Origin of the sequence: Brevibacillus fortis, from assembly GCF_003013395.1 — a bacterium.
In the GTDB taxonomy this organism is placed as follows: Bacteria; Bacillota; Bacilli; order Brevibacillales; family Brevibacillaceae; genus Brevibacillus; species Brevibacillus fortis.
In genome coordinates, this window is sequence record NZ_PXZM01000065.1 from 1 (window position 1) to 48,284 (window position 48,284).

General features: G+C 46.1%; 44 protein-coding genes. 14 read left to right on the forward strand and 30 right to left on the reverse strand.

The genetic code is table 11. The annotated features are described in order from the left end of the window. Together C7R93_RS29115 and C7R93_RS29120 are read right to left on the reverse strand one after the other, a co-directional pair. A partial coding sequence (locus C7R93_RS29115) for an SMI1/KNR4 family protein (RefSeq protein ID WP_106842062.1) occupies positions 1–467 on the reverse strand: 467 nt, incomplete at its 3' end. Positions 468–599: 132 nt separating this feature from the next. Continuing rightward, positions 600–1,034 (reverse strand): HEAT repeat domain-containing protein, encoded by a 435-nt coding sequence (locus C7R93_RS29120; RefSeq protein ID WP_106842063.1) that lies wholly within the window; start codon positions 1,032–1,034, stop codon positions 600–602. A gap of 186 nt (positions 1,035–1,220) precedes the next feature. Between C7R93_RS29120 and C7R93_RS29125 the strand changes: the two genes are divergently transcribed. Then, a complete protein-coding gene (locus tag C7R93_RS29125) occupies positions 1,221–2,534 on the forward strand; it encodes a hypothetical protein (protein ID WP_106842064.1) in 1,314 nt (437 codons plus the stop codon). 252 nt (positions 2,535–2,786) lie between these two features. Here C7R93_RS29125 and C7R93_RS29130 read toward each other — a convergent pair whose 3' ends face one another. Beyond that, positions 2,787–3,581 (reverse strand): glycosyltransferase family 8 protein, encoded by a 795-nt coding sequence (locus tag C7R93_RS29130; protein ID WP_106842065.1) that lies wholly within the window; start codon positions 3,579–3,581, stop codon positions 2,787–2,789. 330 nt (positions 3,582–3,911) lie between these two features. Here C7R93_RS29130 and C7R93_RS29135 point away from each other — a divergent pair, with 330 nt between their 5' ends. Continuing rightward, complete coding sequence (locus C7R93_RS29135; protein ID WP_106842066.1) at positions 3,912–4,994, forward strand: glycosyltransferase family 28 protein; 1,083 nt, start codon at positions 3,912–3,914, stop codon at positions 4,992–4,994. Between the two features lie 206 nt (positions 4,995–5,200). Next, positions 5,201–5,824 (forward strand): acetate uptake transporter, encoded by a 624-nt coding sequence (locus C7R93_RS29140; RefSeq protein WP_106842067.1) that lies wholly within the window; start codon positions 5,201–5,203, stop codon positions 5,822–5,824. 95 nt (positions 5,825–5,919) lie between these two features. On the opposite strand, the gene C7R93_RS29145 is transcribed toward C7R93_RS29140, so the two are convergent. Continuing rightward, on the reverse strand, positions 5,920–6,210 hold the full coding sequence (locus C7R93_RS29145; RefSeq protein WP_106842068.1) for an immunity 53 family protein: 291 nt from the start codon (positions 6,208–6,210) through the stop codon (positions 5,920–5,922). Between the two features lie 380 nt (positions 6,211–6,590). Between C7R93_RS29145 and C7R93_RS29155 the strand changes: the two genes are divergently transcribed. From C7R93_RS29155 to C7R93_RS29180, 6 genes are all read left to right on the forward strand, one after another. Beyond that, on the forward strand, positions 6,591–6,854 hold the full coding sequence (locus C7R93_RS29155) for a hypothetical protein (protein ID WP_106842070.1): 264 nt from the start codon (positions 6,591–6,593) through the stop codon (positions 6,852–6,854). A 382-nt stretch (positions 6,855–7,236) separates the two neighbouring features. Further along, on the forward strand, positions 7,237–7,422 hold the full coding sequence (locus C7R93_RS29160; protein ID WP_106842071.1) for a hypothetical protein: 186 nt from the start codon (positions 7,237–7,239) through the stop codon (positions 7,420–7,422). 130 nt (positions 7,423–7,552) lie between these two features. Next, a complete protein-coding gene (locus C7R93_RS29165) occupies positions 7,553–7,900 on the forward strand; it encodes a hypothetical protein (RefSeq protein WP_106842072.1) in 348 nt (115 codons plus the stop codon). Positions 7,901–8,049: 149 nt separating this feature from the next. Beyond that, positions 8,050–8,493: a cell wall hydrolase gene (locus C7R93_RS29170; protein WP_106842073.1), complete on the forward strand. Its 444-nt coding sequence runs from the start codon at positions 8,050–8,052 to the stop codon at positions 8,491–8,493. Positions 8,494–8,750: 257 nt separating this feature from the next. Continuing rightward, complete coding sequence (locus C7R93_RS31070; protein WP_106842074.1) at positions 8,751–9,044, forward strand: transporter; 294 nt, start codon at positions 8,751–8,753, stop codon at positions 9,042–9,044. Positions 9,045–9,541: 497 nt separating this feature from the next. Continuing rightward, on the forward strand, positions 9,542–11,077 hold the full coding sequence (locus tag C7R93_RS29180) for a thiol-activated cytolysin family protein (RefSeq protein ID WP_106842075.1): 1,536 nt from the start codon (positions 9,542–9,544) through the stop codon (positions 11,075–11,077). 133 nt (positions 11,078–11,210) lie between these two features. Here the strand turns inward: C7R93_RS29180 and C7R93_RS29185 are convergent, their stop codons facing one another. The 4 genes from C7R93_RS29185 to C7R93_RS29205 form a co-directional block, all read right to left on the reverse strand. Further along, positions 11,211–13,406 (reverse strand): tetratricopeptide repeat protein, encoded by a 2,196-nt coding sequence (locus C7R93_RS29185; protein ID WP_106842076.1) that lies wholly within the window; start codon positions 13,404–13,406, stop codon positions 11,211–11,213. 6 nt (positions 13,407–13,412) lie between these two features. Beyond that, complete coding sequence (locus C7R93_RS29190) at positions 13,413–14,609, reverse strand: hypothetical protein (RefSeq protein ID WP_106842077.1); 1,197 nt, start codon at positions 14,607–14,609, stop codon at positions 13,413–13,415. An 887-nt stretch (positions 14,610–15,496) separates the two neighbouring features. Continuing rightward, positions 15,497–16,066: an SF0329 family protein gene (locus C7R93_RS29195; RefSeq protein ID WP_106842078.1), complete on the reverse strand. Its 570-nt coding sequence runs from the start codon at positions 16,064–16,066 to the stop codon at positions 15,497–15,499. Between the two features lie 1,001 nt (positions 16,067–17,067). Then, entirely contained in the window at positions 17,068–17,514 is a 447-nt protein-coding gene (locus C7R93_RS29205; protein WP_106842079.1) for a hypothetical protein, read from the reverse strand. Between the two features lie 476 nt (positions 17,515–17,990). Here C7R93_RS29205 and C7R93_RS29215 point away from each other — a divergent pair, with 476 nt between their 5' ends. After that, positions 17,991–18,314 carry a hypothetical protein gene (locus C7R93_RS29215; protein ID WP_106842080.1) on the forward strand — a complete coding sequence of 108 codons (324 nt, stop codon included), beginning with the start codon at positions 17,991–17,993 and terminating at the stop codon, positions 18,312–18,314. Positions 18,315–18,449: 135 nt separating this feature from the next. On the opposite strand, the gene C7R93_RS30140 is transcribed toward C7R93_RS29215, so the two are convergent. The 3 genes from C7R93_RS30140 to C7R93_RS29225 form a co-directional block, all read right to left on the reverse strand. Then, positions 18,450–18,611 (reverse strand): hypothetical protein, encoded by a 162-nt coding sequence (locus C7R93_RS30140; protein ID WP_158264062.1) that lies wholly within the window; start codon positions 18,609–18,611, stop codon positions 18,450–18,452. After that, on the reverse strand, positions 18,608–20,038 hold the full coding sequence (gene rlmD, locus C7R93_RS29220; RefSeq protein WP_106842081.1) for a 23S rRNA (uracil(1939)-C(5))-methyltransferase RlmD: 1,431 nt from the start codon (positions 20,036–20,038) through the stop codon (positions 18,608–18,610). The genes C7R93_RS30140 and rlmD overlap by 4 nt, the downstream gene beginning before the upstream one ends. A gap of 118 nt (positions 20,039–20,156) precedes the next feature. Then, positions 20,157–21,047 (reverse strand): diacylglycerol kinase, encoded by an 891-nt coding sequence (locus C7R93_RS29225; protein WP_106842100.1) that lies wholly within the window; start codon positions 21,045–21,047, stop codon positions 20,157–20,159. A gap of 142 nt (positions 21,048–21,189) precedes the next feature. Here C7R93_RS29225 and C7R93_RS29230 point away from each other — a divergent pair, with 142 nt between their 5' ends. Continuing rightward, positions 21,190–22,164, forward strand: coding sequence for an ROK family glucokinase (locus tag C7R93_RS29230; protein WP_106842101.1), 975 nt, complete (start codon positions 21,190–21,192; stop codon positions 22,162–22,164). 68 nt (positions 22,165–22,232) lie between these two features. Here C7R93_RS29230 and C7R93_RS29235 read toward each other — a convergent pair whose 3' ends face one another. The 5 genes from C7R93_RS29235 to C7R93_RS29255 form a co-directional block, all read right to left on the reverse strand. Beyond that, positions 22,233–23,135 carry a DMT family transporter gene (locus C7R93_RS29235; RefSeq protein ID WP_106842082.1) on the reverse strand — a complete coding sequence of 301 codons (903 nt, stop codon included), beginning with the start codon at positions 23,133–23,135 and terminating at the stop codon, positions 22,233–22,235. A 65-nt stretch (positions 23,136–23,200) separates the two neighbouring features. After that, entirely contained in the window at positions 23,201–24,382 is a 1,182-nt protein-coding gene (locus C7R93_RS29240; protein ID WP_106842083.1) for an ABC transporter permease, read from the reverse strand. Next, the gene (locus C7R93_RS29245; protein ID WP_106842084.1) at positions 24,382–25,110 is read right to left on the reverse strand and encodes an ABC transporter ATP-binding protein; all 729 of its coding nucleotides are present in this window, start codon (positions 25,108–25,110) and stop codon (positions 24,382–24,384) included. Before C7R93_RS29245 ends, C7R93_RS29240 begins: the two co-directional genes overlap by 1 nt. Before the next feature lie 28 nt (positions 25,111–25,138). Then, on the reverse strand, positions 25,139–25,603 hold the full coding sequence (locus C7R93_RS29250; protein WP_106842085.1) for a hypothetical protein: 465 nt from the start codon (positions 25,601–25,603) through the stop codon (positions 25,139–25,141). 111 nt (positions 25,604–25,714) lie between these two features. Continuing rightward, positions 25,715–26,053 (reverse strand): hypothetical protein, encoded by a 339-nt coding sequence (locus C7R93_RS29255; protein WP_106842086.1) that lies wholly within the window; start codon positions 26,051–26,053, stop codon positions 25,715–25,717. A 225-nt stretch (positions 26,054–26,278) separates the two neighbouring features. Between C7R93_RS29255 and C7R93_RS29260 the strand changes: the two genes are divergently transcribed. Continuing rightward, entirely contained in the window at positions 26,279–28,039 is a 1,761-nt protein-coding gene (locus C7R93_RS29260) for an RNA polymerase sigma factor (protein ID WP_106842087.1), read from the forward strand. A gap of 54 nt (positions 28,040–28,093) precedes the next feature. Here the strand turns inward: C7R93_RS29260 and C7R93_RS30875 are convergent, their stop codons facing one another. The 7 genes from C7R93_RS30875 to asd form a co-directional block, all read right to left on the reverse strand. Continuing rightward, positions 28,094–28,324, reverse strand: coding sequence for a hypothetical protein (locus C7R93_RS30875; protein ID WP_244191689.1), 231 nt, complete (start codon positions 28,322–28,324; stop codon positions 28,094–28,096). 12 nt (positions 28,325–28,336) lie between these two features. Next, positions 28,337–28,975 (reverse strand): hypothetical protein, encoded by a 639-nt coding sequence (locus C7R93_RS29265; RefSeq protein WP_244191690.1) that lies wholly within the window; start codon positions 28,973–28,975, stop codon positions 28,337–28,339. A 19-nt stretch (positions 28,976–28,994) separates the two neighbouring features. Beyond that, complete coding sequence (locus tag C7R93_RS29270) at positions 28,995–30,605, reverse strand: hypothetical protein (protein ID WP_106842088.1); 1,611 nt, start codon at positions 30,603–30,605, stop codon at positions 28,995–28,997. Positions 30,606–30,738: 133 nt separating this feature from the next. Next, the gene (gene gatB, locus C7R93_RS29275) at positions 30,739–32,175 is read right to left on the reverse strand and encodes an Asp-tRNA(Asn)/Glu-tRNA(Gln) amidotransferase subunit GatB (protein WP_106842089.1); all 1,437 of its coding nucleotides are present in this window, start codon (positions 32,173–32,175) and stop codon (positions 30,739–30,741) included. Positions 32,176–32,179: 4 nt separating this feature from the next. Further along, positions 32,180–33,652, reverse strand: a complete 1,473-nt coding sequence (gene gatA / locus C7R93_RS29280) for an Asp-tRNA(Asn)/Glu-tRNA(Gln) amidotransferase subunit GatA (RefSeq protein ID WP_106842090.1) — start codon at positions 33,650–33,652, stop codon at positions 32,180–32,182. Positions 33,653–33,684: 32 nt separating this feature from the next. Next, positions 33,685–33,975, reverse strand: a complete 291-nt coding sequence (gene gatC / locus C7R93_RS29285; protein ID WP_007717539.1) for an Asp-tRNA(Asn)/Glu-tRNA(Gln) amidotransferase subunit GatC — start codon at positions 33,973–33,975, stop codon at positions 33,685–33,687. 655 nt (positions 33,976–34,630) lie between these two features. Then, on the reverse strand, positions 34,631–35,476 hold the full coding sequence (gene asd / locus C7R93_RS29290) for an archaetidylserine decarboxylase (protein ID WP_106842091.1): 846 nt from the start codon (positions 35,474–35,476) through the stop codon (positions 34,631–34,633). Positions 35,477–35,673: 197 nt separating this feature from the next. Here asd and C7R93_RS29295 point away from each other — a divergent pair, with 197 nt between their 5' ends. After that, positions 35,674–36,600: a diguanylate cyclase domain-containing protein gene (locus tag C7R93_RS29295; RefSeq protein WP_106842092.1), complete on the forward strand. Its 927-nt coding sequence runs from the start codon at positions 35,674–35,676 to the stop codon at positions 36,598–36,600. Here the strand turns inward: C7R93_RS29295 and C7R93_RS29300 are convergent. From C7R93_RS29300 to C7R93_RS29330, 7 genes are all read right to left on the reverse strand, one after another. Next, positions 36,594–37,499, reverse strand: coding sequence for an MraY family glycosyltransferase (locus C7R93_RS29300; protein WP_244191691.1), 906 nt, complete (start codon positions 37,497–37,499; stop codon positions 36,594–36,596). The genes C7R93_RS29295 and C7R93_RS29300 overlap by 7 nt on opposite strands. Before the next feature lie 155 nt (positions 37,500–37,654). Then, the gene (pruA, locus tag C7R93_RS29305) at positions 37,655–39,202 is read right to left on the reverse strand and encodes an L-glutamate gamma-semialdehyde dehydrogenase (RefSeq protein WP_106842093.1); all 1,548 of its coding nucleotides are present in this window, start codon (positions 39,200–39,202) and stop codon (positions 37,655–37,657) included. 274 nt (positions 39,203–39,476) lie between these two features. Further along, positions 39,477–40,544, reverse strand: a complete 1,068-nt coding sequence (locus C7R93_RS29310; protein WP_106842094.1) for a CamS family sex pheromone protein — start codon at positions 40,542–40,544, stop codon at positions 39,477–39,479. Between the two features lie 41 nt (positions 40,545–40,585). Continuing rightward, complete coding sequence (locus C7R93_RS29315; protein ID WP_106842095.1) at positions 40,586–41,512, reverse strand: WD40/YVTN/BNR-like repeat-containing protein; 927 nt, start codon at positions 41,510–41,512, stop codon at positions 40,586–40,588. A gap of 20 nt (positions 41,513–41,532) precedes the next feature. After that, positions 41,533–43,548 carry an NAD-dependent DNA ligase LigA gene (ligA, locus tag C7R93_RS29320; protein WP_106842096.1) on the reverse strand — a complete coding sequence of 672 codons (2,016 nt, stop codon included), beginning with the start codon at positions 43,546–43,548 and terminating at the stop codon, positions 41,533–41,535. Positions 43,549–43,776: 228 nt separating this feature from the next. Next, the gene (pcrA, locus tag C7R93_RS29325; protein WP_106842097.1) at positions 43,777–46,125 is read right to left on the reverse strand and encodes a DNA helicase PcrA; all 2,349 of its coding nucleotides are present in this window, start codon (positions 46,123–46,125) and stop codon (positions 43,777–43,779) included. A gap of 101 nt (positions 46,126–46,226) precedes the next feature. Next, positions 46,227–47,027, reverse strand: coding sequence for a VanW family protein (locus tag C7R93_RS29330; protein ID WP_106842098.1), 801 nt, complete (start codon positions 47,025–47,027; stop codon positions 46,227–46,229). 195 nt (positions 47,028–47,222) lie between these two features. Here C7R93_RS29330 and C7R93_RS29335 point away from each other — a divergent pair, with 195 nt between their 5' ends. Further along, positions 47,223–48,272, forward strand: coding sequence for a DUF418 domain-containing protein (locus tag C7R93_RS29335; RefSeq protein ID WP_106842099.1), 1,050 nt, complete (start codon positions 47,223–47,225; stop codon positions 48,270–48,272). The last annotated feature ends 12 nt before the right edge of the window (positions 48,273–48,284 follow it).

Genomic DNA, 48,284 nt, shown 5'->3' on the forward strand with positions numbered 1-48,284 from the left:
CAAAATTCTTGACAGACCCCTTCTCTTTGCCATTCTTCCATAGATTTTTCTTTTAGTTCTTCCTCGCCAAGATCTCTTTCGGAAAGCATGATTTCATGGTCGGCATAAACAACGATTGGTTCAGCATGCTTTCCATTTATATAGTTAAAGCAAACGTAACCACCGCTAGCATCGTATCCAATAGGAACCACGCCATCGGGTAGATATTCCTGATTGATCCAGAATGCCTTCAATATATAGTAGTGTCCAACCTCTTTGCTAAGGCTATAAAATGTGTTGAACACTTTTCCTTCTACCTCTCCATAATCGAAACCGCAAGGAACCGGGGATCCGTCATTATTCTCAAGCATACATTCTACGTAATCTCTCGGAAATTTTACTCCCAATGTAGCTTCTACTGTTTCAATATCTTGGATATCTATTTTCTCTGTGCAGCATTCAAATGTTACATGCTTTGGAATTGTCATGTCATTGCTCCCTGCTCATAATTTCGCTCCACTTTACTAAGATCGGTAATTCTTACATTTCGTTGAAACAAAAACAAAAGGAAGGGGTATGATTCCCTTCCTTTTCCAGTCAGTCCATGTCTACTCCTCTTCCTATAACGAGGTCCAGGTGTTTTCCAGCCACTGATCAAAATCAGCACCTTTTTCCCCTTCATACGTATCATATATATCGCTTCTCATTTTTTGCAGTTTCTCTTTAAATTCTTCGAACGTATGACCCTTTGGCAAGCTTTTCTTAATGCGTACCAAGGCTTTCGTCGTTCCTTTAATCAGGTCGCCTTTTTTCTGAGCAGGTAATCGGACACCTACCCCAAAAGCTTTGAGTTTCTGAAAAGCAGTCTCTTGCACTTTGTACACCGTATCGTTTTCCACGATACGCGTCAGTAATTGAATCGTTTGTTCATGCTTCCACTGCCCTAATTCTTCAACAGCCTCTAATCGCTCTCTCCAATTCGATGTTCGATTGGCTGCTTTCTTTAGTTCTTCAAAGTTTTGGGGAAGCTCATTTTTGATTTCTGTTTTATTCAATCGAATCTATCTCCTTCTGACTATCATCCTTCTATTATGACACTACGTCACACGAATAACACTACCTACTCACATTTAAATTCCTCGAAAAATGAGGTCTGTTCCCGTCACCCCATGAATAAAATGAACGGTATTTCGCCAGTTAACCTGTCGTCTATACATCGAGAGGAAGTGGAGGGTTGCCTATTGTTAGCAGTCAGGAAGAAGAAATTACCCCTTTGGGTGATCAGCGTAATGATGCTCTCTGCCATATTGTTGCTCTTTGTGCCATCCGTAGAAGGGGCGCAGGGCAAGGGATCTGAAGCATACACAAACGCAAATGTTTTAGCCGCAGCCAAAGTCGCACCAAAGGGCTTTTATGCAAAATGGGAAATGGATGTGGGCGGCATACGAGGATGCTCGACGTTGTGCTGGGAGTATTTTTACTTCATCAACGATAAGCAGGTGGCAACGACATTCCCGGATGGCGGAATTGACGCACTCAATTGCAGTAAAGATACATGTTTGACGTATCAAATCAAAGGCAACAAACTCACGCTCAGTAATGGAAAATCGTATACGTTCAAAGTCAAATCAGCAAACGAACTGGAGATCAACAGTGGAAAATTTATCAAATATACACCATCCACTGGGCTGAAGCTTCATGGCAAGTACGAGTCTTTCAGCTATTCCTCCAATGCTCTTGGCACGGGATATGCGAGTTCGATCACCTATGTATTCAATAAGGACGGTACCTTTGTGGACAGCAGTATCGTGGGCGTCACCACAGATGGTTCCAGTACAGGAGATAATTCGGGGACTTCTACGAGTGTCGGATCTGAGTCCAAAGCATCCGGCACCTATCAGATCGTAAATTATACCCTCTCTCTAACCTATAAGGATGGCAAAACGAAAAAGCTCCTATTTTTCCTCCCTGAACAGCCAAGTCCAAAAATACTTCGCATAGGCGGTCGCGACTTTTTACTCGCAGATGGTAGCGCCTCTAAACCCCAGCCTCCTGAACCACCTTATGCAGATTTTCTCACCACCAAAAAAATAGCCAAAAAACAAGTACTCTTTACCTTCAAGCCAAAAAAGAGCGATCAGTATGACAACATCACAATTACACTGCAAGGGTACCAATGGGCAAAGCTGACGATTGAGCCAGCTTACGTCAAGTCTTTTCAAGGGTTCAGCGATAAAGGAATTGTCGCCCTGACAGCCAAATACCGACTTGATAATACCTCTACACAAACGGTTAAAGTCAACAGCTTGCAGGTGACGCTTGATTTGCCCGATTCCAAAGCCAGCGTAAAGGCCGCGAACGGATTGACCCCCACAGTCAAGGATGAGTTAAAGCCAGGTGAAAGTGTAGAGAGCATGCTGGTCATTTTGGTTCCCGCGGAGCATTTTGATAAGAACAGGGATTTCAAGCTGTGGTTCGGTCCGTTGCTCAACCTGCATGGCCAAGATGTGCTTCAAGAGGAATGGCTCAATTTCAACATATGGAAAAAGTTATAGAAAAAAGCTTCTCGCCTCTCATGATGATGAGGCAAGAAGCTTTTCATTTTTAATCAGGCACGAACATCTCCATTAAGACTGGTGTGTTCCTGCATTTTCTTTTTTCGAATACAAAGACATGATACGTCTCGCCGCTGCTTGATAACCGCCAGCGTTACGCAAGGAATCCCCTACCTAACATAATCCCCTGGCAAAAATCCCTCCAGCCATCATTTCTCCATTGCGAAGGGATTTTCGTCCGTTTAAAACAGATCAATCGTTGTATAACTTCTTCACTCTTTTGAGATATTTAAAATATTCATCGCGAAGCGGGTGCTTTTTACTCAACCATGGTTTACTATCTTCCCCTGTGTAGTGAATAATGGCCGGATCTATTCGAAGGTTACTTTTGTAAAGATGTTTGGACTGATAATTCCACATTGTATCAAGTTGAAGCCAATTATCATGAAGAATCGCATTCATCGGATCTTGACTGGGGTAACGAATAATACTTTGATTCTTTTTCATGTAATCCAAAATCTTATTTGTGATGCCGTGCTCTCTCCATTTTTTCAAATTCATGACTAATACGCCCGCATTAAAGTAATCACAGTCATCCGGAATAGCCAGGTCGGCATGTCTTAACTTATTTACCCCTTGCCAAGAATCCTTCACCGCTGCAAGAAAATATTGATCAATTTTTGTGTTCCATAATGGAGTAATGTCCTTTTTAATAACGATATCACTGTCCAAATAAATCACTTTTTCCACTTCTTTATCCAGCAGGTCTGGAATCGAAATTCGATGGTAGGTTTCCTGAGTAAGATGATCACGGACGAGGAATCCATCATATAGGGTCGGATCAATAGTTACATATTTGATTTGAGCATGGAATCGTTTCACAGTTTTCGTTAGGATGGATTTATTTTTCCCAGATACTTCACTGTCAATAACGTGAATGATGACTGGGTCTTTAGAAACCTTATTTTCAAAAAGGGAATATAACATAACGGCGAGATGTACAGCAAATCCATCGTTAACGGCTGTTACAATATGAATCGTGCCCACTATTCTCCCACCCCATATCCTTATTGAGCTATATATACACACTATTCATGAGCAGTGTTGGTTTGTGTAAGGAAAATACCTAATTATTCCTAGATGGGAGCACAATTCACAGTTACCAGCCTCCGCTGATGCGGCTTTTTTCTCAGATCGGTAAGAAAACCGTTATACGACTAGAGCATGTTCACTCCTTCCCCATACAATATATTAGCTGTGAGAACGACTCGGGCAATGACCTTATAGAAAGGATTCAAACAGTAGATGCATGTGGGTAATTTGTCCAAGCTCCAAACCAGGGAACAGGAAAGTACCTATTTAAAAGGGTGATGAAATATGATCTCCTTTGTGGTTGGCAGAGGTATGGGCCATCTCGGTAGATGCATTAGCATAACGGAAAAATTGCAGCAACATCGTCTTCCCATTCACGTGTTTGCGTTTCGGGAAACACATGACTATTTATCGAAAAACCTGCACAATGATATCCAATTGAAAACCTTTAAATCCAAAAAATTCGAGGAAGGTAAACAAACCACACTATTAATAAATGATTGGCGCTCAGATGTGCCTCGATTTCGCAGTGAGGGGAAAGTCGGTGGAAACGCAAAGGTCGTGACCCTCTATCACAGTGACTTTATCATCGATAATAATGATTCAGCTCCGATGCAGGAGTATAAAAATCGCATTGTAGAAATCGCCAATCAATCCGATATCTTTTTGCACATGAATCTCATTCCACCTAAGCAGACCCCTCCGAAAATGAACTGCATCTATATCCCTATTCCTTTAATCACCAGGGAAATCAGCCAATCCCCAGAAGAAGTGCGACGGTTGTTAGGCCTTCAGCAGAACGAGTCGTTTATTCTGATTCACATGGGGGGCGGACTCGCTAACCGTTATGAACAGATCGTGAAGTGGTATGATCAAATAAACACGCTTGCTAGCCGTTATCGATTTGTTGTAGCTGGGCAATTGGCAGATGAAGATTACCCATTCGATGAAAGGATCATCAAAGCCCCTCTTATCCCGAATGGCAAAAATCTTGTAAAAGCGGCCAGTCTGGTCATTAGCAAACCGGGCATGGGCATTTTAGGAGATTGCATCTCTACAGGAACTCCATTGCTTTTCCTCCCGCCAGATGATGCGGAACGCGAGCAAAAAATAGATATGCTGAGAGAAATAGCCCATAGTGATATGGTTGCGATCCAGGAACCGGAAGATCTCGTGCCAAAGATCCAGTATGCTTTCGCAAATAAAGATGTCATTCAAAAAAGATTTCGTCTTATCCCTACCAACGGCGCTGAGGTTGCAAGCAAAATTATCGATATGGCATACCGTATCCCGCTATCGAAATTGACAAAAAGACAGGAAGATCTCCTGCGCTTGACGCCGTATAACTCCTTTGGAAATAAGGACTGATGTGATGACTTTGAAGCAAACAAAGAGGACTGTCTTAAGTAGAAGATCAATTTCTGCTTAAGACAGTCCTCTTACTTTTGCTCATTTCCCCTCTATGCGTCGAGTATATTTTCAGATAGAATATATCAGTGCTATTCTGCGATCGGCAGAATGTCAAACTCTTTCACAGGTGTACCCTGATATTATTGGAGGCTTTTACTACTATCATGAACAGTCAACAACATACCAACGTCAAAATCGTCACAGCCGATCCTAGCGCGATCGGTCTGTTCGGACTGGCTATCGTTACATTCGTAGCTTCTTCTCAAAAGCTTGGACTGACAGAAGGTCTCGGACTCGTGATCCCTTGGGCTATCTTCCTCGGTGCTTTTGCCCAACTCTACGCATCTATCCTCGATGCAAAGCACAACAACACATTCGGGACGACCGCTTTTGGAGCGTATGCGTTCTTCTGGTTCGCGACGGCAAGCAGCTGGCTCGTAAAGCTCGGCGTATTCGGTGAGACTCTCGCAGCTAACGCTGATGGCGCACAGCTCGGCTTTGCCTTCGCTGGATATCTCATCTTCTCCATTCTTTTGACGATTGGAGCGATGGAGACTCATAAAGTATTGTTCTTTATCTTCGTGCTGATCGACGTCCTGTTTGTCGGTTTGACTTTTGATGCTTTTGGCATTGCTTCTGGCGTATTCAAACCAATGGCTGCTTATGCTGAGATGGGAATCGCTCTTCTTTCCTTCTACGGTGCAGGGGCAGCGGTGTTGAATAATCACTTTGGCAAAGTATTTCTTCCTGTCGGGCGTCCGTTTGGGATTTTTAAAGCTCGTTCTTAATTTGTTAGCCGCTCATCTCGCCGATCCGGGATGGAGCGGCTTTTTCTAATAGAGCTTCAATGGATCTCTGTAATCTCTTGCGTACACTTAATTCGCTAGCTCTCTGCCCATTGCTTGAAAAACTCAAGTATTTCATTCAGGTTTTTCGGACCACCAAATGCCTCAAAGCATCCGTCTTTCAATCTGCAATGTACCCAATCATTCTCGGTTCTTTCTACAACATATTTCTGAAAGGGTCTCTTGTTCTCCAAGGGCGTTTCTCGTAGATTAACCTTTATCGACCATCCTGGATTATCAATAGTACATATCGTTATTCCATAACCATGCTCCCAGTCTCCATCACAATTGGATGAGTAATAATTTTCTAACCACTTTATCAACTCCATTTCTAAATCCATCCCTTCCAAGATTTTTCAAGAACCAATGATTTTTACCTGTGCTTATTGTAATATAATTCCATCAATATATCCTTGAAGGTAACACTTACGTCGAATGAGATGGATATAGATATATGCTTTCTAAATACAAAGGCAAGGAACATCACGTTGTCATACAAACCCAATTTGAATCATTAACAAAAGAACAGATTTTTAGTATTTTCGGTGAAAAAACGTATGGGGATCATAAGAAGAGACCTGAAATTTCTATAAAATTTGTTAAATATAGACCACTCAGTTTTCTGGCTTTTCTTGTCCGCCGCACGCTGGTGCATTCCACATGATTAGCTTATGCTTTGGATCAGGGGCTTGGTAAAGGAGACGAACTAATGACTGAAGTAAAGAAGATCGCCTATAAGAAATTAATTCATCAAGCTTTCCTAGACCTAAAAAACAGTGGTACCTTTGATGAGGTTATTTTTTATAGGAATTTTCGTATAGCCCATGTATTCCATAATCTCGCAGAGTTTATCGTTGAAGATTTTGTTGGCTTTAATGAATATGAATTTTGGGCTACAGTCGACGCATTAGCCTCGCAATTTGATTTGCACCATTATAGAAAAATTTTCGATGCGGCCGTTATGGAAAGGTGAATTCCCAAGATTTCTGATGTCTTTTCATTGGAGCAATCGCTTGTTTATCACATCGATTGTTTTGTTAAACCCAACTACATGGATACATATGTTGATTGAAAATCCTGTAAGGATTGACATATTTGTAGCACTCATATTTAGCCCGTTGTATTTTTATCTTTTTATCTGTTGATGGAACGCCGTGTGCGATGAAAGTCGCCCGCACGGTGTAGGCTCGAACGAAAGCCGTAATAAACAAAAGGGATAAGTCGAGAATAGCAATCGACCACCTCAAGATGGTATTATACCTCCACACAATTATGACCAACATGACGGCGGAACCTGGAATGCTACTGGTCTGCACTTCTACTCGAACCGTTTTTCTGACCCAGACGGAGATGAATTGACATTTACTGCTGTGTCTGATAATCCGAAAGTTTATGTAACAGCTTACTCCGAATATTTGGTTATGGAATTTAATAATGCTAATGTCGGAGATGTTTTTACCATCACGATTACGGCAGATGATGGCAAAGGCGGTATAGTATCAACGGATTGGATTATCACTGTTACTACATTTGAACCTTAACATCCATCAACGGCCCTCGGGACAACCGAAGGTGTTTTTCATAATTACCGAAATGTTAAGCTCAAAACTCAATTGCCTCCTAACTATTGTAGTAAATTAAAGGTAAATAATTACTAAAGGTCGTGATTTCTTGAACAGCGGATTTTTAAAACAATGGTGCCTCGAGCATGATGTCGAAACCAGATCCATCAATGCATTTTGGTATTGTTTTAGGAACTACCAGTGTGAAGACACCGAAGAATTCAATTTAGTATTCGGTGAAAATTTTAAAGAGGAAGATTTAACTGTCGCACTAAAAGAAGTAGCTCTGTTTATTGATAGATGGGACAACGACGCAACATATACGGCTATATCTTACGGATTTGATTACGTTGTTTCCTATATCCCAATTGTCTTTAAAGAGAAGAAACTTGGCTGGTATAAACTATTATTTAATCTAGAGGGAGAGAGTTTTGATGATTTCTTCATCATTGACTAATTAACACAATTTGTTATACGGCATCGACCAGTTTGATATATGCAAATCTAAGTCGGACGGACGGTACTTGCTCTATTGAGTGATTTGAGCGTAACATATCCGCTTCCTCTACAATATGATGGCCTAGAACAATCTAAAGAGGTGAGCCGATGGCAGTCGTAAAAGCCAGGAGCAGTGACATTGACATGTTGGCAAGGTTGCTTCGAGCCGAAGCTGTAGGTGAAGGAGAAATGGGTATGCTCCTTGTTGGAAATGTTGGCATTAACCGAATCAGAGCGAACTGCTCCGATTTTAAAGGAATACGGACCATTCCCCAAATGATCAACCAGCCGCATGCGTTCGAAGCTCTGCAACATGGTATGTACTACCAAAGGTCTAGAGAGAAAGAACGCCGTCTGGCACGACGGGCTGTGAATGGGGAGCGGCATTGGCCGGGCAAATTCTCCCTCTGGTATTTTCGTCCGGGAACGGCGCAAAATCCCCTGCCTTGTCCGCCAACCTGGTATAATCAGCCGCACGTAGGACGATACAAGCTTCACTGCTTTTATGAGCCGACCGCGAAAGAATGTGAAAATGTATATAATACTTTTTAATTTTGCAGATGAAACAGCCTAGGAATTACACTGCCCCCAAGCGAAAAAGGGGGCAGTTTTTTTGAAAAGCTCGCGCGGGAATGTGAAAAAGATAGGCACCATTTCGCACTCATCCTTTCTACAATTACCGTTTTGTTAAGTGACCAGTTATATGACAGCTTCGTAGTGGATCAATATTTGCTATGTGGTCTGCCCAATCATTGTTTTTCGATTGAACATACACTGTTGAGAATTCATTGTAAAAGGAGTGATTTTTAATGTCATTTAGGCCACCTCCGGGTCAGCCGCCAGGAGCACAACAAGTACCAGAGCCGTTAACTCCTCCCCCAGCGTTCATCCCCCCACAACCCGCTCCCTTTAGAGGTGATCCAAGGGCAATTGAAAGATGTTTGTTTCGTTTTACGTATGTTTGGCTTGTAAATGGCGAGCAATTCTGGTTTTTCCCCGTTTTTATAGGTACTAGGTCGGTTGCAGGGTTTAGATGGACGGGTAGGTCTTGGAGACAAACTGGATTTGATTTACGGTTAATTTTTGCATTTACATGCTTTTAAACCACAGCTCCCTTCCCTTTTACAACGATTCGATACACAGGATACACATACTTTGAATTCGGCAACACAGGCCCTGGATTTATTCAACCTGTCGCGCGGTTTCATGGGTTGCACTTCTTTATCGTTAACGTGCAGCCTATTTAAGCTGCGTACAGAACTGCTATTTTCTTTGTACACAATCCCCCCTCTTTTATAACAAACTCATAATTTGATACGGATAAGAAAACGTAAGGAGTCGGCATTTTCGCCGACTCCTTATTTCGTCAAAAATCCACTTCCTACCTAATCAAAAACCCTTATATAACAAGCAAGCCACGCTGTCCACATGTATGGAGTAGACAGTATGAACAGGCTGTAAGATCTGCCCCACCATTTACTTTTTCTGGTTCAATCTAAAGATTATTTCAGAAACTACCGATATAGTTAGTATTCCGGAAAATATTTACTGTGAGCATATCTGATTGACGTTATGCTTACATCTCAAAGGAGGATACCTTATGAAGATTCGAAATCATACTAGAATTTTAAAAGTAATCGCTAGTTTATCTGTTATTTTCGCTACTGTAAATTATCCAGTTATCTCTTTTGCCGAAACAGTTGATTCTAGTTTAGTCAGTGAAACAAGCAACGCCGATGACATTAATACCGGTATAGCAGACTTAGACTATGATAATGACGAAGTTTTAGCAGTAAGTGGTGATGAGATAGATAGCTTTGTTCCAAAAGAAGGAATCAATCCAAAAGGTAAGTTTATCGTCATAGAACGTAAAAAGAAGTCACTTTCAACTTCTCCAGTCGATATTTCCATTATTGATTCTATGACTAATCGCACTTACCCAGGAGCATTACAACTTGCCAATCAAGCTTTTACAGAAAATAAACCTAGTCTATTACTGGTACCAAGGAAACCTTTGACTATTAGTATTGATTTACCAGGTTTGAAAAAGGAAAATTCAATTACTGTGGATAATCCAACATACGGTAATGTGTCTGGAGCAGTAGATGAGCTTGTATCTAAATGGAGCGATGAGTATTCAGCAACACATACTTTACCTGCGCGATTGCAGTATGCAGAATCTATGGTTTATAGCAAATCGCAAATTGGAAGTGCTCTGAATGTTAACGCTAAATATCTTGATTCTACATTAGGAATTGACTTTAATGCGATTTCTAGTGGAGAGAAAAAAGTGATGGTGGCGGCATATAAACAAATATTTTATACGGTAAATGCAGAACTGCCTAACGATCCATCCGATCTTTTTGATGATAGTGTTACTTTTAAAGATTTAAAACGTAAAGGGGTAAGTGATCAATCCCCACCTGTTATGGTATCAAATGTAGCTTATGGTAGAACCATTTATGTGAAATTAGAAACAACCTCTAAGAGCAAAGACGTAAAAGCAGCATTTAAAGCCTTGCTTCAGAATACTGTCAATGTAGAAACGAATGCCGAGTACAAGGATATTTATGAAGACAGTTCCTTTACAGCTGTCGTATTAGGCGGAGATGCACAAGAGCATAACAAGGTTGTTACAAAAGACTTTAGTGAAATCCGTAATATCATTAAAGATAATGCGGAATTTAGCCTAAAGAACCCAGCATATCCAATTTCATACACAAGTGTTTTCTTAAAAGATAATGCAATTGCTGCCGTTCATAACAATACAGATTATATTGAGACTACAGCTACAGAATATTCAAAAGGAAAAATATCCCTTGGTCACTATGGCTGGTATGTCGCTCAATTTGATGTATCCTGGGATGAAGTTTCCTATGATGAAAATGGTGAAGAAATACTCACGCATAAAACGTGGGAAGGAAGCAACAAAGACAGAACAGCTCCTTTCAATACAGTCATACCTCTGCCACCTAATGCAAAAAATATAAGGATTTTTGCGAAAGAATGCACCGGCCTTGCGTGGGAGTGGTGGAGAACCGTTATTGATGAGTACAATGTTCCATTATCTAGTGAAATTAAAGTGGAAATTGGCGGAACGACATTAAACCCAACAGGTGATATTACATTTAATTAGTTGGGAAAAGAAACGGCTGAAATCCTTTTTATCAAGGACTTCAGCCGTTTTTCTTTTTCTTATTCCTAATTCAAATGAATAGCCGTTACTGGATGCTCCTCACATTGCAGTCCCTTGTCCACAAAATATTTCATTATTTCGAAACGAACAGGGAGGGTAACAGTTGCATCATTTCATTCACATGCGGTGATTCTCCAAACATGAGATGCTTGTTCCAATCTTCCGTGCCAAGTTCCCTATCACCCAATTTGATAAAACACAAACCTCTCCGATAGTAAATATCTTGTTCGTCTGCATCAGAAAACGCTAAGGCCTCTGTATAATCGGAAATGGATAATTGCCACTCCTCCTGTGCTTCATAGACCCATGCACGGTTGTAAAGGACGGTTGCATTTTTCTCTAGTGCAATAGCTTCAGTTAGATTAGCTATGGCCCTGTCATACTCCCCCATCTCATAGTACAGGACAGCCCTATTTGTCCAAGCGGCCATCATTTCCCTATCCTTGTTTAGGGCAGCGGTAAACGTTTTTAGTGCTTGATCATTATTGCCATCCGACATTTCAATTAAACCTAGTGTACACAGGAGCCTCGCATGATCAGGCTCTATTTCTAAACCGAATTCAGCATCTTTTCGGGCCATTTCGAGTTTCTCCACTTGATACAATAATGTAGCTCTGTTAAGTAATCCATCAAGATTTTCGGGGTCTATATCAAGCAAGTAGTCATAGTCCGCCATTGCTTTCTCCACATCTCCAAGACGATTGAAGGCAGTAGCTCGATTGAAATAAACCTCTGGAAACGGAGGACTAAGCTTTATCGCTTGGTTATAATCTTCAATGGCTTCATCCAGTCGCCCCATTCGGCTATAAAGGTTTCCACGATCAAAGTAATATTCTGGATAATTGGAATCAATCTGTATCACTTGGCTAAATGTTTCAGCTGCTTCTTCAAACCTTTTTAAAGCTACGTAAATCAGCCCTTTATTATGAAGCAACACCGAGCGATGCAACATATGTTCATCAGGAGCAAGAGCCTGATTTAACCTTTGCCATCCTTCCGTAACCAATCGAAGCGCTTCTTCAGGATTATCCATATGTAACTCTACTAAAGCCAATCCATTTTGGTTAAATACTTGTTGAAATGCACGTTCTTTTTCATCTTCAATCAATTCTGCCAAATCAATGGCTTTTTGTATCCATTCTTTCGCCTTCTCGTGTTCTCGTTCTCGGTGATGCCTCGTATAGTACATCGAAAATCCATATGAAATTTGCATATGAACTCTAAAATCATCAGTGTTTGCGTACACTTCTCCTAAAAGCGTCGGTATATCATCAGTTTCACCCAATGCAGCCAGAGACGTAGCCATCTTCATTGTAAAATACCGGCTATTATCAAATTCGCTGCTCCAATTCGTCAGTTTCCGGCCACGTAGGCTCATATCGATAGTCGCATCGTAAAAACCCATGTTAATGCTATAACTAACTGCTTTAAACAACGCTTCGCTTGCTGATTTCTCAGAAGTACCGCGCTCCAGATGAAACGGAATGGCGCCTAAGTGCAGTGACCACTGCTCTTCTTTTATAAGAGATTCTGCCCGCTCTTCGTGAAGGCTCTGACGAATTTCAATAGGAGTTGCTTCATAGGCGAGCAATTCCTGCTCACAATCTGATGTGCAGTCAGAAAATATGTATCGTTTCGTTAGCTCAAGTCGCTGTTCGTCAGATAGATTTACTATCCCCATATCTTGTTCGATGTCAGAAAGAATAGTAGTAGGCTCCGTATACGTTTGTAACGCCTTTTTCAGGGCTTCATTTTCCGCTATTTCACTTGAACTTACGATCACCTGAATCAGGTCAGACTTCGCACGACGCAGAAGTGTACTTATAAATTCTGCATCAAGTTGATCACAGGCCTGCACATTTTCAAAAATCAGGGTCAATTTTCCCATTCGTTCCCGATTCGCTAATGCCAATAAAAGATCGATCAAACCATTCGACATGCGAAGTGTACGCAATTTCGAATAATAACGTGTTCTCTCTTTCGGAATAGCAAGAGAGGTAAGTGTTTCTACACTAACAGGAACGACTGCTTTCAGTTCTGGTGCTATGGATAAGATCTCGATGCAGTGTGATAAAATCAGGTCTGGCCATTTCGAATAAGCTTCTGGAATAATCTGGCGAAGAAGGTCACCAGTACCTGTATAGGGTCCTCTAAGATTGCAATGACAATTGCTGACATAACATGTGGAGTATTGCTCTTCGAAGTACTTCTTTTCTCGGTCGCTGCGTCGAGATCCAATCAGCCATTGGTGTGTAATCGATTGTTTCATTTCGACTCATCCCCTCTGTTCCATTGATAAATTCCGAATTTCCCTTTTGTTTCTACGCTCTTTTAGGTATAGATAAAATACAATTCCATACTGGACTCCCGTTACAGACAAGAAAACAACGGAATCCCAGAATTTCATGTCTTCTCCTGTAAATATGGAGAGAAAAATATTCGTTAAAAGTTGAATAGCGACCGGAATCATATAGAGTATCATTCCTGTCATCATCATCCAGCCAGTTGCGTAAAAAAAGCTGTACCATCTCGCTACCTGATGATCCCGTTCCGTATACTTGGACATATCAACCATCTTGTTCTTTTTTCCAATTAGTCCATACCATCTATTTTTCAAATAGGAACGTGTAGCCTCCTGAAGATTTACACACCCCAACATCGTAATCATTAAATAATAGATATCTGTTTGAAGATGAAAATAAAATTGCCAGAAGAAACGCAACAGTGTTGTAAATGCTAGTCCCATACAATATGCAGCTATGATTGTCTTCTCACCTGTATTTATCCAAATTGCACCAGCAACGATCACCAATAAGGAATACCACAAAATATCACCGAACATTCCAACTAAAAATGGAAGAACACGCTTTCGTTTTGGGAATCCCCAAATACCTGGCATGGAAGAAGTGAAGACCAAAAAGTACATTCTTCTGCCTATACTTAGTTCTGACGGGATACCCAGTCTTCGTCCGGCAAGCATGTGCATCCATTCATGAAACAAGATCCCTGGAATCTGTCCGATCGTCATGCCAAGAAAAATCACCATGGCGTATTCGGAAAATAAGATGCTTTGTCGACCCGGACGAATCTGTGGATATTGGTATAACAAAAATAAGGCACAGGTTATGATGGCACCATAAATCAGCCAACCAAGTGGAGAAAAAGCTAGCTTGCCCAACCATTGCCCCGATACTTTCTGCGCTTTCGTTTCCTTTTCCTCAACATCACAAATAAATGTGAGGTCACGCAATGTCTGCAAAAAATCGTCCATGTCCACTTCATCGTGATAGGTATCTTGATACCAGGAATGCGCTTCGGCAACCCCCATGCCCTCTTGCAGTTTTCGTACAAGTGCTGCTCCATCCTCAGGAAAAACAGCAAACGTATCCGTCCCAAACCGCCCAATCAGGACTCCTTGCTTATCCTCCAGAAATGTTAACGGGTGTAATTGGATCACGCGATTTTCGTTCATGACTTTCCTCCCGGATGTTGTCATGCTATCTTCATAATTGAAAAAGAGGGGCAAATGCCCCACTTTTCCATGTTACTGACAAATCTTTATGCCTGCTGGCAAGTGCAGTCGTACATTGTGTTAGCTACTGAAGTCAATTTTACAGGCTCGGTTTTTTGCACAGTAATTTTTTTCATAATAATGCCTCCGATAAATTGTTATTTATACCATATTCGCGAATGTATGGTACATACTGGTAATGATAGCTTGTAATTTTCTGACTGTCAATAATATTTTGATTTTTTTGAAAATAATGCAATTTGATCCTTTTTTAGAATGAAAGAAGTGGATTAACTACAATATTTTCGGCTTTAAGTCACGGTATCAAGCATAAACTTTCTCCCCCTGCACTTCAAAATTTGTGTTTACTTTGCGGTGTTACAAGAACTAGATTGGTGTGCACATCCAATTGTCCTTACACTCTTCATAGTCGGTCTATAACTAAGATTAGTCGCGAGAACTATTTCGAATGTTTTCTGTTTACCCCTCACACCCTCAATATCGCTTTAACTTCAAGGTTTGTTGCGAAGAAACATCATTTTTTTATTTTTGGGAAAAACGGGAGAAAACGAAGGTAGGTAAATTAGGATTAAAAATTATGGTAACTGGGGATGTTTAACCTTTGTTACGAGGTGAGCAAACGAGGGTTATATCCGATTAAGAAAAACAAATCATTTCATTCGTCACCCACCCCATATAAATAAAAAACCTCAGAATTTTTTCTGAGGTCTAGTCACTACATCATTATTTTTCATCAGTATAGAGGTAAGAAGCGTTTTCTAGCCTTCTTTTTAAGTTATCATCCTCATCTATTTTGCTATGGAGTAATCCTTCAGGTATATTGATTGTCACAATGTACTAAGCCGTAATTCATAAAAATACTGCACAATTGGATGCTTTAACTTCATCTTCTCGGCCATGTTTAAAATTCGCTTTTTTCCAACCCTTCTGTCCACCAAAGCTAGAATATTCAACAAGATATCATTACTCTCTATGCTTTCCTCTATAGAACTAGATAAAAACGTATTAGCCACAACGATAAAATTTGATTTACTTAATGAGGTCTGCGCTGACAAAAGCTCCTTTGCATATTCCGATATTTTTCTATTTCTTGCAATTACTTTTAGACGATCCTCCGGAACGATCCCCTTGGTATCTTTTCTGACCGCTTCAATTTCTTCATCGCTGATAGGAATTTGGATATCTGAATCATTCTTAATTTCCTGCTCCGTCTGATACCATCTGATTGAACTAGTCATATCACTCATATTAAGTACGTTCTTTTTATCTACGGCAATATAACAAATTCCTGATTTATCAGGTAAATAACGGTAACCGGTTGCACTATATTCGACCCTTCCATCTAACGCAGGACAGAGAAAGCTCTCCAGTTGCTTCTTCAATTTGCTCCAGGACATGTATCCTCCTATGTTCTCAAGGCCTTCTACCAGTATTTGCGGCAGTTAGGCCTATGGCTTTGTTAAAATACCTTTTTCTCATTGATACAGTATACTCCATTTAAAGCAAATACCATCCTTTAATAGTTTTGGAGACGGCATTAGTTCGTAGGGGCATAAAGCAGTATTCACTAAGTGTAATATGATTCAACAGAGCCATCATCTCGAGCTTATCAAGTCTGGACTCGCATAAAGTCAAAATAAAAAGCACCCTGATCATTTTCATCAAGGTACAAAAGAAATCCAATTCTCGATTATAAGAATTTGTCACATAATCAATGTCCGGGGTCAGCTACGTTCTGTTTTACTTCAAATATATGCGGCATATTAACGTAGGTCACATCAGTAGGTAACAAATTAATACACACAGTCAATGACAACGATAATACCATCAAAGCCATTACCTTTTTCATCTGGGAACCCTCCACCATTCTCCAAAATTACCCACATATCGAGCGGTGTTTATAAGGTGTCTGAGGAGTGGTAGGTAAGATTGCTGTCTCATTCATCAGCACTTCTTCGATAGCATCAATATTACCTAATTCTAAATGAATTTCGAGTAACTCGTTTACAACATGTATCTTGTGATGTCCTACGTAAACGGACGGGACGAGTCCACAATTGGGGACAGATTCTCATGCAGCTATCTGTTTTCTTTGAGAATCGCGTATGACCACACACCCCTTAACCAATAAAAGAAAGGCTCCATCCCCGAAGGGATTGTCTTTTTCTACACCAACGCGTCAAGGGTTCGCTTCACCTTACGCCCTTGACTCTGTTGGCTCCGAAAAAGTTATCCCAATTAGGGGGATGAAACCTTTTCATATATCGGTTGATTGAGTTTACACAAAATTCTTGACAGCCCCCCCGAGAAGGGCTTTTTTACGTTATGCGTTCAATTTTAGAGTCCCCTTTTCCTTCGCTCCATGTAGTACAACGTTCATACTGAATCAAATTCGAAATTATTTTTCCAACTCGTATTCCCACGATCCATTATCATACTTGATTTTGAAAGACAAGGTTTCCCCATCCTTCCTGCTAAATGCGAAATAGCCTTCTTTTAATGCTTCATCCAAAACAATAGTCGGAATGGAATCGCTGGGTTTAGCGTGCGCTTGCATAATTTCGTCCTGTACGCTAATAAACGCACCAGCTACATCCTCTTCATATTTTTCTTCCATTGCTTCTATAAGCTTTGTACTTTTTGTAAACTCATTGAACACCCATTTCTTACCGTTGTCATCGGTAATGGTTTTCATTACTCTCAGATCTTTAGCTTTCGCTTCAATTCCTACTGCTTCCAGTGCCTTTAGGTGATTACCTTTTACATACGACTTAGTATCTTCACTCGCATATAGACTGCCACCAGCTAATACAAGACCAGAAAGAATTACATTTCGTTTTTTCATACTACTCTACCTCCTTCGGGTTTTATTCAGGCCAATAAGCTTCGGAAACTCGTTCAATTTTGTCTCCAAAACTATTGTAAGCGTAGTGGGATGATCTAATTTCGGTGTCAATTAAATTTGTAACCTTCTTTTCGTACTCGACAGAAGCATAAGAAGGATCGTTATCGTAGTCTTGATGCTTTAAATCGCCATTGATATAGAAGTATGAGTAAACTCTTACTTTTGTGAGATCCCTTCCTTCTCCCTCCGTATAGGCTGACAAATTAACAGTATTGCGAGTACCGTCAGCCCATGATCTTTTGCCTGTGATGCTAAAATCGGTACCATCGCCCATGGGTTTAACACTATCTTCTTCCCTCTCATAGCATTTAGTCTGATAGGAAAGCACTAATGATTTCAACAGGTTACGATACAATTAATATGTTAACTGGTACAATTATTTCGTACCAAATGAACTCAACAGGGAGATAGTAGTAATGACCAACTGGAAGAATATTAAGATTAATGGAGTAATAGATATTGACAAATGCGTGGCAGAATTCCGTATTAACGAAACCCGATCCGGACGAACTCCATCTGGTAGGTTCAAAGTGAAAATATTTGAGGAACAAGATGGAGATTTCTATGGTATTACAAATATTGGAGTAAAGAGACTTGATAATGAACCACTTGGTTTGGGAACAGGTAAAAGTATCGAAGAAGCATTAAAAAATACTGTTGACAATTTCGTGCAAGAGATGAATTTTAAAGGACAGCTAACAGATGATGATTTTGAATGGGCTGAACTTGACGATTTTTAATCTTATTTAATTTGTAAAACGCCTAGTTCTAAGAACTAGGCGTTTTCAAGAGATACTCATCAATGCTGTTAACGAGACTCGAAGAACTCATCGATTTCTGCTTTTCTCTTAAAATAGACTTCTTTAGCATGTGCTTCACGTTAAATCTTCGTAGTGGTTTTCATCAAGAACCATCTCTTCTGTTTGTACGGTTACTTCATCATTATTCTCTTCAGTTTGCGACGTTACTTCAACATTAGTGACTTTGCTACTCTCTACAACCTCATTAGCTGACAAATTTTGTGTTTCGACACTCAAATCAGGTCAAGTCTCACAACTGTCTCCACATGCCCCGTATGCGGAAACATATCCACCGGCTGCACTTCCTTCACCGCGTAACTCTCAGCAAGCACCTTCAAATCCCTCGCCAACGTAGAAGGATTACACGAAACATAAACCACTCTTTCCGGCTGCATCTCCAAAATCGTCGTCAACAACGCCTCATCACAGCCTTTGCGCGGAGGGTCAACGACAATCACATCCGCCCGGATACCTTTCTCTTTCCAAGCAGGAATGACAACCTCCGCAGGCCCTGCCTCAAACGTCGCATTCTCCACGCCATTCAACTGCGCATTCCGATTCGCATCCTCAATTGCTTCCGGCACAATCTCTACCCCATACACATGCTTGGACTTCTGCGCCAAAAAGAGCGAAATCGTCCCGATACCGCAGTACGCATCAATCACCGTCTCCGTCCCAGTCGCACCCGCGTACTCCAACGTCTTGTTGTACAGCACCTCAGTCTGCGCAGGATTCACCTGATAAAACGAACGCGCCGAAATGGCAAACTTGATCGGACCAATATAATCGTAAATCACATCGCTGCCCCAGAGCGTCACGGTCTTTTTGCCAAAAATAACGTTGGTCTTGTCCGAGTTGATGTTCTGCACGATACTCGTCACGCCAGCGACTTGTGCACGAATCGCTTCCACCAGCTGATCGCGCTGCGGAATCTGCTCCTCTGTCGTTACGAGCACGACCATGACTTCCCCCGTCTTTACCCCTACCTTGACTACCACATGGCGGAGTAATCCGGTACTGCGCACCTCGTCATATGCCTTTATATTCAGCTTGGTCGCCGCCTGCTTCACCGCTGCCACTGCTTCATCATTCGCCTGATGCTGGATGAGGCATTCGTTCATGTCGATGATCGAGTGGGATTTCTCCGCGTAAAAGCCGCCGACCAACGCCCCGTTTTCCTCGCCAATTGGTACCTGCGCCTTATTGCGATACCGCCATGGATCACTCATGCCGAGTGTCGGATGAACGGTAATGGCCCCTTCCCCTTCGACCTGGAAACCGCCAATGCGCCGCAGGTTGTCCCGCACGATTTGCTGCTTGTGCCGTAGCTGCTCCTCGTAAGCGAGATGCTGCAACGAACAGCCTCCGCAACGATCGTACAGCGGACAGGGCGGCAGGTAGCGATGGGTACTCGCTTCTACTACTTCCGTCAGCTTGGCAAAGCCGAAGTTTTTCTTCACATGGTCGACGCGCGCATGAACCCGCTCTCCTGCAAGTGCGCCATCGACGAACAGCGTATATCCTTCAATCCGGCCGACTCCTGCTCCTTCGTGGTTCAGTCCGGTTATCTCCACTTCCACGGTTTGTCCGACACGTACAGGGACGTCCAGCTCTACTTTGGCTGTCGGGTGCGGACCGCGCCGCTTCTTTGTTGTCTTCGCCACTATCTATTGCTCCTTTTATCTTGCTCTATAAGTTTTCGTTTTCGCTCATGGAAGCATGCAGGGATGCACAGCGCAAAGCGGCATCCCCACGGCTATTGCTATTCATTTTACTATCTTCTTACGGGACGAACAACTCGATATGCCCCGGCAACGCTTCCACCACGCAAGGCAGCTGTCCACCCAGCTCACCGTCCAGATTGAGCTGAACAGTCTCTCCGCCAGGCGAAGTAGCTTTGATGTAATCTGCCTGGAAATACAAGATGTTGGGGTCCTTTAGGTGCTCACCGCGAACAGCCTGTGTCGCCAAACGAATAAACTCCGCTATATTCAACTTTTTCACGACGATGACATCCAGCTTGCCGTCTGACAAATCGGCTTCCGGAGCGATGTTGTCAAAGCCGCCTACCGAGCGGCTATTGGCGATGAGAAATACCATGATTTCTTCATCCAGCAGCACCTCTTTGCGGCTCTCCAGACGAACACGAATCGGGTGCAGCGACGGCAGCTTTTCCAATCCTTTGACGTAATACGCCATTTGGCCCATTAGCGTTTTCAGCTTGCTCGGAACCTCGTAGGTCAAATTCGTCAGCGAGCCGCCACCCGCGATATTCATAAAATAGCGGTTGTTGATGCGCCCCAGGTCAATGCGTTTCTTCTTGCCCTTGGTGACAATCTCCGTTGCACGATTGATCGATTTCGGTATACCGACCGCCCGGGCAAAATCATTGCTCGTTCCGCAGGGGATTATTCCAAGAGATGGACGTGCTTTATGCTCAGCCATCCCATTGACTACTTCATATATGGTTCCATCTCCACCAGCGGCCAGGATGACGTCAAAACCGCGAGCTACTGCACGAGCAGCTTCTTCTGTCGCATCATCTTCCCCTTTGGTCGCATAGCATGAAGTTTCATATCCGGCCGACTCCATTAAATCGAGGATTTCCGGCAATCGCCGACGCACGATCTCCCGGCCGGAGCTTGGATTGTAGATTAATCTGGCTCGTTTCAAGGCAGATCCCTTCTTCCTTCCCTCGCTCACGGGGGTACTCTCTTCCATCATATCCTGTATAGCCATTTTTGGGAATCGCTATGCTCCATATAGCGTGATAAGATAGAAAAAGATGGAAAACAAGGAGATAGGGGAGACGCTTGTGAAGAAGATCATCGTGGGAGTAGATGTGGGTGGCACTGCAATCAAGATGGCTTTGATTACACCAGACGGCGAGCTGGTTACAAAAATGCAAGAACCGACGCCTGTTGCGGGCGGCGAGGATGGCATTTTGCAAAAAATCGTAGACATGTCTCATAATCTTCTTCGGCAGCATGACTATTCTCTTTCGCAAGTCTGCGGAATCGGTGTAGGTGTACCCGGTCCCGTCGATGGCGGAAAGGGAATCGTCTTCCAAGCGGTGAATCTTCACTGGCGCCAACCCGTCTTATTGAAAGAAAAATTGGAAGCCCTTACAGGTCTGCCTGTCGCGGTCGACAACGATGCCAATGTCGCTGCCCTCGGGGAAATGTGGCAAGGGGCAGGCCAAGGCGCGCAAGACCTCGTGCTCATCACACTCGGCACAGGGGTAGGCGGAGGCGTCATTTTGAATGGCAAGGTTATCCATGGCATTAATGGTGTCGGCGGCGAAATCGGGCACATCACCATGACCCCGGATAGCGGTGCCCCCTGCAATTGCGGAAAAACAGGTTGTCTCGAAACATATACATCTGCGACTGCCATCATTCGTGAAGGACGATTCGCAGCTTCAAACGGATCAAGCCCGGTGCTTGCCGCTGTACTCGCAACCAAAGGAAACATTGCCGCCAAGGATGTCCTCGAGGCAGCCGTAGCAGGAGACGCAGCAGCTCTCGCGATTATCGATCAAGTGGCACTCTATCTCGGCCTCGCTCTCTCCCACTTGGCGAATGTGCTCAATCCCGCGAAGTTTATGATCGGCGGAGGCGTAGCCGCAGCAGGTGACTTCCTCTTTTCCCGAATCCGCGAATCATTCAAACGCTTTGTTCCGTTCACTTACGTCGTCGAGTCCACAGAGATCGTTCCTGCCGAGCTCGGCAATGATGCGGGTGTGTATGGTGCAGGCTGGTTAATCCGTTCCCAGATGAACGAATCCTGATCGGACAACAAAATAATAGACGCTCCTGCACGTGAATCCTCACAGCAAGAGCGTCTTTTTGTATAACCTTATGAAGAAGCCTGCCTGGGTGCTAACTCTGGCTCGCTGCCTTTCCCCGAAACAATCAGCGCAGCACCGACGAGCACGGCGCATCCCCCCAATAGCTGGAGCAGGCTAAAGGCTTCGCCAAACAACAACGCCGAAAACCCAAACGTGACAACAGGCTCCAGCGTGCTGAGCACCGATGCTTTCGTTGACCCGATCAGTTGCAAGCCGCGGAAGAAAAAACTGATGGCGACCACCGTAGAAAAAACAACGATCCCGAGCAGTGCCCACCACCCTTGTACGGCAAAAGACAGATCGACACCTCCGTCTTTTAACGCAATGAAAAAGGTAGAAATAGCAGCAAACAGGGCGATGTACGCAGACGTTACATAGGAAGAGACGCCTTTTACCACTCGATTTCCCACCACAATATACACGGAATAAAACAACGCCGCAGCGAGAGCCAACAGCACGCCAACCGGATGAATCCCACCAAATGACAAGCCGAGTACCAGTCCAAGACCGACGAGTGTAATCAGCATGGCGATGACAGTCTTTCTCGTCAACCGCTCCTTCTCGACGAAGTAGCTCAGTATGGCAACAAACACCGGAAATGTGTACAGCAGCAAGGCCGCCATTGAGGTCGGGATGTACTTTACCGCAGAGAAAAAGCTAAGGGATTGCAGCGTGTACAAAATCCCCCCGAGACAAAACATGGCAAGCACCTGTCTTTTCTCCAAGCGAAGCGGCTCCTTGCGCCAGAGCAGCAAACCGAAAAACAGGGCAGTAGCCAATAAAAACCGCAAAAACAAGAGCGTCGAAACAGACACACCCGCTTCGTAGGCGTACACAGCAAAAATAGACATGACGCCAAAGCCAGCAGCCGATCCAAAAATATACAACACACCGACATACAGCGGATTCACAACATTTCACCAGCTTTCTCGAGATGACAACGACTAGTGACGGGACAGGTCTGAGATTTTTACGGTCAGTGCTTCAACCCAGCCCCTTCTCTGCGGAATATGCGCGACGCGAGAAAAATAGTGAAGACCACATAGACAAGCAAGGAGCCAATCCCCAGGAGCGCATGCATCGGGTCGACCTTGCCGTAAAACACTTCCTTGGACAGAGCGACACCATTGAACACAGGCATCACGTAGTAATACGCGGGGATGTCCACCGGACTGACTGGCATCAGCATATACGATGGAACCATCGCCAAAAATATGACGGCACTCATATACGTCTGCCCCTCTTTAAAAGACTTGGCAATCGTACTCAAAACAAGCTCCAACCCTGCAAAAAGCGCCGCCAACAACAAAATAGTCACGATGAGCACTAACAAAGTGACAGGTGAGAAGAAGGCGAGTGTAAAATGATCTCCTTCCGTCCTCATTGGTCCCAGACGCATGGCCAGCGTGACAGAAATCAACGACGCTACTGCCCCCATGGTGCTCATAGTCATGACAGCCAACAGCTTTGCCGTGAGGATGTGCTGGGCCGCAATTGGCGCCGTCAACAGAGATTCGAGCGTTCCCCGCTCTCTCTCACCGGCGACAAGATCATTCGCTGCGGCCATTCCCGCTGATGCAAGTGAGACTACCAACATCAACGGAATGATGCCAGCCAGCATCCCTCCCGACTTCCTTTCTTCAGAGGCTGCATTTTGAAAGGTCGAGACAATCGGTTGAATCGTCTGCTCGGACAGGCCCGCTTGGGTCAACCTTTTCGCTACGACTTCTTTGCTATAGGCCACTACTGTCTGCTCGATCAACGTACGGGCATAGACTGATTTTTGATTGGTGGAGTCATAGGCAACCGATAGCTGACCCGTTTTGCCCGCCGCAATCTCTTCATCGAAGCCAGCAGGAATCGTCAAAATGGCGCGCAGTTGACCTGCTTGCAGGGCTTGCTCCGGATTGGACGGCTCCAGGATTTGAACGGCAGGATTTTTTTGCAAAACAGGTATCAATGAGGATGATCCTTGAACGGCTAACGGGATGTACATCCTCGCTTCTTTTTCCACATTGCTATAGGATGTTCCGAGCAAAAAGAAAACGAACGGAATGACGATCACGGGGATTAGCAACGTCCCCATCAAAGCCTTACGATCGCGAAACAAGTCCATCAGTTCTTTTTTCAGTACGGTCCAAACGACATGCGAGCCCATCAGCCTTCGCTCCCTTCCACGACAGCCATGAAAATGTCGTCCAGATCCTCTGTCCCAAACTGCTCGCGCAAAGCATCCAATCCTCCAGCGAACCGCAGCTTACCCTTGTGCATGAGCGCAACCCTTTTGCACAGCTTGTTAATCTCGCCCATGTTGTGACTGGAAAACAGGATCGTCTTCCCCTCTTCTTGCAGCCTTCTGACCATTCTTCGAAAGATTGTGGCAGCCGTTACATCCAGTCCTGTCGTCGGTTCATCCAGCAAAATGACATCCGGATCGTGTACGAGCGTCCGGGCAATTGCTACCTTTTGCTTCATTCCTCGCGAAAAGGCCCCGACTCGCCTGTCGATAAAATCATCCATCTCAAGCATCCGGCTCAGACTATCTATCCGCTCCTCCAGTGTCACTTGATCCATTCCGTATAGACGACCGAAGTACGCGATATTTTCCCTCGCTGTCAAACGGCTATAAAGACCCACGTCTCCCCCGAACAAAATGCCGATTCTGCGGCGCACTTCAAGTGGTTGCTGTCGAACGGAAAACCCACTAATCTCGATGTCTCCCTCGGTTGGGGTCAAAACCGTCGCCATCATGCGCATCGTCGTTGTTTTACCCGCACCGTTTTCCCCGAGAAGTCCGTAAACCTCACCTGCTTCCACGCGAAACGATACATGCTGGACCGCTGCGATCTCCTTGAACCGCTTGCTGACATCCTTGACCTCAATCAACAGCAGCCCCTCCTCTCCCGTATTTTTACTAGAATCGTACCTTCAGCAAGTACGACGCCCGCTTTTCTCCCGTAAACGTCACTTGTACAACACCCGTCTGCCCGCGTAAAACCCGCGGAATGGCGCCAGTGACATGAAATTCCCGGCGCTTCTCATCGACTCGCGCGACAGACACGGAGCCTGGGGGCGAAAAGACCTTGTCGCCTTCCAGTGTATAAAACGAAAGGGTGATTTCTCCCGCTTGCCCATGGGCCTCTCCCGAAAAACGGATGATCTCCATCATTCCAGATACCGCTGACACTCCCGTGAGGTCAAAAAGCGGGTGACGCAGGTTCGCGAGCCTCTGCCCTTTTTTCCAGTCCTGCACAAACGCATCAAACTCCTGCACGGCAACCATCCACACCGCTGAGGAAGTCGTAGAGACATGCGAAGGTATGGCGCCAAACATAAGCGCAGAAGACGTCATCAACAGCGGCAACCAAATAGAAAACATGCTAATTCCCTCCAATAATTGGTTGCCCTTAGCATGCCCTCACAAAAGTTACCCGTATGTGTCTTTGGCGAATCAGAATCTTTTGACTTTGAAAGCTGTAACCCTCGTATCCTACAGAGGATAACGCTCTTTCCACTTTGTCAGGGAAAAGTCTTCAAACAACGCGACAAAAGCCTCCGTATCATTTATATAATGACGGGTTTCTTTTGCCTCAGGATGCTTTTCCAGAAACAGAGTCGCTACTAAATGGCTGACAGGAACACCTTCTGCCTCTTGATCGTAAATGCCCCGCTCAGCGAGCACTTTGCCAAAATAACGTACATAGGTGACGGTTATTGTTTTTTCTTGACCATTTTCTTGCCACGTAGAAATGGAACGATCAAATGTATCAGACGGTGAACCACCTTTTCCAGGTGCCACACTTTCTCCTGCAACAGAAATGAGCTTCATGTACTTCCATCCTCCTTTTTCTTCCTGTACGTTCATTATAGGGGAGAGTGGAAATTGTTACAAATTGCTTTGTCATCTGCCATTGGAAAAACCACTGCCTTTATTTGTCTGATACACTAGACAGAACGGTTAAAAAAACTCCGAAATTTTTTTGTATTCCGTGTCAGATAATCCGTGAACCAGAAGTCTACATAGTAAATCAACAAATCACGAGGAGTTTTTGCGATGGATCACTTGATTATCAAGCCTAAGTCTCATGAGGAACACGACCAGACAGAAGACGAGATTTTGGTAGAGCAGGCAAAAGCCGGAGATCAGGAGGCATTCAGCGAGCTGGTCAGGCGTCATCGCTCCAAAGTATACGGCTATGCACGATCGTACACACAAGAAGCCTTTCTTGCCGAAGACATCGTTCAGGATGCCCTTATTCGCGCCTTTTTGCATCTAGGAACGTTGGTGGACAGCCGACGTTTCCTTCCTTGGCTGCACCGGATTGTGCGCAATCAGGCGTACACACGGCTTTCGAAGGGTTCGCAAAAAAGGGAAACTGTCTTCTCGAGTCTGGGCAAACAAACGCAAGAGCAGGAACCGACTGACTGGGAGGACCTCGATAGTATTCTGCACAGGCTGGGACGGTCTTGGTCGCACTCTGCGCAGAACACCAATCCCGAAGAGGTCATGGTGCGGCGTGAACTGTTTGAGACGATCAGGAGCCTGCTGTACTGCCTCAATCCTCGGGAGAGACGCATTGTGGAATCTCACTTTTTTGACCATTTGGCCCCTCATGAGATCGCCCACATGTTCCAGATGTCCCAGGCTAATGTCTACCAAGTGCTATCCCGTTCTCGCAAAAAACTGATTCAGGAAAAAACTCGTGTCGTTGTTGATCAATACATGAAGACGAGAAAGGTTGCGGGATGTATGAAACAAGCAGTATTGAATAAACCAGAAGCATTCACTATGCCTACTTGGGTTACTTGCGCAGCAGCACTATACGGAATGGTAGAGTCGACCGAACGAAAAATGTCTTTGCCTATGATACTTGGCCTGAGCGGGCATGCCTTTCGCTTGACGATCGTTCCTGAAAATATTCATATTGCGGGCCCGACGATGTTTCACTTTCAGCGAGTCTTGCAGCAGGGTTTGAAAAACATGGGCTTTGAATCTCGTGCCGTTACCTCGTATCATCTTTCCTGCGAACCAAGCATGAATGCCAATCAAGTAGAACCGTCGCTGCTCAGCCCGGAAGCACGCCAGAAGCGTCAGCTGTCTGTCCTCTTGCCAGAGGCATTGGAGCTGGTTCACCGCTCCATCGACAAAGGGCACCCTGTGCTTGCTTGGGACCTGTTCATGCCAGAGTTCGGATTGATCTACGGCTATAATGATGAAAAAAGAGTATTTTACGCAGGAGACAACTGCCGAAACGACAGTACCATTCCCTATGAAAACTTGGGGCGGGGTATCCTCGAGGAGCTTTTTGTCCTTGCCATCGACCGTGCGTTTCCGATCGATCAACGTACGATGCTCGCAAATGCCCTTCAATCTGCACTCGTTCATTATCGTGGAGAAGAACCGCAGGACGCGAGCTGCGTCAATGGTCTAGCCGCCTATGCTGCTTGGCAGGAAGCCTATGAAAAGGGAACGGTTGAGTCGAATGGCAACGCGTATACGACTGTGGTGAACGGGGATGCACGTCGCTACGCCTCTCTTTTCTGGAGCGAAATCGTTGATACGTGGACAGATTCTGTGTTTGATGAGGTTCGCCCACTGATGAAAGAAGCGGCTAGCTTGTACGGGGCGATTGCTGATGACTTAGACAGGTTAAGCAAGCTTTTCCCGTTCCCGGCTGGAGGCGAGCCGAACGATGCGGAGCAGGGTAAGCAGGCTATTGCGTTGTTGCAGGCGATTGAGCGAAATGAGCGGGCTGCCGTATCGGTACTGGAACAAATTCAGATGGGACTCATTGCAAATCAGGCATGCACATAAAAGGGACAGAAAAAAGAACGCAGTCAGAAAAGCTGCGTTCTTTTTCGTTCGAATTTATTCCTCGTATTCATCCCATTCAAGTGTGCCGTTTACAGCATCGATGTAAGGGGGATTTATCCATGCATATTGCATGCCCGGCTTGGCATCTTTCCCTTCCAGCACATAGCCCAATTCAAGATGCTCAGGAGTGAAATACTGCTTTTTGACAGCTTCTGGTGTCAGTGCCGTTTTCGGATCTGGGACCTTGACCCCTCTAAAATTAAATGGGGTACTGGATACCTCCAAAATATGACCAGCTTAATCCGTCGTACTGGATACCTCCAAAATATGACCAGCATAATCCGTCGCCACGTATATGCCCGTTCCATTTCCCAATAGCTCCAGCCCATTTAGTAACTTTGGATAATAAACAATACGGTATATTGCTAACGGATCAGTCAAAACTTCAGAGTCTACTTCTTCAACAGCGTTCGATAATTGAGGGGAGCCTATTTGTTTTCTTTTGTCTGCTCCCAATAACTCAAGCACTGCTTTTTCTGCCCGTTGCAAAATAACCTCGTCTGTCGCAATTTCCCCTTGCTTCCAAATAGGAAAACTAGCGCTGTACATGAACAGCTCTCCAGTTTTGCTGTCAAAGACAACAGTGGCACCCATGTCATTGGATTCGGGACTTCTCAGATAGAGCTTTAACAGTTTTTCATCCATCTCACTTTTCACAATCGTTCGTTTCGTCAATGCTTTCAATGCAGGCTCCAGCTTTTCTAAAGCAGCTACGATCTGAGTGGCCCGCTCCGGGAGCTTTTCCTCGCTTTTTGTAACAGTTGCAATGTGGCTAGGATGGATTTCAGGACTTGCAGCCAAGGCTGTTCCACTTGTTCCTGGCAACATCATTGCTATTGTCAATGCGATTGCTGTGCGTTTTCCATTTCGTTTCATTAAAACTTCTCCTTCTTTCTTAATCCCCTATCTCGTCCCACGTAAACGATCCGTTTACGGCATCGACAGTTGGCCAGCCTTTGCTGGTATCGAGTTTGTAGGCAAGAATGGGAGCATCATAATCACTAGATGTCGGCCAGATGTAAGTCAGCTTTACCGGTACATGTTTGGCGAAAATTTCAGCAACCTGCTGGCCTGTAACAGACGATTTGAGCACAGGATATTTACGAGCCTCTGTAGGCACTGAGGCTAGGAACTCTGCGACTTGTCCCTTTTTGGGCTCAATTACTACTCCGTAGGAATACTCCATGACTGGTATACCATTTTGTTTCTCGAAAAATAAAAAGCCGTACTGTTCTGCCGATTTCTCTTTCTCTTGTGTTTTATCCTGATTCGGATTCATCGCAAAAGCCAGTGGCTCATCTGGTTTCACCCGTTCATACATTTCAACCTGCCAATCGGCTGTTTTGGCATATGGCTCCAGGAAGGCAATCGCCTTTTGCAAGGACTGTTCTTTTGTGAGTGGGGCAGGAAGATTGGGGATATGCGTCCAATTCAAATAACCGCCAATTTCTCCTGATAGTTGGTCTACCACTACAGAAGCGTAATTGACTTCAACATAGTTCGCCCAATAATGATTGATTATGCCGTCCTGCTCCTCCTTTCGATAGGTCGAATACGTCTTCTTCGTATCTATTCCAAACAGGCGCTCTAAAATTTGTGTATCCGTTGCGTTTTTCTCAATGAATGGCTTTGCCTGAGGCTTCAAGGAAATATTTTTTAGATCAGCAGCATTTAGCTTGCCTTCCCCATTTTCTTCCCCCCATCCATCAACGATCTGCTTGCCTGTCAGTGCATCAAATACTGGAGATGTTCTTAACTTATACGCTAATCCAGGCTTACCTTCACTGCCTTCCCATACATAACCATGCTGGATACGTTCAGGTGTAAAAATCTGCTTCTGGATTGTCTCTTTTGCGACAGCTTTTTTCGGGTCACCAACCTGGATTCCTTTCAAATCGAGTGGTTGATACGAGATACCGATTAAATGACCAGCGGAATCCATATCTACATCTATGCCGAAACGCATTCCCTCTATTTCCAGACCGTTCAACAGAATCGGATAATAAACATTCCGGAATTCAATCGAATCTTCCACGATGGTTGACAATTGAGGGGCATCCGTCATACTTCGCTTCTTCGCCCCAAGCAACTCCTCAACGGCTTTATCGGCTTTTTTCAAAATGGCCTCATCTGTTGCTTTTTCTGTCTGGTCCCAAATGATAGTGGCAGCCTCGAAATCAACCATTTCCCCGCTATTGCGATCAAAAACGATATACGCATCCTGGTGTATGTTGTCTGGATGGTGCATAGTCAAGACCACTTGATTTTCATCTTGCTCGGAAACGAAAACTTCCCGAACTGTCAAAGCTTTCAAAGCAGGCTCCAGCTTCTCGAGAGCAGCAACAATCTCTACCGCACGAGCTGGCAGCTTTACTTCGTCTTCGGATTGAGTTTCTTCATTTTTCAAGATCATCTCCGGACTTGCAGCAAATGCCTGGGCACCCGTTCCCAGCAGCATGGTTGTCACTGCAAGAGCAGCCGTTGCACTTTTCCAATTTTGTGTCATAAACGTTTCTCCTAATCTGTTATGATGATAGCTACGCATTCTATCTTACTTTTTTTCCACTATTTAGCATAGACCACAGCACAAAAAAACAGCACTCTCCCTTTACAGAGAAAGTGCTGTCGTATGTTTTGCCCTACAGGCTGTTCAATACTTCCTGAATCAACTTGTTTACCATTCCCGGGTTTGCCTTACCTTTGGTTTGCTTCATGACCTGACCGACGAAGAAAGCTGCTGCTTTTTCGTTTCCAGACTTGAAGTCTGCCACGGCTTGCGGGTTGGAATTGACCGCATCGACGACAACTTGACGCAGAGCGCCCTCATCGCTGATTTGGACGAGTCCTTTTTCTTCGACGATCTGCTTCGGCTCTTTGCCGGTCTCTACCATCTCTTTGAAGACGGTTTTGGCGATTTTGGAGGAAATGGTTCCATCCTCGATCAGCTTGATCATCTCACCCAAGCCTTTTGGTGTCATTTTCACATCGGCAAACACCAGGTTGTTGGCGTTGAGGTGTGCCAACAGGTCAACCATCAGCCAGTTCGCTACTGACTTCGGATCTGCTCCTGTTTTCACAGTCTCATCAAAGAAATCAGCCGTCTCCTTGGAGATTGTAATGACTCCGGCATCATCCTTGGACAAGCCAAACTCGTTTACATAGCGTGCCTGACGTGCATCTGGCAGCTCTGGAATGGTTGCGCGAACCGCTTCAATCCACTCCTCGGAAATCTGCATGCGAACCAGATCAGGGTCTGGGAAGTAACGATAGTCGTGCGCTTCCTCTTTGGAACGCATCGTCAACGTCTTCTTGTTCGCTTCATCCCAACGGCGCGTTTCCTGAACGACTGTACCACCAGAAGAGAGGATCTCTGACTGACGCAACACCTCGTACTCTAGCCCCATTTGTACATTGCGGAAGGAGTTCATGTTTTTCAGCTCTGCTCTGGTTCCGAATTCCTCTTGATCGTATGGACGGATCGAAACGTTGGCGTCGCAGCGCAAGGAGCCTTGTTCCATACGGACGTCAGATACTTCCGTGTATTGAATGATTGCTTTCAGCTTTTCCAAATACGCACGCGCTTCTTCTGGCGTACGGATGTCTGGCTCGGAGACGATCTCTAAGAGCGGCACGCCTACGCGGTTGAAGTCAATCAAGGATTCTGCGCCAAAATCACTGTGCGTCAGCTTGCCCGCATCCTCTTCCAGATGCAGACGAGTGATCCCAATGCGCTTCGTCTCCCCGTTTACTTCGATGTCGATCCAGCCATTGTAGCCGATTGGCTGGTCAAACTGCGAAATTTGGTACGCTTTTGGCGAGTCTGGATAAAAGTAGTTCTTGCGGTCGAACTTGGTCTCGCGGGAAATCTCGCAGTTGAGGGCGAGTGCTGCTTTCATCGCGAATTCTACCGCTTGCTTGTTCGTTACAGGCAGTACACCTGGATGTCCCAAGCAAATCGGGCATGTATGTGTATTCGGCGGTGCACCAAATTCAGTCGGGCAGCCGCAAAAGATTTTACTGTTGGTCGATAGCTCGGCGTGAACCTCCAAGCCGATGACGGTTTCGTACTTGCTCATGCTCTTACCCCCTCACCCATTCCGGTTTGCGCCCGTAGAAGCCTGCTGTTTGCTCATACGCATGGGCTACGCGCAATACGGTGGATTCGTCAAATGCACGACCTACGATCTGCAAACCGATCGGCAGACCATTTTTGGAGAATCCGCACGGCACGCTGATCGCTGGCAATCCCGCCAGGTTTACAGGAACTGTGCAAATATCTTCGAGGTACATTTTCACCGGATCGTCTACGTTTTCGCCTACTTTGAAAGCCGTAGAAGGCGTAGTCGGATGCAGGATCACATCGTAGTCGGCAAAAATGTTGTTGAAGTCCTGAATGATCAGGGTACGTACCTGCTGTGCCTTTTTGTAGTAAGCGTCGTAGTAACCAGACGAGAGCGCGTAGGTTCCTAGCATGATGCGGCGCTTCACTTCTGGGCCAAAGCCTTGGCTGCGGGATTCCTTATACAGCTCGATCAAGTTTGCCGCATTGTCTGCACGTACACCATAGCGTACGCCGTCAAAACGAGCCAAGTTGGACGAAGCTTCAGACGAAGAAAGGAGATAGTAAGCTGGCACCGCATATTCCGTGTGTGGCATGGAAACCTCGCTCCATGTAGCACCCATGTTCTCCAGCTGCTTCAATGCTGCCAGAACAGCATCGCGAACCTCAGGGTCAATCCCTTCTCCGATCAACTCTTTCGGTACCCCGATACGCAGTCCTTTTACATCGCCAGTCAAGGCAGACAAGTAATCTGGAACTTCTACATTGGCAGAGGTAGAATCATATTCATCATGGCCCGCAATCGCTTGCAGCACATACGCGGAATCCTCTACGTTTTTCGTTACAGGCCCGATCTGATCCAGCGAGGACGCGAACGCGACCAGCCCAAAACGGGATACGCGTCCATACGTAGGCTTCAAGCCGACAACGCCACAAAAAGCAGCAGGCTGACGGATGGAGCCACCTGTATCAGAGCCAAGCGTGAAGTAAAAATGACGTGCAGCCATTGCTGCCGCCGAGCCACCAGAAGAACCGCCCGGCACATAGTCAGTGTTCCACGGGTTTTTCGCTGGGAAAAATCCGGAATTTTCGTTGGAGCCGCCCATTGCAAACTCGTCCATGTTCAGCTTCGCAACAATTACCGCATCGGCATCCTTCACCTTTTTGGATGCAGTCCCGTCGTGGACAGGATCGTAGTTCGCCAAAAATTTGCTCGCGCAAGTGGTGCGGATGTCTTTTGTAACTAGGTTGTCCTTCAGTCCAGCAGGCAAGCCGTAGAGAAGCCCCAGCTCCTCATTTCCTTTGACCAGACGCTTGTCCAATTGACGGGCATGAGCCAAGGCTCCCTCTTCATCTACATGCAGGACGGATTTGATTTCTCCATCATGCTCCTTGATGCTCGCGATGGAAGCCTGCACCAGATCCGTTACCGAAAGCTCTTTTGCGCGCAGGGCGCTATGTATCTCAGACAATCGCTTGTCAAACAGCGACACAGTGGGTTCCTCCCTTCTCGTTATCCAGTGGGTTATTCGAATACAGCCGGTACTTTAAACTGTCCGTCTTCGTGATCCGGTGCGTTTTTCAGCACGTCCTCACGCGGCAGTGACGGTCTGTTTACGTCTTCGCGCATGACGTTTTTCACGTCTGTAGCATGGCTGGTTGGCTCAATATTGGATGTATCGAGCTCATTTAACTTGGCAGCAAAATCAAGAATCGCATTCAGGTCTTTTGTGTACCGCTCCGCTTCTTCCTCAGTGAGCTGCAAACGGGCCAAATTAGCTACGTGTTCTACTTCTTTGCGAGTAATGGCACTCATTCTTTCCACCTCCGAATCGTATCACATAACTTTGATCTTACTTGAAAAGAGCAGGTTCAGTCAATTTTCGTAGGGATTTCAACAGGGAAAACAAATAATGTTCTCGGCAAAAAAATATTGATCGATTGTTCGCCATTAAAAACTTTGTCTGGCTGTTGTGGTGGGGAGGANNGACTCCATGCAAAAAGCGAAACCGCGTCCAAAGTAGTCCTTTCAGGATGTGTTTTCAGAGGTGGACGCTTAAGAGCGTGTTTCGCTTTTTGCATTCCGTCTCGGTCGGTGTACCAAAGATCTTCGCTTTTTTCTCCTGTTTCCTCTACAAGCGATCAGTGTTAAACGGGTCTTAAAAGACTTAAAAGATGGAAGAATGTAATCAGTTACGCCAGAGAAGAATATTTCCAGACGTAGCGACTTGTGGAGTCCTACCGAGCGGAGAAGCGATTGGCGGGCAAAAGAAACGCAACGTGCCCCTACTACGAAGCGGCTACCACTTTTGCGTTTCCCCGTTAATCGCTTCGGAGCGGACAGTCTCAGCCCCCAGCAGGACGGAGCCTGGAGCCTAGACTGGAAATATTCTTCTCCTCACCACAGCCACATCTACTAAGAAAAACAAGTCCAAGGCATTTGCCCTGGACTGTGCGTCTTCTATCGTTTGCTATTCCGCCTTCTTTTTCGCCAAGGCCTGCCCCATCAAGAGAGGCTTCCCTTGTTCAACGCCTGTTGCCCAATCGAGCTCGTTGGACTCCAACAGCAAAATGACGGTTGATCCAAATTCGAACCAGCCCAGCTCCGCCCCTTTTTCATAGCGAGGGGTCTCAGCAATCTTCTCGTGGGTTTGACGACCGTGCTTGATGTTCGTCGTAGCTGTGTTGTAGCAGACCTTCACGCTGCCTACAAACAAAGCCCCTACTTTAACCAAGGCCATATCGCCCAGGTCGTCTGTTTTGATGTGAGTTACCAAGCGTTCATTGCGGGCAAACAAACGGTCTACGTTTTCAATCCCGAGCTGGTTGACTGGATAGAGTCTGCCAGGCAAATAGCAGTAACTGCTCAAATCGCCCGCTACTGGCATATGAATCCGGTGGTAGTCTCTTGGACTCAAATAAATCGTGATAAATTTACCACCGTAGTAACGCTTGGCCTCTTCCTCCGAACCGCCCAACAGCTCAATCACACTGAACGCTTTTCCCTTTGCTTGAATCAAGGTACCTTCGCAAATATCACCTAACTGCGATACGGTTCCATCTACCGGGCTGACAATCGTATCTGGTCCAGGTGCAATCGGTCTCGCTGCGGGCTTCAGGCGTCGGGTAAAAAACTCCTTCAGCGTACGGTATTCCGAAGCCGGCTTTTCTATGATAGACGTATCAATTTCATAATGCTTTATGTATCGTTGAATCGCTAATCGACTAAAGGGAGTAGCGGTAATTTTACCCATAGTCCGTGACATCGCGTTTTGTGGCAAGCGATGGATGAGACCTGGGAGCAGCTTTTTGCCCATAAGAAATGCTCCTTCGTAAAACAACAATACCCTTACTTTACCACTTCTGCTAACAGCCAGTAAACCCCGCACTATTACCAGCGGTTCATCATTTTCTTCGACGGTCTTGCTATACTATAATCATTCTAACAAGCCAACTATCAGTGGTTGTTCGAAAAGTCGACTTTTTGAACACACATTATCAGGAGATATCGGTTATGGTGAAGAAGCTCGATTTTACTACACTCGTCAGTCAACATGGTGATATTCTAACCAGTCTATTCGATCACATGTCGGACATGTTCTTTCTCATGGCTGTCGAACAAGCTGCGGACGGGGAGTATCAGTTCCGCTATGTCTTAATGAATCCATCCGCTATGCAAAATGCCCAATTGTGCGAGGAAGCATTCGGAAAAAGGTTTGAAGACGTTTATCCTCATGAGAAAGCCAGCTTATTGCAGCACATGTACACACAGGCAGTAAAAAGCGGGAGTCCGATCCACTTTACCGCCAATGGTGACATCATTGGTGAATCCATTCTTTCTCCTGTTTACGATAGTAACGGCGTATGTACGCATGTATTTTCCATTACCCGCGATGTTACTGAGCGAACGAACCTGGAGTCACAACTGGCCTATATGGCGTATCATGATGTGCTCACCGGATTGCCCAACAGGCGTCTTCTTTCCGAAAAGCTCCGGCAAGCTCTGAAAGCCGCCCAATCAAAACAGGAGATGGTCGCTGCCCTCTATTTGGACTGTGATCGCTTTAAGGAAATCAACGATACGTGGGGACATGACACAGGAGATCTGTTTTTGCAGATGCTGGCTACGCGCCTCAAGTCATCTGTTCGTGATGGAGATATCGTTGCACGGTTGGGTGGAGATGAGTTTGTCATCATCCTAACAGGCATTCACTCCGAACATCAGGTCGAAAAAATTGCCAACCGCATCATGCTTGCGACGCAAGAACCATGGATGATTGAGGATCGAGCCATACCGTTTTCCACTAGTATAGGCATTGCCCTCTACCCGGCATCGGCAAGCGAAGCTGAACAACTGTTGAGCAATGCAGACAAAGCACTTTATCAGGCCAAAAAAACAGGGCGTAATCGATTCTCTTTCTTTGACTCCATTGATTATTGACTGTAAAACAAAAACACAGCCAAGACGGAGAACAGCAAGCTCACCACATACAGGATCATGACGGTTTGCTTCGTAGACAACCCCCTAGACAGGAGTCGATGATGAACGTGCCGACGATCCGCTTGGTACATGGGAGAGCCTGCTAAAAGCCGACTGATGATGACCTGTATGGTGTCCATGACGGGCAAGCCTACTGCCAGCACAGTCACGACTAACGAAATGAGCGTTGCCCCTTTCATCGTTCCTTCCAACGAGATAACGCCAAGAGCGAATCCCAAAAACATCGATCCCGCGTCACCCATAAAAATTTTCGCCGGATAGAAATTAAAGCGTAGAAAAGCAAGTGCGGCACCTGCCAGTGCGACTGCCAATAATGCCGTTAATTCCTGACCTTTGATCATGGACAAAAAGAACAATGTCACCGCTGAAATCACTGTAGCACCTGCTGCTAGTCCGTCCACACCATCCAAAAAATTCACCATATTGATCAAGCCGACAATCCACAGGACGGTCATCAGCAGGGAAGCAAGGATTGGAAAGGAGATATACGTCCCGTCCTCTCCCCCCAACCACATCAAATTGATTCCACGAAAGCGAATGTCCATGAGGAATGTCATCGTAGCTACCAATAGCTGCACAATCAGCTTCGGCATTGCGGGAAATTCTTTTTTCTTCGCCTTGTACGTATCGTCTACCCATCCAATGGCCACCAGCATGGCCCCTCCAACTGCCAAAACTGCAACGGTTTTTTGCGCCCCTGCAAAAAAAGTTGACACCAATAAGAGACCGACGAACATCGCCAGACCACCAGATAACGGGATCGGTCTGCTATGTCCCTTTCTCCCCTTTGGCATATCCAACAGCTTTGTTTTCCAGGCCAGCCAATTCGCTACTGGCATCAACAAATACACAACAAAAAACGAGGAGAGTCCTGACACGATATAAGTAAACAGCTACCCTCACCTGCTTTGCCCTTCATTTTGTCTTTAGTGTGGACAAAATGGGAACAAAAAAGCCGCCCCTGTAAAAGAGGCAGCCTTTTTTATTGTGAAGCTTACAGTTTTTCGGAAACCATTTTTGCTTGTGTGAAGAGCAGGAGGTAGTCTGGTCCACCCGCTTTGGAGTCTGTACCGGACATGTTGAAGCCTCCGAATGGATGTACACCTACCAAAGCGCCTGTGCACTTGCGGTTGAAGTACAGGTTACCTGCATGGAACTCTTCGCGAGCGCGCTCCAGGTTTTCACGGTTGCGGCTGATGACAGCGCCAGTCAAACCGTACTCAGTGTTGTTCGCGATTTCCAATGCATGATCGAAATCGTTCGCTTTCGTGAAAGCTACCACTGGGCCGAAGATTTCTTCTTGCATGATGCGAGCTTGTGGATCTACATCTGCAAACACAGTTGGCATGATGAAGTAGCCAGATTCTGGGCCTTTTTCGCCACCTGCAACCAGTTTGCCTTCTGATTTACCGATCTCGATGTATTCGAGGATTTTGTTGTATGCTTTCTCGTCAACTACAGGACCTGTGTAGAAATCGTTGGTTCTGATGTCGCCTACAGTCAGTTGTTTTGTCAGTTCTACTACGCGGCCCAATACTTGATCGTACACGTCTTGGTGAACGATGGCACGGGAGCAAGCGGAACATTTTTGACCGGAGAAGCCGAATGCAGAAGCCACGATGGACTGTGCAGCCAATTCGATATCGCTATCGTTGTCAACCACGATGGAGTCTTTACCGCCCATCTCAGCTACCAAACGCTTCATCCATTTTTGACCTGGACGGTGTTTCGCAGCCAGCTCGTTGATACGCAGACCTACGTCACGGGAGCCTGTAAAGCTGATGAAACGTGTCAGGTTGTGCTCTACGAGGTAATCGCCGATTTCGCTACCGGAACCTGGTACGAAATTCACAACACCAGCTGGTACGCCAGCGTCTTCGAGGATTTCCATGAATTTCGCAGCGATAACTGGAGTCGTAGAAGCAGGCTTCAATACGACCGTGTTACCTGCTACGAGAGCTGCTGTCGTCATACCAGCCATGATCGCCAGAGGGAAGTTCCAAGGCGGGATTACGATACCTACGCCAAGTGGAACGTAGTACAGTTCGTTGTCCTCATCCGGGATACGTGGCAAGTCATGGCGCTGGGACAGCTTATCCATTTGACGGCCATAGTATTCCATGAAGTCGATTGCTTCTGCTGTGTCAGCATCAGCTTCTGCCCAGCTTTTTCCTGCTTCTTTTACGAGCCAAGCAGAGAACTCATGCTTGCGGCGACGCAGGATTGCTGCTGCTTTATACAGATAGCGGGAACGTGATTGTGCAGGCACTTTTTTCCATGTTTCGAAAGTGCTAGCAGCTGTTTGGATCGCTTTTTCAGCCAGTGCTTGGTCAGCCTGGGAAACAACGCCCACTACTTGTTCTTTATTAGAAGGGTTGAAGGAGCTGGATTTCTTTTCAGTTGTGATGCGTTCGCCGCCGATGATAAGCGCATACTCACGGCCAAGCTCACTTTCTACCTTAGCGAGCGCTTCTTCAAATGCCTTTTTATTTTCTGGCAGACTAAAATTGGTGAACGCCTCGTTTTTGAATTCCACTTGCATCTGTGACGCCTCCTTATCGATATCTTCCATGTTCGGATCACTCATAAAACATATGCAAGGATCATACCAATAAAACAATTAAAGGCTCGACTCTATTAGTGTTTGCATTTTTGCCGAAAAATCACCGCCAAGATTCAAGAAGTATTTCGAACACTTTTGTACACACACCGCTCATAACTTTACACTTTTGTTCAACTCGCTATCTTTTGTGTACAAAAAAGCACCTGAATTACTCACCTTCTCAGGCAATCATTCGGGTGCTTGTTGCTTTTCCTTATTGTCGGTAAATATGCATATACGGCTCACCACTTGTCGGTCGAATATAGAGCGACAATGGTTTGTTCATCGACTGTACGTACAGGTTTACGTGAACGTTTTTGTCGAAGAGCTGATTAATACTTCCTGCTGCAAATTGAGTAAACTGCAATACCTCTGTTCTGGAGTCATACTCTGCCGTAGCTGTGATTGTCATTTCCGTTAGCCTGCCATCCATGAAGCGCCCCAGACCAGTCATCCCGATGTACTCACCGAAATAACCCTTGGACTGGCGCATGAGCTTATCGTACTGCAAGGACACCTCTGGGTACTTCTTCTCGGCCTCTGGGCTCGGGAATAGTAAAAATTGCTCTTCAATCTGCAACCACTTAGATACAGTCGCTTCATTCGCCCCTACTGTTCCTGACATGATAAAGTTCCCAGGCACCAGGGAAGAATTCGCTTCTGGTACTTGATACATCAAAATCAATATCGGAACCTGCGGGCTGTTGGCACGTACAGACTGCACAATACGAGCTGCGACCTGCTGACCTTTTGCCTGCAATTCCTGCGTCGTGTACACCTTGTCTTGACCGGTTGCATCCTGGTAGTTGGGCGAGAGTGATAAGCCCAACACCATGCCAGCCAAGCTCTTATCCTTTTTACTCAGGTAATCGTGCTCCAACACGTGTACCAGAATCCCACTCTTCTTTTTCCCGTTTGCTCCGCCCGTCTTTTCCTGTGCGATCCACTGGGTTACTTGCTCCTTTTTCACCACTTGACCTTCTTGGAAATAATAATCGGACGTCGGGAACGTCTCCCGGGCAAACTCCATCAGGCCTAATTCAAGGTGACTGAAATCGATGCGATATCTCGTATCAGCAAGCATTCCTCGTGTCTGGTTCGGCTGGTACGGGGTAATGCTGCCGTAGTAATCCTCAGATACTTCTACTACCTCCGACAAGGACGGTGTAGTAGGCTCAGGAGCTTTGTCCTTGCCTCCAGGTATCAACGAGCAGCCAGTCAATGCCATCACAAGAAGTAAAGCTGTCAAGAACCTGCATCCTGTCAAAAACTTCACTTTCATAGATTACTCCTTTTCGTATCCAAAAGTGGGCGATGTACAAATCATTCGTTCCACTTGATCCATCGCTTGTCTTCGAGCTTGTAGATCAATGCCGATTCGCCAATTCCCACCCATTTTGTGTTCTCGCCACCTGAAGCAATGACAATCAGCTTTTCTGGTGAGCGAGCATCAAGCAAACGCCATTCGCCCTTGATTTTTTCATAGATACCTTGTTCGGTTGCGACAGCGAGAGTGCCAGTTCGTCTGTTTATGGCGAGCGAATAGATCTGCTGTGCTCCGGGAATCGCCTCTGTCTTCCACTGCCCCTCTTCATTATAGAGCAAGCTGAATTGGGCCGCTACATAGAGACGGTCTTGTTCTGGATCAAAGTCCATGGCAAATACTTCCTGATCCATTGGCTGCCACAAGCTCCATGATTGGGCCTCGTCCGTCGATTGATAAATGCCTTCACCCGAGACAAAGGCAAACAGACGCACTTCGTTACCTTGGCGACTCCCCACAAAGCTGCTGATATTCGCAGGCTCTGGCAACCCATTGTTGACAGAAGTCCACTTTTTACCGCCATCTGTTGAATGAAGAACCCCATCAATCCCACCGACAAATATTTGCTTCGGATCATCCGGGTCCACAAACCAGCCTTCGATTGTATACTGCTCTAAATCTGTCGAGAGAGATCCCCACGATCCACCACCAGCCGAGCTATACAGCCCTGAATTGGTACCAACCCATATTTGACGAGCATCATCGGTCATCATCAGATTGTGAATGGTTGCTCCCTGCTCCAATACGTCCTGATAGGTCAAGTTCCCTTGTAGAGCAGCAGCTGTAACTGTTGGAGGATTCGTATTGATTTGTTCACTGCCAGTACTGCTGCTACTTCCACAGCCAACCATTTGCAGCATGGCTATTGTACCGATTCCCCATTTCAGGAAGCTATTCATGCTCTTCACGTCCCTTCCCTTACTCATCCGTTGTCGCCACCGTTTTCTTAGGCGTTGCTCTCCAATACTTGCAGGAAGCCTGCTTCGTCCATAACAGCCACGCCTAGTTTTTCTGCCTTCTCCAGCTTGGAGCCGGCCTTCTCGCCTGCAATCACCAGGTCTGTCTTCTTGCTGACGCTGCCTGTTACCTTGCCACCCAAGCGCGCAATCGCTTCCTCTGCCTCCTGCCGCGACATTTGCGTCAGTGTGCCGGTCAGAACGATTGTTTTGCCTGAGAATGGGAGGTCTGTGCCACTTTCAATGCGGATTCCTTTGTACTCCATGTTCACTCCGGCCGCTCTCAGTCTCTCAATAACAGCCTGAGCCTGCGGCTGTGCGAAGTAGTTCACGAGACTCGCAGCCATTTTCGGCCCGATCTCATCGATTTGCGTAATCTCTTCTTCAGATGCCTGCATAATGGCATCGATATTGCCAAAATGCTCTGCGAGAACACGTGCCGCCTTGGCTCCGACCAAGCGAATGCCAAGACCAAACAATACGCGCTCCAGCGAGTTCTCCTTGCTCGCCTCAATAGCCGCGAGCAAATTATCTACAGACTTTTCACCCATGCGCTCCATGCCCAGTAGAACATCGCGCTGCTGGTGCAAGAAATAAAGGTCAGCGACACTGTGGATAATACCGTCGCGATATAGCTGTGCGACCACTTTTTCCCCCAAGCCGTCAATGTTCATGGCTGTTCGGGACACGAAATGAATCATGCCTTCACGGATCAGTGCCGGACACATTGGATTGATGCAGCGCAGAGCTACTTCTTCTTCCAAGCGTACCAGCTCACTCCCACATTCCGGGCAATGCGTTGGCATGGCAAACGGTACTTCATTTCCAGTGCGACGCTCAGGCAAGACGGCGATAATCTCCGGGATAATGTCCCCTGCTTTTTTGACGACAACATGATCGCCGATAAGGAGACCTTTTTCCCGAATAATATCTTCGTTGTGCAAGGAAGCACGCTTCACGGTCGTACCTGCCAGACTGACTGGCTTCAATAAAGCAGTCGGGGTGACATTCCCTGTACGACCCACAGATACTTCAATACCTTCGAGAATCGTAACCGCTTCTTCAGCAGGGAACTTGTATGCGATAGCCCAACGCGGACTTTTCGCAGTAAATCCGAGCTCCTCCTGCTGAGCGTAGCTGTCGACCTTGATCACCATGCCGTCGATTTCATAAGGCAAATGAGGACGTTTCTCTGTCCAGCTTGTAATAAAAGCGAGCAGTTCATCGATGTCGTCAAATACACGTCGCTCCTTATTCACCATGAAGCCGAGCGTCTCCAGCAAATCAAGCCCTTCACTGTGCGATTCCACTGTCTCTCCCTGCAAATCGCCAATGCCGTAAATAAACGTATCCAGCTGACGGGATGCGGCAATCTTCGGATCGAGTTGACGGAGCGAGCCTGCTGCGGAATTACGCGGATTGGCAAATAACGCTTCTCCACGCTCCTCGCGCTCTTTGTTCAGCTTTTCAAAAGCTCCTTTGGACATGTATGCCTCACCGCGAACCTCAAGGGTTACCGGCTTCGTCAGGCGCAAAGGAATGGAACGAATCGTTTTCAGGTTTTGTGTGATGTCTTCGCCTGTTGTTCCGTCTCCACGTGTAGCTCCACGGACGAACAGCCCATTTTCATAATGAAGGGACACGGCCAGACCATCAATTTTCAGTTCAGCTACATATCGGACAGCCTGACTGCCAACGGCCTGACGCACTCGGCGGTCAAAATCCCTGATATCCTCTTCATTAAAGGCGTTGCCAAGACTGAGCATCGGTGTCTTATGAACGACCTTTTCAAAGAAAGGCAGCGGTTCTCCCCCTACGCGCAAGGAAGGAGAATCAGGTGACTGCAAATCAGGGAAGCTGGTTTCAAGCTCTTTTAGCTCCCGCATCAATTGATCGTATTCCTGGTCAGAAATCTCAGGTCGATCCTCTTCATGGTAAAGACGGTTATGCCGCTCAATTAGTTTCGCTAATTCTTTTATTTTTGTTTCCGCCGTCAATCGATCCATCTCGTTCATCCTTTCATACTCATACCTGTTCAAAAAGTTGGCTTTTCAGCACCGAGATAATGGCGAGAACCGCACGAAGGAGGAGCGGAGTGTAGGTACCTACATGAGCACCGGACTTCGAAGGTGAACGCCATTATCGATGCGAATAAGCTTCCCGGACTGCTTCGTGATCAAAAGACGACTTTTTGAACTACCTTTTTTGCGATTGGCTGTATTTGCATATGCACACTATCCTTTTTGAATAGGGGCGAACTTCGCTAATAGCTTTTTAATGCCAGTCGGACTTGGGAAAGCAATGTCGAGCTCCATGTCGTCGCCCGTTCCTTTTACTTTGACGACCGTACCGTTGCCCCATTTGCCATGCGCCACTCTATCGCCAACCTTCCAATCAACGCCTGCTCCTTGACCGTGTCCAGGCAGTTTTTCACCCGCCGGACGGGTAAACGTAGCAGGTGTGCTGCTTGCAGTTCGCTGACCCATGCCAAATTTCGAAGCAGAGCCTGCTTGTGAGGAGGACGCTCCAAACGGTCTTGCTCCCGTATCACGTCCGAATGCACTGCCATCACGCTGTCCGAACGCACTGCTGCGTCCACCGCCGCCGAAGCCTCGGTCTGCTGTCGCTGGATTTCCTTCCAACAGCTCAGCCGGAATTTCTTGCAGGAAGCGAGACGGCGCATTCACATTGGTCCGTCCAAACAACGTCCGCATACGGGCACATGTCATGTACAGACGTTCCTCCGCCCGTGTAATTCCCACGTAAGCCAGACGGCGCTCTTCCTCCATCTCGGTATCGTCAAACAAAGAGCGGCTATGCGGGAAGACACCTTCCTCGCAACCAACCAGGAACACGACAGGGAACTCCAGCCCTTTGGCGCTGTGCAAGGTCATTAATACGACCTGCCCCTCTGCCGATACTTCCTCCTGGGCACCGTCATCCCCTAAGGAATCAATGTCTGCCACCAGCGCGAGGTCGGTCAGGAAGGCAAGCAAGCTCTTGTCTTCATTTTTGCGCTCGAACTCCTGGGTTACAGACAGGAACTCCTCGATATTCTCCAGGCGTGCCTGAGCTTCTAGTGTTTTTTCTTCTTTTAAAGAATCGCGGTATCCAGAGCGCTTCAGCACCTCTTCTACCAGCTCAGTCACACTCAAGTAATCGGTCATTTGCATCAAATTCGAGATGAGATCATTAAAGGACAGGATCGCATTTGTCGTGCGTGAAGGCAGCCCCATATAAGCCGTCTCCTGAATCGCTTGGAAAAGGGACTGACCATTTGCGTTCGCATACGCTTGTAGTTTATCGACTGTCGTATCCCCGATATTACGCTTCGGTACGTTGATAATACGCTGCAAGCTGATATCGTCATCCGGATTGGAGATGAGACGCAAATAAGCCAAGATATCTTTAATCTCTTTGCGATCGTAGAACTTGGTTCCGCCGACGATGGTGTACGGAATGTTCGACTTGATGAAAACTTCCTCCACCACGCGGGACTGTGCATTCGTCCGATACAGGACCGCAAATTTGTCGTAGCGCTTGTACTGTGCCATCTGCTTGCGAATCGTATCGACAATAAAATACGACTCGTCATGCTCGGAATCTCCCTGGAAGCACATGATCTTGTCGCCGCCCGGATTCTCCGTCCAGAGCTTCTTCTCCTTGCGCAGCTTGTTGTTGGCAATGACCTGGTTCGCCGCCTGCAAAATCGTTTTGGTGGAGCGATAATTTTGCTCGAGCTTAATGAGCTTGGCTTCCGGATAGTCTTTTTCAAAGTTTAAGATGATCGAGATATCTGCCCCGCGCCATTTATAAATACTTTGGTCAGCATCCCCTACGCAGCATACATTTCGAAACTTGTCTGCCAGCATGGAAATCAAAAGGTATTGCGCCCGGTTGGTATCCTGATACTCGTCAACGTGTATGTAACGGAATTTCTTTTGATAAAACTCCAATACTTCCGGCACTTCTTTAAACAGACGAACCGTCGTCATGATCAGATCGTCGAAGTCCAGCGACTGGTTATTTCTCAGCTTTTTCTGATAAGCCGTGTAAACCTTGGCTGCCACTTGTGCAAATGGATCGCCTGCAAGACGCGTATAGGTTTCTGGATCGGTCAGCTCGTTTTTCGCTCCGCTGATCGCAGCCAAAATCGAACGCGGCTCATACTGCTTCGGATCGATGTTCAATTCTTTTAAACATTGTTTGACGACAGACAACTGGTCACCCGCATCCAAAATGGAAAAGCTGCGATTGATACCGAGTCGGTCGATATCCCTGCGCAAAATCCGCACACACAAGGAGTGAAATGTCGACAGCCATGCATCCTGCGCTGCTGCTCCACCAATAATGGCAGCCACACGGTTTTGCATCTCCCGTGCTGCTTTGTTGGTGAAGGTGATCGCCAAAATGCTCCAAGGCGCTACCTGTTTGGCACTGATCAGGTAAGCGATACGCTGTGTCAGGACTTTGGTCTTGCCGCTACCCGCACCGGCCAGAATCAAGACGGGGCCTTCTGTTGTAAGCACTGCTTCCCGCTGCTCCGGGTTCAGGCCTGCTGTGAAACGATCTGCAAAAGACATATGTATAAATCCACCTTTCCACGTTCCCTAGACGAAAGCATATGTTCCTATTTTCGCACAGATCGCAGTGGAGTTCCAGTTCGTATCACGAACAGGAAAGATCATCCTTTCGGCAGCAAAGGCTCGTACATCAAATACGCCCGATTCTGCGTCAGCCATTCTTGCTCCACCCATTCTCCTTCCAGCGAGTAAACATCACGGTACAATTCATTCTTCCGTTCATACCCTCCCCAAATTGATGGGCGGATCTCATGTTCTTTCTCGATAATGACATACGTCCGTGTCGGTGGTATGTCTGAACGCCATTCCCCTACCAAATGTGTATCGGTCAGGTAGACATGCAGTTGAAAGGGCTGATGCGTCTGGTTGGCGATTTGCAGATCCAGATAGTTATAGAAACAAGTCGCTCCACTTCCGAACGGCTGTGTCCGATTCGAATCGGGAAAAACATCGTAGCTATGTCGATGCCGTTCCGTCACTGTCAATGTCGTATGCAGGGTCATCCAGTACAGCAGATTCGAGAGCTGACAAAGTCCTCCGCCAACTCCGGCTGTGACGCGTCCCTGTGAGAGCAGCATGCCCTCTACATAGCCTTTGCTACGGGTCGGCTTGCCAATCTGCTTCCAGTACGAAAAGGTTTCTCCGGGATGAATGATCAATCCGCCTAGTCGCGCAATCGCCAGACGCAAGTTGATCACTTTGTTGTGCTGCATCCACATTTCCACGTTCTGCAATGGGCGTAACAAAATCGTTTGATGAGAATAATGGACATAACGCAACAATTCGCTTCTTTTCTCATGAGCGAACCTCGTTTGACCAAATGTCCATTGTACATACCTTTTCCAACGAAAATAAGCCATGCCTGCTGCCAGACGCCACTTTCCCCGTGCGATCGGTTTCATTGCCCACCCCGACTTCCTGATTATTACAATAGACGCAGGAGTTTGGTAGGAAGTTGCGGTCGGGGACTGGGGAGTCCCACACTTCTTACACTTTTGTAAGCGAGACGTAAGCAAATGCCATTTCTCCTCAATCCCCGTATGAGCTAGGATAGGAAAAGTGCGCGATCGGACGACTAACAACGAGAGAAGGAAGTGATGGGATTGAAAGAAAACGCACCTACCATGAACCAACGAATTGATACATTAGATACCGTACGGGGCTTCGCCTTAATGGGCATTCTCCTCGTCAACATCGTGGCATTGCTGTATGCACAAACACCCGAAATAGGAAGTGTGGACCACTGGCTGTTCCAGTTTTTCAATTTCTTTGTGGAATCTCGCTTCTTCGAGATCTTTTCCTTCTTGTTTGGCGTGGGCTTCTATATTTTCATCAGTCGGGCAAAAGAAAAAGGCGCCAACAGCACCGTTTTGTTCATTCGCCGTCTGATTGCGCTACTCGCTCTTGGCTTTGTGCATAAAATGTTTCATCCTGGCGAAGCACTCTTCATCTACGCCATCTTCGGATTCATCTTATTGCCTTTTTATCGATTGAAGGCGCGAACCAATCTGATCATCGGCCTACTACTATCTATCGCTGTTTGCGCTACCGGCTTCAAGCCGCTTTTGGTGCTTCCGTTGTTTATTTTAGGACTTGCTGTCGGACAGTACGGAGTATTTCAAGATATTCCAAGGTTTTTGCCTGTGATCAAAAAAGTGCAGGGAGTAACCCTCGTACTTTCGTTACTCGGGTTGTATGTACAATACCAGCTGACTCCAGCCGATCCGTCTATGGCTGGTGCGAACCTAGTTGTGGATGAAACGATATCGGAAGAAACACTTCAGCAGCTAATGAACTACACGATTTCCTTGACCTCCACAGGTCTTGTCATGGCTGCCTTTTACACGGCGACTTTAATCCGGGTACTGCAAAACAAAACCGCCCAGACCATTCTCTCTCCGCTGACCAGCTACGGTCGCATGGCTTTGACAAACTACGTCGGTCAAACTGTGTTGATCGTTGGTGGAAGCTATTTGTTCGATTGGTTTGGCAATCTCGGCTACCTGCAAACGACACTGATCTGCCTTGGTATCTACGTGGTGCAAATGGTATTTAGCGCACTCTGGCTGGCTGTCTTCCGCATGGGGCCACTTGAGTGGGTATGGAGATTATTTACGTATATGAAAATCACACCGATCCAAAAATAAACAATCGAAGAC

Bases quoted from the DNA above. Each gene is read 5' to 3' on its own strand.
- C7R93_RS29135 (WP_106842066.1), top strand. From the start codon at position 3,912: ATGATCTCCTTTGTGGTTGGCAGAGGTATGGGCCATCTCGGTAGATGC.
- C7R93_RS29140 (WP_106842067.1), top strand. From the start codon at position 5,201: ATGAACAGTCAACAACATACCAACGTCAAAATCGTCACAGCCGATCCT.
- C7R93_RS29145 (WP_106842068.1), bottom strand. From the start codon at position 6,210: ATGGAGTTGATAAAGTGGTTAGAAAATTATTACTCATCCAATTGTGAT.
- C7R93_RS29155 (WP_106842070.1), top strand. From the start codon at position 6,591: ATGACTGAAGTAAAGAAGATCGCCTATAAGAAATTAATTCATCAAGCT.
- C7R93_RS29170 (WP_106842073.1), top strand. From the start codon at position 8,050: ATGGCAGTCGTAAAAGCCAGGAGCAGTGACATTGACATGTTGGCAAGG.
- C7R93_RS31070 (WP_106842074.1), top strand. From the start codon at position 8,751: ATGTCATTTAGGCCACCTCCGGGTCAGCCGCCAGGAGCACAACAAGTA.
- C7R93_RS29180 (WP_106842075.1), top strand. From the start codon at position 9,542: ATGAAGATTCGAAATCATACTAGAATTTTAAAAGTAATCGCTAGTTTA.
- C7R93_RS29185 (WP_106842076.1), bottom strand. From the start codon at position 13,406: ATGAAACAATCGATTACACACCAATGGCTGATTGGATCTCGACGCAGC.
- C7R93_RS29190 (WP_106842077.1), bottom strand. From the start codon at position 14,609: ATGAACGAAAATCGCGTGATCCAATTACACCCGTTAACATTTCTGGAG.
- C7R93_RS29195 (WP_106842078.1), bottom strand. From the start codon at position 16,066: ATGTCCTGGAGCAAATTGAAGAAGCAACTGGAGAGCTTTCTCTGTCCT.
- C7R93_RS29205 (WP_106842079.1), bottom strand. From the start codon at position 17,514: ATGAAAAAACGAAATGTAATTCTTTCTGGTCTTGTATTAGCTGGTGGC.
- C7R93_RS29215 (WP_106842080.1), top strand. From the start codon at position 17,991: ATGACCAACTGGAAGAATATTAAGATTAATGGAGTAATAGATATTGAC.
- C7R93_RS29240 (WP_106842083.1), bottom strand. From the start codon at position 24,382: ATGGGCTCGCATGTCGTTTGGACCGTACTGAAAAAAGAACTGATGGAC.
- C7R93_RS29250 (WP_106842085.1), bottom strand. From the start codon at position 25,603: ATGTTTTCTATTTGGTTGCCGCTGTTGATGACGTCTTCTGCGCTTATG.
- C7R93_RS29255 (WP_106842086.1), bottom strand. From the start codon at position 26,053: ATGAAGCTCATTTCTGTTGCAGGAGAAAGTGTGGCACCTGGAAAAGGT.
- C7R93_RS29260 (WP_106842087.1), top strand. From the start codon at position 26,279: ATGGATCACTTGATTATCAAGCCTAAGTCTCATGAGGAACACGACCAG.
- C7R93_RS29265 (WP_244191690.1), bottom strand. From the start codon at position 28,975: ATGAAACGAAATGGAAAACGCACAGCAATCGCATTGACAATAGCAATG.
- C7R93_RS29270 (WP_106842088.1), bottom strand. From the start codon at position 30,605: ATGACACAAAATTGGAAAAGTGCAACGGCTGCTCTTGCAGTGACAACC.
- gatB (WP_106842089.1), bottom strand. From the start codon at position 32,175: ATGAGCAAGTACGAAACCGTCATCGGCTTGGAGGTTCACGCCGAGCTA.
- gatC (WP_007717539.1), bottom strand. From the start codon at position 33,975: ATGAGTGCCATTACTCGCAAAGAAGTAGAACACGTAGCTAATTTGGCC.
- asd (WP_106842091.1), bottom strand. From the start codon at position 35,476: ATGGGCAAAAAGCTGCTCCCAGGTCTCATCCATCGCTTGCCACAAAAC.
- C7R93_RS29295 (WP_106842092.1), top strand. From the start codon at position 35,674: ATGGTGAAGAAGCTCGATTTTACTACACTCGTCAGTCAACATGGTGAT.
- C7R93_RS29300 (WP_244191691.1), bottom strand. From the start codon at position 37,499: ATGCCAGTAGCGAATTGGCTGGCCTGGAAAACAAAGCTGTTGGATATG.
- pruA (WP_106842093.1), bottom strand. From the start codon at position 39,202: ATGCAAGTGGAATTCAAAAACGAGGCGTTCACCAATTTTAGTCTGCCA.
- C7R93_RS29310 (WP_106842094.1), bottom strand. From the start codon at position 40,544: ATGAAAGTGAAGTTTTTGACAGGATGCAGGTTCTTGACAGCTTTACTT.
- C7R93_RS29315 (WP_106842095.1), bottom strand. From the start codon at position 41,512: ATGAGTAAGGGAAGGGACGTGAAGAGCATGAATAGCTTCCTGAAATGG.
- ligA (WP_106842096.1), bottom strand. From the start codon at position 43,548: ATGGATCGATTGACGGCGGAAACAAAAATAAAAGAATTAGCGAAACTA.
- pcrA (WP_106842097.1), bottom strand. From the start codon at position 46,125: ATGTCTTTTGCAGATCGTTTCACAGCAGGCCTGAACCCGGAGCAGCGG.
- C7R93_RS29330 (WP_106842098.1), bottom strand. From the start codon at position 47,027: ATGAAACCGATCGCACGGGGAAAGTGGCGTCTGGCAGCAGGCATGGCT.
- C7R93_RS29335 (WP_106842099.1), top strand. From the start codon at position 47,223: ATGGGATTGAAAGAAAACGCACCTACCATGAACCAACGAATTGATACA.